This window comes from Microbacterium allomyrinae (genome assembly GCF_020682705.1).
GTDB lineage: Bacteria > Actinomycetota > Actinomycetes > Actinomycetales > Microbacteriaceae > Microbacterium > Microbacterium allomyrinae.
Genome location: NZ_JAGTTN010000001.1, coordinates 1,140,176 through 1,197,846 on the forward strand (window position 1 = coordinate 1,140,176; position 57,671 = coordinate 1,197,846).

A 57,671-nucleotide genomic window follows, 5' to 3' on the forward strand; every position below is an offset into this window, starting at 1 on the left:
CAACGACGGCGCCAACCTCGCCGCTGCCAACGGCGACGTCGATTGGGCGCCGCAGTTCATCCCGAACATCGACGAGGCCTACGTGGCGAAGGACCCGGAGCACCGGTTCTTCTGGTTCCCGACGACCGGGTCGATGATCAGCTGGCAGTTCAACACCACCAAGGCACCCTTCGACGACGTGAACGTCCGCAAGGCGCTATCAATGGCAGTCGATCGCGAGCAGGTCACCGAGATCGGGATGCAGGGATACACGCACCCCGCCGACTGCACGGGCCTGTCCGGCTCGTATGATTCCTGGCGCGACGAGGCGGTCGTCGACTCGTGCACGTGGACCGAGCGCGACCTGGAAGAGGCCGGCAGGCTGCTGGACGAAGCCGGGATCACCCTCGGCGCCGACGGCAAGCGCGTCCTGCCCGACGGCGCCCCGTTCGAGTTCGAGTACTCGGTGGGATCGACCTCGAGCGACTGGGTGTCGGTGGGCAACGTCATCTCGCAGAATCTCGCCGAGCTGGGCGTGACGGTGACGGTCGCCGCGAAGGACTGGGGCGATGTCGTCGCGGGATACGAGAACGGCACGTTCGACTCCGGCATCGTGTGGAGCGCGAACGCCCCCACGCCGTACCAGTTCTACCGCGGTGTGATGTCGACCGAGACGGTCAAGCCCGCGGGTGAGCAGACGTTCGACAACTATCACCGCTTCGGAAATGCCGACGCCGACGCGCTGCTCGCGCAGTTCGCCGCGACCTCGGACGATGCCCAGCAGCAGTCGATCATGAACGATCTGCAGGCACTGTTCTCCGACGTGGCCCCGGTTGTGCCGCTGTTCCCCGGACCGGAGTTCGGCGCCGCCAGCACTCTGCGCTTCACGGGCTGGCCGACTGAGGACAACCCGTACGCCACCTTGGGCGGGGTGCGTGCGCGCACCGCCGTCCTCATCCTCACCACCCTCGAACCAGTCGTCGCCGACTGACACATCGCGTCGTCCTGCTGCGCCGCCGGTGCGGCGCAGCAGGACTGCCGAGGAGACACAACATGGGCTACATGCTGCAACGCTTCGGGTTCTATCTCGTCGCGTTCTGGGTGTCGATCACTCTCAACTTCTTCCTTCCCCGCTTCATGCCGGGCGACCCGGTGTCGCGCATGGTCGCCCGACTGCAGGGCCAGATCCGCCCCGACCAGATCGAGGCGCTGAGAGAGTCCTTCGGACTCAGCGACGCCCCGCTGTGGGAGCAGTACCTGCGCTATCTCGGTCAGATCTTCACCGGCAACCTGGGCTTCTCGATCTCGAGATTCCCGACTCCCGTCGTCGACGTCATCTCCAGCGTCATCGGCTGGACCTTCTTGCTGGGTTTCGTATCGCTCATCATCGCCGTCGTCATCGGCAACGTCCTCGGCATCCTCGCCGCGTGGCGCCGCGGAGGAGTCCTCGATTCATTCGTCCCGCCCCTGCTGATCTTCATCGGCTCATTCCCGTACTTCTGGCTCGCGATGGGACTGCTGTACCTCTTCGGCGTCACCCTCGGATGGTTCCCCCTGCGCCACGCCTATGCGGTGGGAACCGCCCCGGAGTTCTCCCTCGCGTTCGTCGGCGACGTCGCGTATCACCTGATCCTTCCCGCCACGTCGATCGTGCTCGTCTCGGTCGGAGGCTGGATGCTCGGCATGCGCAACACGATGATCGCCACCAACGCCGAGGACTACATCGTGATGGCCGAAGCCAAGGGGCTCCGCGCGAACCGCGTCATGATGCAGTACGCGGCCCGCAACGCCCTGCTCCCGTCGGTCACCGCATTCGGCATGTCGCTCGGCTTCGTCGTCGGTGGCGCGCTGCTCACAGAGGTCGTCTTCGCCTACCCAGGCATCGGCTACACCCTGCTCGCGGCGGTGCAGAACCTCGACTATCCACTGATGCAGGGACTCTTCCTCACGATCACCACGGCCGTGCTGATCGCCAACTTCCTCGTCGACATCGTGTACGTGCGCCTCGATCCGCGCGTGCGCGTGAGCTGAACGGAGGGTGTGATGTCACTCGCACAAGATCCCCGCGTCATGGCCGAGCTCGAGCTCGGCACCCCGCCCGGTCCCGATGGGAAGGTGACCGCGGCACCTCCACCGCGCCGCCGACAACGCGGAGGCGGACTCCTGCGAGGCCTGCTCAGCAATGCCAAGGCGACGTCGGGCCTCGTCATCCTCGTCCTCTTCGTGCTGATGGCGGTCTTCGCTCCGATCCTCGCCCCCGGTGACCCCACGCTCATCCAGGGCATCGGCTCGCAGCCGCCCTCGGCCGACCACTGGCTGGGAACGACCGCCAAGGGACAGGACGTGCTCGCGCTGAACGTGTGGGGTTCGCGCTCATCTCTGTTCGTCGGCTTCACGGTCGGCATCCTCGCGACGTTCGTCGGGCTCCTCGTCGGCCTCGCATCGGCGTACCTCGGACGCACCATCGACAACGTGCTCTCGCTCGTCACCAACGTGTTCCTCCTCCTTCCCGGACTGCCGCTGCTGGTGATCCTCGCGGCATTCCTACCGCAGGGCCTCGGCACCGTCGTCCTCGTGCTCGTCATCACCGGTTGGGCCGGGGCCGCGCGCGTGCTGCGGTCGCAGGCCATGTCGATCCGTGGCAAGGACTTCGTCGCCGCCTCGCAGGTCACCGGAGAGGGCGGCTTGCGCATCATGTTCCGCGAGATGCTGCCCAACATGGCGTCGATCGTGATGAGCACCTTCCTCGCCTGCGTGATCTTCGGCATCGGCGCCCAGGCCGGCCTGGAGTTCCTGGGCCTCGGCGATATCAGCACCGTCAGCTGGGGCACCAACCTGTACTGGGCCAGCAACGACGGCGCGCTGCTGACCGGAGCCTGGTGGGTGTTCGTCCCTCCGGGCGTGTGCATCGCCCTCGTCGCCTTCGCCCTCGCGCTCGTCAACTACGGCGTCGACGAGACGACCAACCCTCGCCTGCGACGCCCGCGCCGTCGCACCACGCCCGACGCGCCCACTCGTGTCGCCGCCCGTACGCGGAAGGAGGCAGTGCAATGACCGCTGCGCTGCTCGAGATCCAGGACCTCTCCGTCGAGTACGTCACCGAAGCCCGCACCGTGCGCGCCGTCGATCGAGTCTCGTTCTCGATCGACGAGCGCGAGGTGTTCGGCCTCGCGGGAGAGTCCGGCTGCGGCAAGTCGACCATCGCCAACGCGATCCTGCGCCTGCTCCGAGACCCTGCCATCATCTCCGGCGGGTCAGTCCGCTTCGCCGGCACCGACGTCCTGGCGCTGAACGCCGAGCAACTCCGCGAGTTCCGCTGGCGCAAGGTGGCCATGGTCTTCCAGAGCGCCATGAACTCGCTCAACCCTGTGATGACCGTCGGCGACCAGATCATCGACATCTTCACCACTCACGACGGCGTATCGAAGAAGACTGCGCTCGCCCGCGCAGGTGACCTGCTCGATCTCGTGGGCATCCCGCGAGACCGACTGCGCTCGTACCCGCATCAGCTGTCGGGCGGGATGCGACAGCGTGTCGTCATCGCGATGGCGACAGCACTGCGGCCACCGCTGCTCATCATGGATGAGCCCACCACGGCCCTCGACGTCGTGGTCCAGCAGGAGATCATGGCGCAGATCAAAGACCTGCAGCGTGAGCTCGGATTCGCAATCCTGTTCATCACCCACGACATGTCGCTCATGGTCGAACTCTCCGACCGGATGGCGGTGATGTACGCGGGGCGCTTCGTCGAGACCGCACGATCCAACGAGATCTTCGACACACCGCAGCACCCTTACACCCGCGCCCTGATGAACGCCTTCCCGCCGATGTCGGGCCCACGCACGCGACTGCAGGGCCTCGGCGAAGGCGTGAGGTTCCGTGACATTCCCGATCTCGAACCGATCACACCCACGCACTGGGTGGCGCCCAGCGACAACTACTCCCTGGAGGCCATCTCATGACCGCACAGCAGACCCCTGTTCTCTCGACCCGCGGACTGGAGAAGACGTTCACGATCGGCGGGGCGTTCTCCCGCAAGCGGGTCCGGGCGCTCGGCGGCGTCGATCTCGACATCGCCCACGGCGAGGTCGTCGCACTGGTCGGCGAGTCCGGCAGCGGGAAGTCCACTCTCGCCCGCTGCCTCGCTCGCCTCGAGCAGCCATCGGCGGGCACCTTCCTCTTCGAGGGCGAAGACATCATCGCCACATCGAAGCGACGCGCGACGCGGGAGTACCGCTCGGCGGTGCAGATGATCTTCCAGGATCCGTTCGGGTCGCTGAATCCAGTTCACCGTATCGGGCATTTCCTCGAGCGCCCACTGCGCATTCACGGTGCCGCGTCCGGCCGCGCCGAGATGGAGCGCGCGAAGCAGCGGCTGATGGAGAAGGTCGGGCTTCCCGACGAGATGCTGGACCGCTACCCGCACGAACTCTCCGGCGGCCAGCGGCAGCGCATAGCGATCGCCCGTGCGCTCGCGGTCAACCCGCGGCTGATCCTGGCGGACGAGCCCACGTCCATGCTTGATGTCTCGGTGCGGATCGGGGTACTCAACCTGATGCGCACGCTCTGCGAGGAGCAGGGCATCTCGATGCTCTACATCACGCACGACCTCGCCTCTGCGCGCTACCTCGCCGACCGCATCGTCGTGATGTTCGCCGGCGAGTTCGTCGAGGGCGGCGACGCGATGGAGTTGCTGGCCGACCCGGCGCACCCCTACACCCGACTGCTCATCTCGGCCGTGCCCGACCCCAAACGCACCGATCCTTTCGACCCCGTCGAACGTGCGCAACTTCGTCGCGAGGTGCTGCACCCCAGCGGCTGCCCATGGTCGGGCAAGACGACCGAGCCCTGCTCAGCCGAGAACGCTGTGTTCCACCGGCTGAGCGAGAAGCCCGAGCACTGGGTGCGCTGCGGACTGTACGCACCCCCGTCCGACGCCCCCGGCACCGCCTTGGAACTGCCCGACTCCCTCGAAGAAAGCCCTGCCGCATGACCGCGACGTCCACATCCACGATTTTCCCGGCAGAGCTGATCGCGCGCGCCGCCGTCGATCCGCACCGTCCCGCCTACCACTTCACCGCTCCGGCGGGATGGCTCAACGACCCCAACGGCCTCACCCAGCGCGACGGTGTGTACCACCTCTTCTACCAGCTGAACCCATATGCCCCGGTTCACCACCGCATCCACTGGGGCCACGCTGTCAGCACCGATCTCGTGCATTGGCGCGATCTGCCGATCGCGCTGACCCCGAGCGACGGGCCCGACGTGGACGGATGCTGGTCCGGCGTCCTCGTGTACGACGGCGACACCCCTACGATCGTCTACTCTGGCCGCCACGGCGACCGAGAGCTGCCGTGCGTGGCGACCGGCACCCCCGATCTCGTCGAGTGGACGAAGGCTGCCGAAGGTCCGGTGATCGCGGCTCCGCCCACGGGTATCGACGTCACCGCATTCCGCGACCACTGCGTGTGGCGCGAGGGCGAGACATGGCGGCAACTGATCGGCTCCGGCATCCGCGGTCAGGGAGGCACGGCGTTCCTGTATGAGTCTCCCGATCTGCGCGAGTGGACGTACGTCGGGCCGCTGCTGGTCGGCGACAGCACGCTGGGCGATGCGAGCGCCCCAGACTGGACCGGCACCATGTGGGAGTGCGTGGACCTGTTCCGAATCGGCGAGGAGGACGCCGAGCCCCGCGACATCCTCGTCTTCTCGGCCTGGGACGAGGGTGTCACCCACCACTCGCTCTATTGGTCCGGTCATTACGAGGGCGACCGGTTCACGCCTGCCGCCCTGCACCGGCTCGACCTGGGCGGACGTTACTTCTACGCACCGCAGTCGATGCGCGACGAGTCGGGCAGGCGCCTCATGTTCGGCTGGCTGCAAGAGGGACGACCGGACAGCGCCGCCGTCGCGGCGGGATGGTCCGGCGTCATGTCGCTGCCGCGCGTACTGACGCTGGCGGCGGACGGATCCATCCGCCAGGCACCTGCTCCGGAAGTCGACGAGCTGCGCGACGAACAGCTGGCCTCGCTCTCGACGGTGCTGAGCGCCGAACCGGCGGAGGTCGCCCGCGGGGACGAGCTCGATCTCGAGCTGCGACTGACGATCCCCGACGAGGGCGCCGTCACGATCGCCCTGCGGGCCACTGGCGACGACACCGAGCGCACGATCTTGCGACTGCAGCGCCATGGCGACCGCGCCGAGCTGAGTCTTGACCGCACGCGATCGAGCCTGAACCCTGAGGTCGACGCGAGCCCACGATCGGGCGCGGTGCCCGTGGACGCCGACGGCGGGGTGGACGTGCGGATTCTCGTGGACCATTCGGCCCTCGAGGTGTTTGCCGGCGGGATCCCGCTGACAGCGCGTGTGTATCCGACTCGCGCGGACGCCCTCGGCATCCGCCTGTCCGGCGACGACGTTGTGGTGCAAGGGCACGTCTGGTCGATGCGCACCGTCGCACGTGAGGCGGGGGTGCCAACCGCATGAGCACCGACACGGGGCTGAGCATGCGGCCCGAGTATCACTTCAGCGTGCCCGACAACTGGAAGAACGACCCCCAGCGACCGATCTTCGTCGACGGCGAGTACCACTACTACTACCTGTACAACGCGGACTACCTCGCCGGGGGCATCGGCACCTCGTGGCGCCGGGCCACGACCCTCGACCACGTGAGCTTCGTCGATCACGGCGTCGCCATCGAGAAGTTCACCAACGCCAATGGCGACTGCTGGTCGGGATCGCTCGTCATCGACGCCGAGAACACGGCCGGGTTCGGCCGAGGAGCGGTCATCGCCCTGGTCACCCAGGCCGCGGTCGACCAGGTGCCCGAGGGACGCCAGGCGCAGTACCTCTGGTACTCCACCGACGGTGGCCGTTCCTTCCAGCCCGGCGGGGACGACCCGGTGCTAGCCGATCCGGACATCCCGGACTTCCGCGATCCGAAGGTGATCTGGGACGGCAGCCGCGAGAGGTGGTTCATGGCCCTCGCCGAGGGCCGTCGGCTCGGCTTCTACGCGTCGCCCGACCTCGCCACCTGGACGCGCGTCGGCGAGTTCGCCCGTGACGATCTCGGCCTGCTGGAGTGCCCGGACATCTTCGAGATGACCGCCGACGACGGATCCTCACAGTGGGTCCTCGGGGTCAGCGCCAACGCGAAGCATCGCGGAATGCCGGCAACCTACGCCTACTGGACGGGCGCCTTCGACGGCAGCGGGTTTGTTCCCGATGCGCTCGAACCGCGCTGGCTCGACTGGGGCTTCGACTTCTACGGCGCCGTCACCTACCCGCACCACGAGACGTCCGGCGAGGAAGACGCATCGCTTCGTCACGCCATCGGCTGGGCGAACTTCTGGGACTACCCGCACAACACCCCTACCCTTGTGACCGACCGCTACAACGGCGACGACATGATCGTGCGGGACCTCCGGCTGGTGCGCGAGCGCGACGGCTATGCCCTCGCCTCCACCCCCACCGCTGCCTTGACGCAGTACACGACGCGCTTGCACCGCCTCGGCGATCTGGAGGTCGATGGTGACCTCGATCTCGACATCCACGCGCCCGCGTACGACCTGAGCTGCGAGATCGAGTGGGATGCCGACGCCGACTGCCGCAACAGCGACATCGGCTTCGAAGTGTGCCGCGCCGGCGGCGGATCCCGCTTCGTCGCAGCCGGGCTGGACATGTCCGGTCCCTGCGCCTACCTCGACCGGACGCTGACGGTCAATCCGACCCGAGGCCGCACGCAGGCGCCGCTCGACACGTCGGCCGGCCGCGTGGCGATCCGCCTGCTGGTCGATCGGACGAGCGTCGAGCTGTTCGTGGGCAACGGTCGGAGCGCGCAGTCGCACCGCGTCTTCCCACTCGCCGGGGATGCCGGCATCCGACTGTTCGCGCGTGGCGCGACCGCGGTCTTCCGCGAGGTGACGATCCGCGAACTCTCCGTACCGACCGCTGACTGACTGGCCCTCGCCACCGACCTGATCGTCGGGGTCTCCCACGGGCGGCGGTCGGCCGCGTCCGGGCGGCCGTGCGAGACCCGCTACCAGCCGCGGGACGCGTGTCCCCCGAATGGCCGACGTGCGCGATCACGAGAGCCGTGTCACTATGGATCTGCAATGCAAATCGATTTGTACCCTTTCGCTACAAGGAGCAGACAGATATGAGAACTCCCCAGACTCGAGCGAGACGCGCACTCATCGGCGCGGTCAGCGCGGGCGCACTCGTCACCGCGGCGCTAATCGGCCTCCCTGCCTCGGCAGGTGCGGCGCCGGCGGTCTCGACCGCACTCCCCGACCTGCAGGATGGGCCCGAACCCACCGTGCACACTCAGGAGGCCTTCGCCCCCGAGGACGACTTCACCGCGAAGTGGACACGCGCCGACGCCCGCCAGCTGAAGCGTCTCTCCGACCCCACGGCAGGCTCGAAGCAGAACTCGATGCCCACGTCGCTCACGATGCCCGACGTTCCGCAGGACTTCCCGGACATGAGCAACGAGGAGGTCTGGGTCTGGGACTCCTGGCCGCTGACCGATGAGGACGCCAACCAGTACAGCGTCAACGGCCAGGAGATCATCTTCTCCCTCGTCGCCGACCGCAACCTCGTCTTCGACGAGCGGCACGTGTTCGCGAAGATCGGCTACTTCTACCGCCCGGCCGGCATCCCCGCCGACGAGCGTCCGGCGAACGGCGGTTGGACCTACGGCGGCCTCGTCTTCGATGAGGGCGTGACCGGCGAGATCTTCCCCGACCAGTCGTACAGCCACCAGACCCAGTGGTCAGGTTCGGCACGCATCTCGAAGGGGGGCGAGATCAAGCTGTTCTTCACGGACGTCGCGTTCTATCGCAACGAGGACGGCAGCAACCGCAAGCCCTACGACCCGCGCATCGCGCTCAGCGTGGGCAAGGTGCACGCGAACAAGAACGGCGTCCGCTTCACCGGCTTCGACAAGGTGACCGACCTCCTCCAGGCCGACGGCACCTACTACCAGACCGGCGCCCAGAACGAGTTCTTCAACTTCCGCGACCCGTTCACCTTCGAGGACCCGGCGCACCCGGGTGAGACCTACATGGTCTTCGAGGGCAACTCGGCCATGCCGCGCGAGTCGGCGACGTGCGACGCCGAGGACCTCGGCTACAACGAGGGCGACCCGTTCGCAGAGACGGTCGAGCAGGTCAACGCCTCCGGCGCCACGTACCAGATCGGCAATGTCGGCCTCGCGAGGGCGACCAACAAGGCGCTCACGAAGTGGGAGTTCCTGCCCCCGATCCTCTCGGCGAACTGCGTCACCGACCAGACCGAGCGTCCGCAGATCTACCAGAAGGACGGGAAGTACTACCTCTTCACCATCAGCCACCGCGGCACGTTCGCGTCGGGAATCGATGGGCCCGAGGGCGTGTACGGCTTCGTGGGCGACGGCATTCGCAGCGATTACCAGCCGATGAACTCCGGCTCGGGCCTCGCGCTCGGCAACCCGACGAACCTCAACTTCGCCGGTGGCCAGCCGTTCGCTCCGGACTACAACCAGCCGATCGGGCACTTCCAGGCGTACTCGCACTACGTCATGCCGGGCGGCCTCGTGCAGTCGTTCATCGACACCGTCGGCACCGAGGGCGACTTCCGCCGCGGCGGCACGCTCGCGCCGACCGTGAAGATCGACATCGACGGCGCCTCGTCTGCGGTGGACTACGCCTACGGCGACGGCGGGCTCGGCGGCTACGCCGACATCCCGGCGAACATCGACGTGAACAGCGGCGGAAAGATCAAGTAGTCCGTTCGCCGTGCGCCAGGCTGCTCGCCCGCCTGGCGCACGGCGATCCTCGCGCGACCACCCGCATCCGTTCCCGCATCCGATCCCGAAGGATGACATGACCTCCGACTCGCATTCCTCCTCGCCGATCTCCCGCAGGCGACGGCGCCTCGTCGTCATCGCCGTGGGAGCGATCGCCGTGCTGGCGGTGCTGGCCGGCGCGCTCACCCTCGGCACGCACAACGACGACACTGTTGCTCAGCCCGAGCCCTCTCCGACGTCATCCCCCTCCGCATCGTTCGAGCGGCCCGCCGAGTGGGACCCCCACCGCCCGGCCATCCACTTCACGCCCGAGCAGAACTGGATGAACGACCCCCAGAAGCCGTTCCTCCTCGACGGCGTCTGGCACTACTACTACCTGTACAACGCCGATCATCCGGACGGCAACGGCACCGCCTGGTACCACGCGACATCCACCGATCTGATCCACTGGGAGGACCAGGGCGTCGCGATCGAGAAGTACACGAACGGGCTCGGAGACATCTGGACCGGCACCGCCGTCGTCGACCACGACGGCACGGCGGGGTTCGGCGACGGAGCGGTCGTCGCCCTCGTGACGCAGCAGGCCGACGGCGTTCAGCGTCAGTCGCTGTTCGTGTCGACCGACGGCGGATACGAGTTCACGCCGTACGAGGGAAACCCCGTCATGGACAACCCCGGCGTCGCCGACTGGCGTGACCCCCGGGTGTTCTGGGACGACGATGCCGGCCACTGGGTCATGGCGCTCGCCGAGCACGATCGCATCGGCTTCTACACGTCGCCGAACCTGCGCGACTGGACCTACACGTCGGACTTCACGACCACCGGCCTCGGGGTGCTCGAGTGCCCGGACCTCTTTCCGATGTCCGTCGACGGCGACCCGGACGACATCCGGTGGGTGCTCGTCGCAGGCGCGAACGGCACAGAGGAGGGCATGACCACCGGCACCGCATACTGGACCGGCGAGTGGGACGGCGAGCGCTTCGTCGCCGACGGCACGGGCCACCAGTGGCTCGACCACGGCTCCGACTACTACGCCGCCGTCACCTGGGACGACCCGCGACTGCCAGAGAACGAGCGCCTCGCCTCGCGCTACGGGATCGGCTGGATGAACAACTGGGCCTACGCCGGCCGCTTCCCCACGCAGGAGTGGCAGGGAGGATCCGACTCGATCATCCGCAGCATCCGACTCGCCTCCGACGGCGGCCGGGTCACGCTGCGATCGACCCCCGCGCCCGAACTGCAGGCGCTCGAGGGCGATGCGCTGGCCGTCGATGACGCGCTCCTCGATGCCGGAGGCGCCGTCGACGTCACGATGCCCACAGCCGACGCCTACCGGCTGCGACTCGACGTCGCCGCCGCTGATCCCGCCACCGGCGAGGTCAGAGTGAGGATCGAGATGGGCGACGGGCGATTCGCGACTGTGGGATACGACTTCGACAGCGGGCGTGCGTTCGTCACCCGGGATGCCGACGCCGTGGCCGACGAGATGCCGGACGCGTACCGGGAGGTGCGAACAGCCGCGGTCCCCGCGCGCGACGGCCGGGTGCGTCTGGACGTCGTCGTGGACGTCGCATCCATCGAGGTCTTCGTCGGCGACGGGGAGGCGGCGCTCACCATGGCCGTCTTCGGGGCATCGGGCGAGCGCGGAGCGCGCATCGAAGCCGTGCGGGGACCGATCGCGGTCACTGACGCGAGCGTGACCCCGTTGCGCGTCGCGCCGGTGGAGCGGGTGCCGTCCGAGCGGCAGAGCGGCTAGCGGTCGCGGAACGGTGGGGCGACCGACTCGCGCTCGACGAGCCACCCGCGCAGCAGGTGCAGCCCCTCCACCGCGGGCGGCGGCGTGCCGTCGATGCGCTCGAGCAGTCGCTCCATCGCCCAGCGCCCCATCTCGGCGTGCGGCAGGGCGACTGTCGTGAGGCCGGGATCCAGCGCGTCCGCGACCGGGTGCAGATCGTCGATTCCCACGATCGAGAGCCCTGTCGGAACGGGGATGCCCCGCCGCGCGGCCGCCTGCATCACACCCATCGCCATCTGATCGTTGAAGCAGATGATCGCCGTCGGCCGGTCGTCGCGATCGAGGAGCTCGCCCCCGGCCTGACGCCCCCCGACTGCGTTCGAGGTGCAGAACGCGACACGTTCGTCACGGAGCGGGATCCCCGCATCGCCGAGCGCCGAGCGGATGCCGATGAGGCGCCCACGCGCCGCTCGCGATTCGTCGACGGTGCCGACGTAGGCGATGTCGCGGTGGCCGTCTCGGGTGAGGCGCTCGCACGCGAGCGTGGCGATCTGCGCTTCGTCGGGTACGACGGCGTCGACGTTCCATCCGGGCTCGGGTGCGGCATCGACGAGAACGACCGGAAGGTCGTCGGGGATCTCGGGTCGATCCACGCGCTGGTGGTACATCCGCGCGATGAGCAGGCCATCGACCCGCTGCGCGAGGAAGCGCGCGACGAGGTCGCGTTCGGCATCCGCGTCGCCGCCGCTCTCGCCGACCATCAGCAGCACGTCGCGGTCGAGGCCGGCACGACGAGCGCCCTCGATGATGCGACCCGCGAACGGTGTCGCGGCGAGGTCGTCGCCGATCAGGCCGATGACGCCCGTGCGGCGTCGGCGCAGTCCGCTCGCCACCCGGTCGGGGACGTAGCCGAGCTCGCGAGCGATCGCCAGGATGCGCTCGCGGGTCTCCGCGTTGACCGCGCGGGCTCCGCTGAGCGCATGCGAGACCGTGGTCGGCGAGACGCCGGCCGCGACGGCGACGTCGCTCACACGCGCGCGGGAGCGACGTCCAGTCGTCTCGGAAGCCACGGATCTCACCCTACGCGTGACGGCTCCCGGCACGTCTCATTCCGGCGCCTCGCTCTCGACTAGACGGAGGGCCGCCGCACGGGCGGGACGCCGGTGGGCGCTGATGACCTCCTGATCCTCGAAGGCGACACCCGCGGCCTCCAGCGCCTCGAGGCAGCCGGCGAGACGGCCGACCCGAGCGGGAGACCGCGAAGCGGCGTTGATGAACGCGATGCCTAGCTGCCTGGCAATCGCCTGGCTTCCACGAAGGAGCCGCCAGCTCCATCGTTTCGCGCGTCAGCATTCCGCCACCTACCGCGAACCCGTACGCGCCATCCGATGGCCCGCTCAGCCGCGCGAACTGGTACTGGTGGCTACCATCTGGCCGACATGGCCCATACACCTCGAAACGCTCATCGACGAGAAGAGAGCCTCGGCTGGTGAGACCGCCTCAGCTTGTGCGCTCTTCAGCCCGACCCAACTTGCGTGCCAGATCCGTGAAGCGGGCGAGTTCGGATGTCGACAGCCGGCCGGACCAGCGTGCTTCGAGATCGGCCCAGGTCTGTCGCACGGGCTGCTCGAGCGCGCGGCCGGCTGCCGTGAGGGTGACGAGCATGACGCGGCCATCCGAGGACGAACGCGCGCGCTGGACGAGCCCGGCACGCTCGAGACGCTGCACCGACTTCGCGATCGTCGAGTGGTCGAGTCTCAGCGAATCGACGAGTTCCTTCTGAGAGCGGCCATCAGAGGCCCAGAGCTGCGCCAGGATGAGCTCCTGACCGGGGAAAAGTCCGAGCGCGGAGAGGCGTCCGGACGCCACTGTGCGCTGCTCGTGGGCGAGGCGCATGATGGCGGCGCTCACAGGGGCGACATCGATGAACGGATGCTCGTTGTTCGGCGCGGTCATGGTGCCTCATCAGGATCTCGGGAAAGGGCTGGCGGCCCCCGCATCACCACCCTAAGCGCGTCCGGCCCACCGCGAGGAGGTGAGCCGGACGCAGCGAGGCGGGACTAAGCGGCGAGCCGGCCGTAGTCGGTATAGCCGTGCGCGCCGCCCCCGTAGAACGTGGTCGGATCGGCGTCACTCAGGGGCGCACCGGCTCGCAGACGCTCGACGATGTCGGGGTTGGCGAGTGCCCAGCGGCCGAGTGGCACGGCATCCGCGAGCCCGGCAATGACGTCCTGATCGAGCGTCTCGAGAGTACGGCCCGCTCGGAGCACCAGCAGCGATCCCGGCCATGCCCTCCGTAGATCCGCGAGCAGCTCCTCGTCGAACAGCTGGAACGTATGCAGATAGGCCAGCCCGAGCGGTGCGAGCGCGCGGACGAGGTGGGCATACTGTTGGCGCACGTCGTCGCCCTCGTCGACTCCGCCGATGGCCAAGCCGGGCGAAATCCGGATGCCGACCCGCTCGGGACCGATCTCGTCGGCGACCGCTGTCGCGACCTCGACGACGAACCGCGAGCGCGCCTCCACCGAGCCCCCGTAGGGATCGGTGCGCCGGTTGGCGTTGGAAGAGAGGAACTGGTGCAGCAGGTAGCCGTTGGCTGCGTGCAGTTCCACGGCATCGGCACCAGCCTCGACGGCGCTGCGGGCGGCATGGCGGAAGTCGGCGATCGTCTTCGCGATGTCGTCTGTCGTCATCTCACGTGGCACGGGGACAGGCTGAGCGCCAGTCGCGGTGAACATGTCGACTCCGGGTGCGATGGCGGACGGCGCGATCGGCCGGCGGTGGTGCGATGTGTTGTCGGGATGCGACATCCGCCCGACGTGCATGAGCTGGATGACGAGGTGGCCGCCTCGGGCGTGCACGGCGTCGACGACGGTGCGCCAGCCGGCGACGTGTTCGGGTCGGTAGATCCCCGGTGTCATCAGGTACCCCTGGCCGTCGTCGGAGGGCTGAGTGCCCTCGGTGATGAGCAGACCGAGGCCGGCGCGCTGAGCGTAGTACTCGGCCGCGAGCGGACCAGGTGTGCCGTCTGCCAGCGCTCGGCTGCGCGTCATCGGAGCAAGAGCGACCCGGTACGGCATCTGCATACCTCCGATCCGCACCGGCTCCCACAGTGTGCGAGGAGAGACGCGCAGCAGGATCTTGCCCCTGAGGTGTCCCGCCTCACTCATCCGGTGCGCCTCCGCGATCCGGTCGATTGGCAGCACAGCCGCGGCCTCGGTCGTGAAGCGGCCCTCCGCCGCGAGCGCGAGCACCGGGGCGATCGTCGCGGCGGTGAGCGCGAAGGGGTCGCCGCCCGCGACCTGGACGCCCTTCGCGGCAGCCGCGAAGTCGACGATGGTCACGATGCGGTCTGCAGGCAGGAGCAAGAGAACCTGGTCGACGAACCCGCGACCTCCGGCATCGAATGCCGCGTCGATACCCTGGGGCGCCACTGCGGCCAGATCGGTGATGAGATGCTCGCCGTAGCGGACCGGGGTGGCTCCGAGTGATTGGACGTACGAGTGGTTCGCCTCCGACGCCGCGCCGAGGACGATGACGTCCGCCGCGACGAGCAGCTGCACCACGGCGCTCCCCACCGACCCGGCCGCGGCATTGACCAGCACCCTCTCACCCGCCCGCACATCGATGAGCGCGAGCGCGCGCTGAGCGGTCTCGGCCGCCGTCGGAATGGTCGCGGCCTGCTCGAACGAGAGGGTATCGGGGATGGCGGTGAGGCGGTCGGCCGACGTGACGACGAGCTCGCCGTACGCCCCGGAGGTCGTGAATCCCACGACCCGGTCTCCCACCGCGAACGCGGTGACCCCCGCTCCGAGCGACTCCACCACTCCGGCGATCTCATTGCCGAGCACCGCCGGGAAGGCTGTGGGCAGCATCGCCTGCAGTGCGCCGCTGCGAATCTTCCAATCGAGCGGATTCACGGCAGCGACCGCGACCCGTACCAGCAGCTCGCCTGGCCCTGCCGAGGGATCGGGAAGCTCGACCGGCTCGAACGCCTGCGGTCCCCCATAGCCCCGTATGATCTGTGCGCGCATCGGTTCCTCCTGTGATTTATGTTGCCGACCACTTAATAATGCATTCGATTAGGTGGTCGACCACATATGTTCGCGACGGGCGAACGGATTTCGTTGGACCGAGTTGAGGCAGAACATGACGTGGCTATCCGGCTTCGAGGTGAAGTCGCGTCTTGCATACGGGGCAGTCCACCGGCTGAGCGGGCTCCTCGGGGCACGGATCGATGATCTGCCCTCACGACAGCGCGAGGCGATGCGGGTGGCCATCGGGCTGGACGACGGTTCACCCCGGAACACGTGCTCGTCGTCGCCAAGAAGCATGTCTCGGTCTTGCGTGCAGGGCGCTGCCCCCAGCGCCTGCACCACCCGCCACCCGCACGACTCAGGTGGGATAGCGCGCCCTTGGCGCACAAATCGGTGCCACCAAACCGGGCACGCACCAAAGCGAAAACCCCGGCTTGACCGGGGTTTTTCTCGCGGAGACGGAGGGATTTGAACCCTCGGTCCCCTTGCGAGGACTCCACCTTAGCAGGGTGGTGCACTAGGCCGAACTATGCGACGTCTCCAGGCATCCATCGCCCGAGGACGAGCGGATGCACCCGACAATCATAACCCGGCCCGGATGGCGCAACGAACACCTTCGCACAGACAGGACCGACCTCCGAGCCGATTATTCTTGGATGCAGTCCAGCTATCCAGCCTCCCGTGCTCGAAGGATCCACATGCGCCGAACTCTGCTCAAGTCCAAGCTCCACCGGGCCACCGTGACGGGGAGCGATCTGAACTACGTCGGCTCCATCACGATCGATGCGGATCTGCTCGATCTGGCCGACATCCTCGAGCACGAGCAGGTGCACGTCGTCGACGTGAACAACGGCGCCCGCTTCGAGACGTACACGATCGCCGGAGAACGCGGTTCGGGCGTGATGCAGATCAACGGAGCCGCCGCCCGTCTCGTGCACACGGGGGATGTGGTGATCGTGATGTCGTACGCGCAGTACGACCACGAGGAGCTGGCCGGACATCAGCCGATCGTCGTCGACCTCGGCAGCTCTCCTGATGAGCCGGCCAACCGCGTCACCCGCGTGCTCACCTCAGCTGGGGACTGACCGCCGAGCGGACAGACCTCGCGCCTTACCCCTCCGGGACGGTGCAGGTGGTCTGCGCGGCCGTCTGCCCGGCGATCGTCGAAGGCAGTTCGACGCGCTCCTCGGCGACCGGCGTCTCGGCTGCCGTGGTCTCACCGGCGGCGGGGGTCTCACCCGTGGCCTCGTCCGTCGCGGTCGTGTCGGGCTGGACGGCCTCGCCGGTCACCTCGACGCCGAAGCCCTGACTCGCGTCGCCCGTGAGGGTGAGGGGCTGGTTGGCGGCGAGCGCGGCGAACAGCGCGGCCGCGGCATCCTTCACCGGAATCACGCGACTAGCGCCGTCGCCGCCGGCGTACTCGGTGGGGTACTGCACGAACACGATGTCCTCGTACGGCACGTCTTTGACGGCCATCGCGATCTGCACCATGAGCGTCGGGCTCGTGAGCCCCGAGCTCAGCACGAGCTGGCCCTGCGACACCTGAGAGATCAGCGTGCCGGCCAGGTTCAGAAGTGTGCCGGGGTTGGCGAGCACCGATTCGGACTGGAGCTTTCGCACCATCGACGACATGAACTGCTGCTGGTTCGAGATGCGGCCGAGGTCAGACCCGTCGCCGATGCCGTGTCGGATGCGCAGGAACTGCAGCGCCTCGACCCCTACGAGCGTGTGGTTGCCGGCGGTGAGATTGAGCCCGGTGTGCACGTCGCTGATGTCGCCCGCGACGCACACGTCGACGCCGCCGATCGCATCCGACATGTTGATGACGCCCGTCCAGCGGATGGCCGCGGCGAAGTGGATCTCTTCGCCGGTGAGCTGCTCCACCGTGAGCACGGTGCACGCGAGCCCGCCGTACATGTACGACGCGTTGATCATCTGCGACGACATCGCGGAGTAGTCGCCGCTGCCGTCTTCCTTCGGGCACGACGGGATCGGCACGAGCATGTCGCGCGGGAACGAGATGACGGTCACGCGGCGCGGCTCGTCCGAGATGTGCACCAGCATCGTGACGTCGTTGCGCTCGCCCGGCGAGTCGTCGTTGGCGCAGCGCGGGAACAGCGCGACATCCTGCCCCTCGCACGAGTCGCTGCCGACGAGGAGGATGTTCACGCCGCCCTCGATCGCACCGAGCGACGGTGGCAGCGCCTTCTCTTCGTCCAGGACGACGGCGTTGGCGCCGATGGCCTGCGCGGCATCCCACACGCTGTACGCGGCGACGCCGGTCGCGCTCACACCCACGATGCCGAGCACGACGCCCAGCATGGCGAGCATCGTGACGAGCGGATGCCGCGTCCGCAGCTCTCCGTGACGCGCGAGCGGTGCGCGCCCCCCGCGGGAGGGGCTGTTCGACGCCGCCATCAGTCGGTGGCCCTCAGGTTGCCGGCCGAGCAGGTCTGATCCGCCGCGGACTGACCGGGGATGTCGTCGAGGGCGACAGCGGTCTCGCTCGGCGCGGGAGTCTCGGTCGCTCCGGGCGTCGGAGCAGTCTCGACGGGCGCTTCGGTGGGCTGCGGGTCGACGGTGATCACTCCCCCGGTGTTGTTCTGGTCGTTCGTCAGATCGATGGGCTCGTTGGCGGCGAGTGCGGCCCACAGCTTGTCTGCGAGCTCGTAGTTCGGGACGACCCGGTTGATGTCGGCGGGGTCGGTGCTCACCGGGTACTGCACGAAGTTGATGTCTTCGAACGGAACGTCCTTGACCGCCATCGCGATCTGCACGAGCGTCATCGGGTTGGTCAGGGACTCGCTCGGCGTGATGTTGTCGACCGCGGTCGTGGCGAGCTTGTAGAGGGTCGCCGGGTCGGCGAGCACCTCGTCGCTCACGAGCTTGCGCGCGAGGCTCGACATGTACTGCTGCTGGTTCGAGATGCGCGCCAGGTCGCTGCCGTTCTCGAGGCCGTAGCGGGTGCGGAGGAACTGGAGCGCCTCGACGCCCGCGATGGTCCTCGCACCTGCCGGCCAGTCGATGCCGGTGTTGCTGTCGCGGATGCCGCCGTTGCCGATGCAGACGTCGACGCCGCCGATCGCGTCGGTGATGTTGATGACGTTGCCGAAGCTCACCTTCGCGGCGAACGGGATGTTCTGGCCGCTCAGCACCGAGACGGTCTTCGCCACGCACGACAGTCCGCCGAACGACCACGCCTCGTTGATCTGCGCCTTGGAGGTCGCGGAGGTGGTCGAGCCGTCCTCGTTCGTGCACGACGGAATGGGGATCATGAGATCGCGCGGGAACGACACCACCGTCACCCGGCGCGGGTTGTTCGAGATGTGCACGAGCATGTTGACGTCGTTGAGCTGGCCCTCGGCATCCGGTCCGGTGCAGCGCGCCCCGAAGATGTAGGCGTACTCGGGCTCGCACTCGTCTGTTCCGACGAGCAGCAGATCGACGCCGCCCTCGATCGCGCCGATGTCGGGCGGGACGGCGCTCTGGCCTTCGAGAGCGACCGCCTCGTCGGTGAAGCTCGCGGTCAGGTCGTACGCGGCGTAGGCGGCGACGCCGGCGCCCGACACCAGCACGACGGCGAGCATCACTCCGAGGACCTTGAGGATCAGACCGAACGGATGCGGCGACGAGAGCTCACCGTGACGTGCCACCGTGCGGCGGCCACGTCGGGCGGGCTTGTGCGTCTCGCTCACTCGGTTCCTCTCGGGGATGGGTTCTCACGGTCCACCCCCCGGCATACCTTCGCTTGCGGAGGGTGTGGGATTCGAACCCACGGGACATTGCTGCCCACTGGTTTTCAAGACCAGGTCCATCGGCCGCTCGGACAACCCTCCCGACACATGCCACGCGAAACGAGGCATCCGTCGAACAGTCGTCGAGTCTAGCCGACAGCCCTGCCGCCTATTCTTCCCACCCCGCCTGGACAGGCCCTGAACGCGCCCTCCGACGGGAGCCCGCGACCAGAGGCGTCAGAGCCGGCGGAGCACCGCCGCCACGCCGCCGGCCTGCACCGAGGTGGTGGTCTCGCCCGCGGCGTCGCGCACTTCCTGCGGTCCCTGCTCCATCGCGACCGCGCGGCCGCCGTTGTCGAGAGCCCAGCGGAACATGCCGAGGTCGTTGCGACCGTCGCCGATCACGAGCACGTGCGCAGGGTCGGCGCCGAGCTCACTGCGCACCAGCTCGAGGCCGGTGCTCTTGTCGACGCCCTGCGGGGCGATGTCGAGCCAGGCCGTCCAGCCCACGGCGTACGACACCTGGCTCAGTCCGATGCGCGCCACGAGGTCGACGAAATCCCGCTCCTGCTGCTCGGGTGCGACCACGACGATGCGGCACACCGGCTGCGCGCCCAGTTCGTCGAACGGCACTCGCCGGGCGTTGATGAGGTTCCAGTCGTCGAGGTACCCGGTGTACAGGCGCAGACCGTCCGGAAGCTCCACGAGGTAGCGGGCGTCGGGCAGATGCTCGCGCAGCTGCGTCAGCACCTCGCGCGGGTCGAACGTCTCGACGTGCCAGCGCTCGTAGTCCAGCTCACCGGCGTCGATGCGCTTGAGCACGACGGCGCCGTTCGAGCAGACCACGTACTCGGGTGCGATGCCGAGGGCGCGGAGGATGCCGTGGGTGCCCTCCCAGCTGCGGCCGGTCGCGATCATGACCTCGTGCCCCGCGCGGTGCGCGTGCTCGACGGCGTCGACGACCCCAGGGCTGAGCGACTCGTCTTCGAGCAGCACGGTGCCGTCGATGTCGAGCACGATCAGGATGCGTTCGATGACCGAGGGCGCCTGCTCGGTGTCGCGCGCGACCTGCTCGACGAGCCTGGCGGCGTTCTTCTGTTTTACGACCTTGATGGACCCGGTCGCAGGCAGGTGCGCTTCGGTCACGCGATCGGCTCCAGCACCTCGAGGCCCCCGAGGAACGGCCTGAGCACCTCGGGCACGGTGACCGATCCGTCCTCTCGCTGATGCGTCTCGAGGATGGCGACGATCCAGCGCGTGGTCGCGAGCGTGCCGTTGAGCGTGGCGACGACCTCGGTCTTGCCGCCGCGGTCGGCGGGGAGGCGATGGCGGATGTCGAGCCGCCGCGCCTGGTAGGTGGTGCAGTTCGAGGTCGAGGTGAGCTCGCGATACGCATTCTGCGTCGGCACCCACGCCTCGATGTCGTACTTGCGCGCGGCGCTCGATCCGAGGTCGCCCGCGGCGACATCGATCACCCGATAGCTGAGGCCCAGATCCTGCAGCATCGACTCCTGCAGCGCGACCAGGCGCAGGTGCTCGGCCTCGGCGTCGTCGGGCGTCGTGCAGACGAACATCTCGAGCTTGTTGAACTGGTGCACCCGGATGATGCCGCGGGTGTCCTTGCCGTACGAGCCGGCCTCACGGCGGTAGCACGTCGACCATCCGGCGTAGCGCTTGGCACCCTTGCCGAAGTCGAGGATCTCGTCCATGTGGTAGCCGGCGAGGGGTACCTCGCTCGTGCCGACGAGGTACAGGTCGTCGTCTTCGAGGTGGTAGACCTCGGCGGCGTGCTGACCCAGGAAGCCGGTGCCGCGCATGACCTCGGGCCGCACGAGCGTCGGCGGGATCAACGGCGTGAATCCGGCCTGCAGCGCACGGTCGAGCGCGAGGTTCATGAGCGCGATCTCGAGGCGCGCGCCGATACCCGTGAGGAAGTAGAAGCGACTGCCCGACACCTTCGTGCCGCGCTCCATGTCGATCGCGCCGAGCATCTCGCCGAGTTCGAGGTGATCGCGTGGCTCGAACGCGAAGGCGGGACGCTCACCGTGGGTGCGAAGGGTCACGAAGTCGTCTTCGCCGCCGGCCGGCACCCCGTCGATCACGACGTTCTCGATCCGCGCGAAGGCGGCATCCGATGCCTCTTCGGCCGCGGCGACCGCATGCTGGGCCTGCTTGACCTGCTCGCTGAGCTGCTTCGCCGCGGCGACGAGCGCGGCCTTCTCGTCTTTGGGGGCCTGCGCGACCAGCTTGCCGTGGGCGTTCTGCGCCGCGCGGAGCTCTTCGAACGCGGTGATCGCCGCTCGACGTCGACGATCGGCGTCGAGGGCTGCGTCGACGGCATCGGGCGATTCTCCGCGCGCCTCCTGCGAGCGCTTGACCAGCTCGGGATTGTCGCGAAGCAGCACGGGATCGATCATCCGAACAGTCTAGGCTCGGGGCGGTCAGGCGCGAGGCGGGTCATCCCGGCGTCTGTCAACGCCGGGCGACGCGATGCTGAACGACGGGCGAGCGGCAGTCCCGCGCCGCACCGCGCCGGCCGGCGGAGGGGTGGTCCGCGACATACGAGGTCCTGGCCATACCCTGTACCCATGGCGAGCGCCCCCGACGATGAGCAGGATCCCGGCCCGGCGCGCGACGATGCGCCGGATGCGGCGTCGGCGGCGGCTCCCGACGACGTCATCCGCGAGCCGGGCGATGTCGCCCCCGACACCACGGAAGGCGAGGGCGGCGAAGCCCGCCGCACCGACTTCGCGGGGGCCACTCGGCCGATCGAGGGCGGCGAGCGCCCCGGTCGCCAGGCCGCCCTCGTCTACAACCCGACCAAGGTCGACGCAGCTTCCCTCCGCGCGACGGTCACGCGCCTGTCGGCCGCGGCGGGCTGGACCGAACCGCTGTTCTATGAGACGACCGTCGACGACCTGGGCGACGAGATCACCCGCGAGGCGCTAGCGGCCGACGCGGATGCCGTGCTCGTCGCGGGTGGTGACGGCACCGTGCGCGCGGTGTCGGAGGCGATGTGCGGGTCGGGCGTCCCTCTCGCGATCGTTCCCAGCGGAACCGGCAACCTGCTCGCCCGCAACCTGCGTCTTCCGCTCGCCGAGCCCGAGGCGATGGTGCGCGCGGTCTTCGACGGCGACACTCTGCCGATGGACGTCGGCTGGTCCAAGCTCGGCCGCGCCGACGGCACGAGCGAGGAGCACGCGTTCGTCGTGATGGGCGGGATCGGGCTGGATGCCGCGATGATCGCGAACACCAACCCGCAGCTGAAGAAGACGGTCGGCTGGGTGGCGTACGTCGACGGCGCCGCGCGTGCGCTCCCGGGTGCGAAGCCGTTCCGCGTGATGTACGAGCTGCCCGGGCACCGGCTGCACTCGGCGCGTGTGCAGAGCGTGCTGTTCGCGAACTGCGGGTCGCTCCCGGCCGGCCTCGATCTGATCCCCGAGGCTTCGGTCGCCGACGGCGCTCTCGACATCGTGATCTTCCAGCCCAAGGGCCCGCTCGGTTGGCTCCTGGTGTGGCGGCGGGTCGCGTGGGACAACAGCTTCCTGCGGCGCTTCCGCGCGGGCCGCCGCGTGCTCGCCCTGCGCACGAAAGACAACGCGGTGCGCTACTCGCGGGGCGCGGGCATCGAGCTCGCTGCGACCGAGGCGCATCCCGTGCAGCTCGACGGGGATGAGTTCGGCGAGGCCGTGACGGTGAACATCCGTGTCGATCCGGGCGCGCTCCTCGTGGTCCTGCCGAAGGGCCACGACACCAAGGGTCTCTGAGCCGCGGACGGGTCTCTGGGCCGCGGACATGCGAGTGCGGCAGTTTCCTGCGAGTGCGCCGTCGTGCGACGCCGCACTCGCAGGAAACTGCCGCACTCGCGACGCCGGTGGCGCTCGCGGGAGCGGCAGGATGGGTGCATGTCCGGACCGTCCATCGTGTGGCTGCGCGATGACCTGCGCCTGGCCGACAACCCCGCGCTGCGCGCGGCGATCGATCGCGGTGAGCGGGTGATCTGCCTCTACGTGCTGGACGAGGAATCGGCCGGCATCCGTCCCCTCGGCGGCGCCGCACGCTGGTGGCTGCACCACTCGCTCGAATCGCTCGCGTCCGGCCTGCGCGAACGCGGCGCGAGCCTGGTGCTGCGCCGCGGCCCGGCCGAGCGCGTGGTGCGCGAGACGGCGCGGGATGCCGCGGCGAGCGCGGTCTTCTGGAACCGGCGCTACGGAGGTCCGGAGCGCACGGTGGATACGGCGCTCAAGACCGCACTGCGGGCCAACGGGGTCGAGGTGGCGTCGTTCGCCGCATCGGTGCTGTTCGAACCGTGGACGGTGAAGACCGGCACCGGTGCGCACTTCTCGGTCTACACCCCGTTCTGGAACGCGTGCCTGCGACTGCCGCCGCCGCGGCATCCGCTCTCCGAACCGCACGAGATCGCGGGCGAGCCGCGACCGCCGGCATCCGAGGCACTCCAGGATTGGGGCCTGCTCCCCCACCGCCCCGACTGGGCCGCAGGACTGCGAGAGAGATGGGAACCAGGAGAGCCCGCCGCGCGTCGACGGCTGCGGGAGTTCCTCGCCTCCGACATCGAGGAGTACGACCGCGCCCGCGACGAGCCTGCCGCGGGCGCCACGTCGCTGCTGTCGCCGCGCCTACGCTGGGGAGAGCTGAGCCCCCACACGGTCTGGCACGAGACCATCGCCGCCGGCCGCGGCGGACGGTTCCTGGCGGAACTCGGCTGGCGGGAGTTCGCGTGGCACACGCTCTTCCACTTCCCCGACCTCGCGTCGAAGAACCTCCGGCCGCAGTTCGATGCGTTCCCGTGGCCACCGCTGCGGCCAGACCTCCTGCGCGCCTGGCACGAGGGACGCACGGGTGTCGCGCTGGTGGATGCCGGCATGCGCGAGCTCTGGTCGAGCGGGTTCATGCACAATCGCGTGCGGATGGTCGCGGCGTCGTTCCTGGTGAAGAACCTGCTGATCGACTGGCGGCACGGCGAAGAGTGGTTCTGGGACACCCTCGTCGACGCGGACGCTGCCAGCAATCCGTTCAACTGGCAATGGGTGGCGGGATCCGGTGCCGACGCTGCGCCGTACTTCCGCGTGTTCAATCCCGATCTGCAGGCGAAGAAGTTCGACGCCGGCGGCCGCTACGTCGCCAAGTGGGCGCCGGAGCACCTGTCGCACGAGCCTCTCGAACCGATCGTCAACCTTGCGGAGACCCGCCGCGCCGCCCTCGACGCGTACGCACACGTCACCCGCTCAGCCCGGAACGCGAAAGACGCTCCGGGCTGAGCCGGCACGAGACGCAGCCCGCTCGTTTCGCTCGATGACGTGACCGGCCATCGTCTCGGAATGAAGCCGTCCCCCGCGCGGTTGGCGCCCACCATGACCACTATCGGAATCATCGGTGCAGGACACATCGGCAGCGCGCTCGCCCGCGCCTTCTCGGGACTCGGCTACGACGTCGTGATCTCGAACTCGCGCGGTCCCGAGAGCCTCGCGAGCCTTGTGGACGAGCTCGGATCCTCGGTGACGGCCGCGACGGCGAGCGACGCGGCGACCGCCGCAGACATCGCGGTCGTGACGGTGCCCCTCAAGGCCCTGAAGGACGTGCCCGTCGAGCCTCTCGCCGGCAAGATCGTCCTCGACACGAACAACTACTACTTCGAGCGCGACGGCCGCATCGATGTCCTCGATCGGGGTGAGGCGACGACATCCGGGCTCCTGCAGGAGCACCTGCCGACCTCGAAGGTCGTGAAGGCGTTCAACCACCTCTACGCGTCCGACATCAACGCCGGCGGCCTGCCCGCGGGCGACCCGCAGCGCCGCGCACTCGGAACGGCGGGCGACAGCGCCGAGGGCGTGGAATTCGTGACCGGCGTCTACGACGCCCTCGGCTTCGACACCGTGAGCGCGGGTCCGCTCAGCGAGTCGTGGCGTCTGGAGCGCGATCGCCCCGCGTATGTCGTCGCACAGACCGCGGACGAGCTGCGCGAGAACCTCGCGAAGGCGAACCGCCTCCCCTGAGCCGGCGCTCGTGTCTCACAACCGCAGGTCGCCCGCCGGGTTCGCTGCGATTGTGAGACACGACGCGGAATAGGAAGGATGCCGCCGCGGGTTGTCGGTGAGGATGAACACCGCTCTGACGACCCCGGCCCTTTCCGTCCTCGACCTCGTGCCGGTGCGCGCGGGGCAGACGAGCGCACAGGCTGTGGCGGCATCGCTCGGCCTGGCAGCACTGGCGGACGGTCTCGGCTACCGCCGCTACTGGTTCGCCGAACACCACAACATGCCTGCCGTCGCCTCGACGACTCCTCCGGTGCTGGCGGCGGCCGCAGCGGCCCGCACCTCGCGCATCCGCCTCGGATCCGGCGGCGTCATGCTGCCGAACCACTCACCGCTCGTGGTGGCCGAGCAGTTCGCGGCGCTGGAAGCCCTTGCACCGGGGCGCATCGACCTCGGCATCGGCCGCGCGCCGGGATCCGACCCGGTCATCACGCAGCTGCTGCGCCAGAGCGGCACCACGAGCGACGTCGAGCGGTTCCCCGACCACGTTCGCGACATCATGTCGCTCGTGTCGGCCGACGGGGCGTCGCTGCGCTTCACGTCGGGCGGCACCTACGAGGTGCACGCCACGCCCGCCGCGACCACGGTGCCCGAGGTGTGGCTGCTCGGATCGAGCGACTACTCCGCGCAGCTCGCCGCATCGCTCGGCCTGCCGTACGTGTTCGCCAATCACTTCTCGGGCGAGGGGCTGGAGCGCGCGCTCGATCTCTACCGCACCTCGTTCGTGGCGTCCGAGACGCTCGCCGCCCCCCGCACCTTCCTCACCGCGAACGTGCTGGCCGCCCCCACCCAGGACGAGGCCGAGGCCCGTGCCCTCCCCAATCTGCGCATGACGGCGCGGCTGCGCACGAACCGGCCCCTCGTCGCGCTCGAGACCGTGGAGCAGTCGATCGCGGGAGCCGCCGATTTCGACGGCCTCGGCGCATCGTTCATGGACTCCGCCCGCGCCAAGTGGTTCGTCGGAACCGCCGGGGTGGTCGCCTCCGAGGTGCGCGCCTTCGCCACCCGGTACGGGGTCGACGAGGTCATGATCTCGCCGATCGCGGGATCGTACGAGGAAGAGCCGATGGATGCCGCGCCCGGCCGTGCCCAGACGCTCGAGCTGCTGGCCGCCGCGCTGGCCGCCTGACGGCGTTCGCTAGTCCTGCTCGACCGGTTCGCCCGAGATCAGTGCGCGCAGCCAGTCGCGCGCCTCGACGAACACGTCGTCGGAGTAGCGCTCGGGGTAGCGCACCACGGCGCGGTCCGCGCGCGGGTACGAGCCCAGGTAGATGACCTTCGGGCTGAAACGGCGCAGGCCCAGGAGGGCGTCGGCCATCCGCTCGTCCTCGATGTGGCCGTCGGCGTCGACGACGAACCGGTACCGGCCCAGCTCGTCGCCGATGGGGCGCGAGGCGAGCAGCGACAGATTGATGCCGCGCGTGGCGAACTGCTCGAGCATCTCGAGCAGAGCACCGGGGTGGTCGTCGGGCAGTTCGACGATGAGCGACGTCTTGTCGGCCCCGGTGGGTCCCGGCGGGACGACCGTCCGGCTCACCAGCACGAACCGCGTCACCGCATTGGGGTTGTCGCCGATGTTCTCGGCCAGCAACTCGAGATCGTAGTGCTCGAGGATCCCGGGGGGCGCGATCGCGGCATCCGCATCGCTCACTCCCTCGACGATCTCCACCGCCGAGGCCACGTTGCTCGCCGCGGGCAGGTGCGCGTGCTCGGGGAGGGTCGCCGTCAGCCACTGCAGGCACTGGCCGTACGCGACGGGGTGCGCCGCGATCAGCGACACGTCCTCGAGGCGGGTGCCGCGCGGCGCGACGAGCACGAAGTTCACGGGAACGAGGTACTCGCCCACGATCCTGAGACCCGGCATGGTGGCGAGGGCGTCCTGCGCGGTGGACACCCCGCCGTCGACGGAGTTCTCGATCGCGATCATCGCGGCATCCGAGCGCCCCTCGACGACATCTGTCAGCGCCTCGCCGACATTGCGCACCGACCGCCAGATCTGATCGCGAGCTTCGGGAACCTGCGTCAGCGCCGCCTCGGTGAACGTCCCCGACGGCCCCAGATAGCTGTAGGTGCGGCGGGTGGTGGCGGGGGCCTCGACGGCGGCGGGCTCGGAAGTCACGGGCTCCAGCTTATTGCGCGTTCGCAACTCCGGACGGTTGCGGGAATTCCCGCGCCGGATCCCCGGGATTCCGGTTGCACAGGGGTGTGCCGCCGGCATTCGTCCGGAGTTGCGAACAGGTTCGGACGCAGGTCGGCCGCCGGTTCGGAAGGCACCAGGCCATGGCTCGGACGTCACGAACCGTGCACCGTGTCTCCGGGACAGGCAGACTAGGCGCATGAGCCGCGCAGGACAGCCCGCCGAAGCATCCGACCTCATCGACATCGATGAACTCATCTCCGCCTACTACGACATCGCCCCTGATCCGGCCGTGCCGGAGCAGCGCGTCGCGTTCGGCACGAGCGGTCATCGCGGCTCGTCGCTGTCGGCGAGCTTCAACGAGGTGCACATCCTCGCCACCACGCAGGCGATCGTCGACTACCGCCGCGCCCAGGGCATCGAGGGACCCCTGTTCCTCGGGCGCGACACGCACGGCCTGTCGCTGCCCGCCGAGCGCAGCGCGATCGAAGTGCTCGTCGCGAACGGCGTCGAGGTGCGTGTCGACTCGCGCGACTCCTGGGTGCCGACGCCGGCGCTCAGCCACGCGATCCTGGCCTACAACAAGGGACGGGATGCCGCGGACCCGGGCCGCGCGGACGGCATCGTCGTGACGCCCAGCCACAACCCCCCGCGCGACGGCGGCTTCAAGTACAACCCGCCGAACGGGGGACCTGCCGACACCGACGCCACCGGCTGGATCGCCGACCGCGCGAATCAGCTCATCGCGGCGGGGCTCGACGGGGTCAGCCGCACGCCGTTCAAGGACCTCGACGCCGACACGCTCGGCGAGCACGACTTCCGCGACGCCTACGTCCGCGACCTCGCGAACATCATCGACGTCGATGCCATCCGCCGCGCCGGAGTGCGCATCGGCGCCGATCCGCTGGGCGGCGCATCCGTCGAGTACTGGGCCCTGATCGCCGAGGTGCACGGGCTCGACCTCACGGTGGTGAACCCCGACGTCGATCCGACCTGGAGGTTCATGACGCTCGACTGGGACGAGAAGATCCGCATGGATCCCTCGTCGCCGTCCGCGATGGCCTCGCTCGTCGCCCGTCGCCACGAGTACGACATCCTCACTGGAAACGATGCGGATGCCGACCGCCACGGCATCGTCACACCCGACGCCGGCCTGATGAACCCCAACCACTACCTCGCAGTGGCCATCGACTACCTCTTCTCGCACCGCCCGGGCTGGCCCGCGGACGCCGCGGTCGGCAAGACGCTGGTGTCGTCGATGATCATCGACCGCGTCGCCGAATCGCTCGGCCGGACGCTGCTGGAGGTTCCGGTCGGATTCAAGTGGTTCGTGCCGGGCCTGCTCGACGGCTCGGTCGCCTTCGGCGGCGAGGAGTCGGCCGGGGCATCGTTCCTGCGCACCGACGGCTCGGTGTGGACCACCGACAAGGACGGCATCCTGCTGTGCCTGCTCGCCGCCGAGATCCTCGCCGTCACCGGCAAGACGCCCTCGCAGCGCTACGCCGAACTCGAGGCCGAGTTCGGGGCATCCGCGTACCAGCGTGTGGACGCGCCGGCATCGCCCGCCCAGAAGGCCGCGCTCGGAAAGCTGGCGCCCGAGGCCGTGACCGCGACGGAGCTGGCGGGCGAGCCGATCACCGCGAAGCTCTCGCACGCTCCCGGCAACGATGCCGCGATCGGCGGGCTCAAGGTGCAGACCGAACACGCCTGGTTCGCCGCGCGCCCCTCGGGCACCGAGGACGTCTACAAGCTCTACGCCGAGTCGCTCCGCGGACCCGAGCACCTCGCGCAGGTGCAGGCCGAGGCCCGCGAGGTGGTGTCGCAGGCGCTCGCCGGAGCCTGATTCAGCTCGGCAGTGGGGCGTGCTTGCTCCGATGGCGGAGGGCAAGCGTTTTCCTGATATCTGGGCGAGAATGGCGGCATGCCTGATTTCACGCTGCGCCTCGACGAGGACGATGCGACCGTCACCGCGGCGGGCATCGACATCGCCCGCTACGCGTTCGCCCCGGAGGGTGCGGCATCCGAGGGGCCGAAGCCCTACCTGCACCCGCTACGCGCACTCGACGGCGCACCGCTGACCGCCTTCCGCCCGTGGGATCACCGCTGGCACAAGGGCCTGCAGATGACGTGGACGCATGTGTCGGGTCAGAACTTCTGGGGTGGCCCGACCTACCGGCGCGACATCGGCTACACGCCGCTCGACAACGTCGGGCGCATGCGCCATAACCGATTCACCCGCGTGACCGAGGCCGGCGCAGAGGTCTCGCTCATCGAGGACCTCACGTGGATCACCCGAGCCGGAGACGAGTGGCTCGCCGAGCGTCGCGCGCACCGGTTCCACTCCCTCGACCTCGTGCGCGGAGTGTGGGCACTCGACTTCTCGACGACCCTGCGCAACACCTCGGACCACGACCTCGAACTCGGCAGCCCGACGACGCAGGGCCGCCCCAATGCCGGGTACACCGGCTTCGTGATCCGGATGCCGCGGGCCTGGACGGGCGGCCGCGTCCAGTCCGCGACCGGTCACGGCGTCGAGAGCCTCATGGGCGCCGAATCGGCGTGGGTGGCCTTCTCGGGCGAGCACGACGAGTTCGACGGCGGCGGCACGGTGCTGGTTTTCGCGGGGACGGTGCGCGTATCGCGCGGTACCGCGACCCAGGACCGGCCGATCAAGTGGTTCGTGCGGAGCGAGCCGTTCCCGATCCTGGCGCCGTCGCCGTCGTTCGACGAGCCCATCGTGCTCGCCCCCGGTGACGAGGTCTCGCTGTCTCACCGCCACGTGTTCGGCGACCGCATCTGGAGCCCCGACGAGACCCGCGCCATCGCGGCCGACCTCGCACTCTGACGCCCTCAGGAGGCGGAAAGCGCATACCATGGTGAAATCCGCCGCGCCGCTGCGTCGGAAGCGCAGTGGGGACGCGCCGGCGCGATGGCGCGACCGGAGCGGCGTGGCGCGAGACGAAGGCGAGAGCGACATGAAGCGAGTCGGCATCCGCGACGTCGCCGAGCGCGCGCGCGTGTCGATCAGCACCGTCTCGAACGCTCTCAACCGCCCGCACCTGGTGAGCCATCAGCTCGTCGAACGAGTGCGCTCGGCCGCCGACCAGCTCGGCTACGTCCCCCTTCAAGCCGCTCAGCAGCTGCGTGCCGGACGCAGCGGCCTGCTCGGCATGACCGTCATCAACATCGCCAATCCGTTCTTCGCCGACATGGTCGCCGGAGCCGAGGACGCCGCGTCCGCGGCGGGACTCCGCGTGCTCGTGGGCAACTCCAGCGACGATGTGGCGAAAGAGCGCGACCATATCGAGCTCTTCGAGCGCGTGCACGTCGAGGGCGCGCTGGTCAGCCCGTTCGGCCCGCTCGAGCCATGGCTGCAGCGTCTGCGCGGCCGCGGCATTCCCGTCGTCCTGGTCGATTCGGTCGACGACTCCGGCGAGCTCCCCTCGGTCTCGTTCGACGACGTCGCCGGCGGGCGCCTCGCCACCGAGCACCTGCTGGCCACCGGACGCCGCCGTCTTGCATTCGTCGGGGCACGCGCAGAGGTGCGCCAGGTTCGCGAGCGCCTGCACGGCGCACGTCTGGCGGTCGCCGCCCACGCCGGCGCGGCGATCGAGCCCATCTGGACCGAGCGCACCACCTCCGACCTCGGGCGCGCGTTCGGCGAGCAGCTCGCCGCACGCGATGCGGCCGACCGGCCCGACGGCGTCGTCGCGTCGAACGATCACCTCGCGATCGGACTGGTGCACGGGCTGATCTCGCGCGGCGTGCGCGTGCCCGAGGACGTCGCCGTCGTGGGATACGACGACATCGAGTTCGCGGCGATCGCGGCCGTGCCGCTGACGTCGATCCGCCAGCCCGCGCGCGAGATGGGCCGTACATCCGCCGAGCTTCTGCTGGCCCGCATCTCGGGCATCGCCGGGAGCGAACTCGGCAGCATCGTCTACCAGCCCGAGCTCGTCGTGCGCGCCTCGACCGCAGGTCACGGTCGAGGCTGACTTCCGCGATCGCCGCGGTGGAACGACCCGGTCGCGACGCCTCGACGGCGCGAGGCGAACGCGCGCCTCTACGATGGTTTTCGAGGGACGAAACCCCAGCCCGTGAGCGGTCGCTCCTCGGGCATGGCAGGTGCGACGATCGAGTCGCCCGCGAGATATGAGGCGTGAATGAGTCCCCTTCCGGCCGCGCAGGCGGCATCCGTCGGTAGCATGTCCTCATGACGCAGAAAGCGTTTACCGGAACGATCCGGATCGCTCAGAGCCCCCGCCCCGCTCGCTCGGTGCTCCGCCTCCTCGCGCGCCGCCCGGGCCGCATGACGATCGCGATCCTCGCATTCGCCCTGAAGGAGATCCCGCTGTGGTTCCTCCCCGTGGTGACCGCCGAGATCATCGACCTGGTCGCCACCGGCGGAGAGGTCTCGACCGTGCTCGTCTGGTTCGCGATCGCCGCGGTGCTGCTGCTGCAGAACTACCCGAACCACATCGTGTACACCCGCAACTTCATGACCGTGGTGCGCGATACCGGAGCAGACCTGCGCAACGCCCTCGCGGCGAGGCTGCAGAGCCTGTCGATCGGCTACCACACGCGCGTCAGCTCCTCGATCCTGCAGACCAAGGTCGTGCGCGACGTCGAGAACGTCGAGGTCATGCTGCAGCAGGTCACGCACCCGCTGCTGTCGTCGATCATGGTGCTCGTCGGCGCCATCGCGATGACGGCGATCACGGTGCCCCAGTTCCTGCCGGTCTACGCCCTCACCGTGCCCATCGCGCTGGGGCTCCGCTGGGCGCTCGGGCGCCGCTCTCGCGCACGCAACGAGGTCTTCCGGCGTGAGGTCGAAGGCTTCGCCGCACGCGTGGGCGAGATGACATCGCTCATCCCGGTCACGCGGGCGCACGGCCTCGAGCAGACCGCGGTGTCGCGAGTCTCGGTCGGCGCCGACGGCGTGCGCCGTGCGGGCCTGCACCTCGACATGCTCAACGGCCACGTCTCGTCGATCTCGTGGGTCACGATGCAGCTGCTCGGACTCGGATGCCTCGTGCTCGCGGCAGTCTTCTCGCTCACCGGCATCCTTCCGATCACCCCCGGCGAGGTCGTGCTGCTGTCGACCTACTTCGCGCTGCTCACCTCGGGTCTGACTCAGCTGCTGATGCTGATCCCCGTCGGCGCGCGCGGCATGGAGTCGATGCGGTCCATCGCCGAGGTTCTGCAGGAGCCGGACCTCGAGCAGAACGAAGGCAAGCGCCACATCGCCGACGTGGGCGGGCACCTCGAGCTCGACCAGGTCTCGCACCTCTACGACGGTGCGGAGCGGGACGCCGTCCACGACGTCTCGCTCGACATCCGTCCCGGCGAGACCGTCGCCTTCGTCGGTTCGTCGGGCTCGGGCAAGTCCACGATGCTCAACCTCGTGCTGGGGTTCGTCCGCCCCACATCGGGTCGGATCCTGCTCGATGGACAGGACATGCAGGATCTCGATCTGCGAACCGTCCGCCGCTCGGTGTCGGTCGTGCCTCAGGAGTCGGTGCTGTTCGAGGGGACGATCCGCGAGAACATCGCGTACGGCCTCGACGATCCGTCCGATGAACGCCTGCGCGGCGCGCTCGTGGATGCGAATGCCGCCGAGTTCGTCGATGTCCTGCCGGACGGATGGGACACCGTCGTGGGCGAGCGCGGCGCGCGCCTCTCGGGCGGCCAGCGCCAGCGCCTGGCGATCGCGCGTGCGCTGGTGCGAGACCCGCGAATCCTGCTGCTCGACGAGGCGACCTCGGCCCTGGACCCCGAGTCGGAGGAGCTCGTCAAGGACGCGCTCAACCGCCTGATGAAGGGCCGCACGACGCTGGTCGTCGCGCACCGGCTGTCGACGATCCGCCAGGCGGATCGCATCGTGGTGCTCGAGCACGGCGAGGTCGTCGAGATCGGCGGCCATGACGCGCTCGTCGCCGCGTCCGGCCGCTACGCGCACCTGCACGCGACGCAGGCGGGCCTGCCCCGCTGATCCGTAGGGGCTCCCGACACGGCTGCGACGACATCGTTCGATTCGAGCATCGGGATAGCGCTTTCCGTCTCGACGTCCTAGGGTGGAACGGATCCATCCGAAGGAGCCCGCCATGACCGACACACTTCGCTGCGCGATCGTGGGTACCGGCGCGATCGCGCACGCGCATGCACGGGGCATCGCCGCACACCCGCGCGCCGAGCTCGTCGCGGTCACCGATCTCTCACGCGTTTCGGCCGATGAATTCTCCTCTCAGTACGGCCGCCCGGCGGTCTACGACGACCTCGAGGCCCTCCTCGCCGCCGAGAAGCCCGACGTCGTGCACGTCTGCACACCTCCGGTGGCGCATCCGACCCAAGCCCTGGCGGCCTTCGCGGCCGGCGCGCACGTGATCGTCGAGAAGCCCCCGGCGCCGTCGCTGGACGAACTGGATGAGATGAGGGATGCCGCCACCGCCGCGGGCAAGCAGCTCGCGGTCGTCTTCCAGCAGCGCACCGGAACGGCGGCCGCGCACGTCAAGCGCCTTCTCGACTCGGGCGCGCTCGGCCGTCCGCTCGTTGCACAGTGCCAGACGCTGTGGTTCCGCGATGCCGCGTATTTCGCCGTGCCGTGGCGCGGCAAGTGGGAGACCGAGGGCGGCGGAACGACCTTGGGCCACGGCATCCATCAGCTCGATCTGCTGGCTTACCTGCTCGGCGACTGGACGCGCGTCGAGGGGCGGCTGTGGCGGCTCGACCGCGACACCGACACCGAAGACGTCTCGACCGCGACCGCCGTGTTCGAGGGCGGCGTGGTCGCACAGATCGTGTCGAGCACCCTCTCGCCACGCGAGACGAGCTCGATCCGCATCGACACCGAGAAGGCGACGGTGACCGTGGATCATCTATACGGTCACGGGCACGAGAACTGGAGCATCACGAAGGCTCCGCACATCGATGACACCGAAGCGGCCACCTGGTCGCTCGGCGGCGAAGAGGAGCGCAGCGATCACGCACCCCTGCTGCGCGACGTCTTCGACGCCCTGCTCGACGGCACTGCGCTGCCTCCGACCGCGGACTCCCCTGCGCGCGCATTCGAGCTCGTCGCCGCGATCTACGCGTCGGCCGCCGCCGATGGCGCCGTTGTGACCCCCGCCGAACTCGCGAACCACCCGACCCATCGCCGCGGTTTCGCGAGCCCCGTGATCGACCTCCGCCCGGCGCGATGACCGCTTTCGAGCCCGGACGCGACCGGGATCGACGGTCCGCAGCGCCGGGACACGATCCGAGCCGGCCCGCGCCGCGCGAGATCTACCGCGACCCCGTCTACGACGGGGCGACAGATCCGACGGTCGTCCGCGATGCGGTCGGCGACTGGTGGATGTTCTACACCCAGCGCCGCGCGACCCATCCCGCGCCGGGAGACGGAGTCGCCTGGGTGCACGGCAGCCGCATCGGCGTCGCACGCAGCCTCGACGGGCTGCAGTGGACGTACGCGGGAACGCTCGAGCCCGCGGCATCCGGCCTGGCCCTGCGCGACGGTGCTCCGCCGCTCGCGGTGGACGAGACGCACTGGGCGCCCGACGTGATTCACGACGGCACGCGATGGCGCATGTTCCTCACCGAGATCGACGGCATCCCGGCGCGGTGGGAGGGCCACGAGCGGCGCATCGTCGAATACGCGTCGGACGACCTGCGCGACTGGACCCGGCGCGGGCCGATCCCCCTCGCGAGCGACCGCGTGATCGACGCCGCGGTCGCACGATGCCCCGACGGGCGCTGGCGCCTCTGGTACAAGGACGAGGCGGCAGGCTCCACCACGGCCGTGGCGGTGTCCGACGACCTCGAGTCGTGGAGCCTCGACGGCGTCGCCCTCGACGGACGCCCGCACGAGGGCCCCTGCGTCTTCACCCTCGCCGGCGCGTGGTTCCTCCTCACCGACGAGTGGCGCGGCATGGCCGTGCACCGATCGGCCGATGCGGTGACGTGGGAGCGGCAGGGCGATGCGGATGCCGTCATCCTGGGCGAGGGCGGGCCACCCGTCGACGGCGTGCAGGTCGCAAGACACGGGGCGGTCATCGTCACGGGCGATGACGAGGCCTCGTTGTACTACTTCACGCACCCCTGGTGGGACGGCAGCGAACTCGCAGACGTCGAGGATCCGAGCCAGCGCCGCAGCGCTGTTCACGTCGCGCGTCTGCGCGTCGTCGACGGGATCCTCGTCGCCGAGCGCTGAGCGCTGAGCGCTGAGCGCTGAGCTGGGCGACGGACGGACAGGACGAAGACTGGGACCGGGCACAGTCTCTTCGGACCCCGGCATCCCGCCCCGTTACTGAATCGTTCAAATTTCTGGACGGGATGCCTTGCGAAACGTTTTTCCGTCGGGTACCGTAACGGGCAAGCGCTTTCCAGCATCGCACCCCAGCACCGCGAGGCACGCGCCCACACCGCACCAACAGACGACGAACGTCCCATGCGGAAACAACCGAACGCAGACGTTCAGGAGAGGACAACGATGTTCAGCACGAAGCGGGTTCTGGCCGGAGCCGCGATCGCGGCCGGCGCCGCCCTGGTTCTGGCCGGCTGTGCAGGCGGCGGCGACGCCCCCGATGCCGACCCCACCTTCGACCCCGACGAAGAGGTCACACTCGACCTCGCGTTCTGGGGCAACGACGTGCGCGCCGAGCTCTACAACGAGGCGATCGCGGCGTTCAACGAGGAGTACCCGAACATCACGGTGAACTCCTCGTTCCTCACCTTCCCCGAGTTCTGGGAGAAGCGTCAGACCGAAGCCGCGGGCGGCAACCTGCCCGACGTGATGCAGTTCGACTACTCGTACCTGCGTCAGTACTCCGAGAACAACCTGCTGCTCGACCTCGGCCCCTACCTCGGCAACATCATCGAGACCGATCCGCTGCCGCAGAACATCCTCGACATCGGCGTCGTCGGCGGGGTGACCACCGGCATTCCGACCTCCACCAACGCATGGGGCCTCTTCACGAACCCCGTCCTGCTCGAGTCCGCCGGCGTCGACGAGTTCGAGGGCGGCAGCTGGGAGGACTACACCGACTGGATGGGTGAGATCACCGACGGCTCGGGCGGCGAGTTCTGGGGCGGCAGCGACTACACCGGCCGCATCCAGAACTTCGAACTGCAGCTGCGAGCGGAAGGCTCGGACCTGTTCAGCGAAGACGGCGAGCCGGGCTTCGACGAAGAGCGCCTCACCGAGTTCTGGGAGTCGGGCGCGGCCATCCGCGACGGCATCGGCGTTCCGCAGCAGCGCGTCGAGGAGGTCTTCCCGCTCGGTCCGTTCGACACGGCGAACACCGCCAGCGAACTGACCTGGGACAACTTCGGCTCGGGCTACCTCGGCAACCTCGGCGAGGGGTACACCGAGCTCGGTCTCGTCGCTCCCCCTGTCACCGAGGAAGGCGCGAAGGACCTGTACCTGAAGCCCTCGATGCTGCACTCGATCTCGGCCAACACCGAGCACCCCGAGGCTGCGGCGACGCTCGTCAACTTCCTGGTGAACTCGCCCGAGTCCGGTGAGATCTTCGGCACCAACCGCGGCCTGCCCGCCTCCGAGACCGCTCTCGCCGCTGCCGAGCTCGACCCGCTCAGCCAGCAGGTCAAGGACTACGAGGCGTCGATCGCCGACCGTCTGGGCGACGCCCCGCCGGTGCCGATCGTCGGCTACGGCACCCTCGAGGAGAAGTTCCGCCAGCTCGGCACCGAGCTGAACTTCGGCACCGTCACGGTCGAGGATGCCGTCTCGCAGTTCTTCGCCGAGATGGACGTCGTCCTGGCCCAGTAGTCCCTCCGGGGCCGGGCGCATCGCGCCTGGCCCCGGACCACCACCCGCACCGCCCGGCCACCCGCACCCGCAAGGCCACCCGCACCGTAAGGGGAGAGTCGACGTGAGCACCACAGCGACCAGAGTGATCGTGACCGGCGAGAAGTCCTCGCGCCGATCCCTCTTCCGAAAGAGCCGTCCCGAGCTGCTGGGCAGGCCCGGCCAGAAGGCACGCCTGCGCCGGGAGTCGCTCGCGGGCTACGGCTTCCTGATCCCGTGGCTGGTCGGCTTCTTCGGCCTGACGCTGGTGCCGATGGTGTACTCGCTGTACCTGTCGTTCACGAGCTACAACATCTTCTCGCCGCCCAAGTGGATCGGGCTCGACAACTACATCCGGATGTTCACGTCCGATCCTGCGTTCATGCAGTCCGCGCAGATCACCCTGATCTACGTCCTCGTGGGCACCCCGATCACCCTCGCCGCCGCCCTGGGCGTGGCGATGCTCCTGAACTTCCGCGACCGCGGCGCCGGCTTCTTCCGCTCGGCCTTCTACGCACCGTCGCTCATCGGCGGCTCGGTCAGCGTCGCGATCGTGTGGCGGGCGATGTTCTCGGCCGACGGCCCCGTCGACAACTCGCTCAGCTTCTTCGGCATCGACCTCGGCGGCTGGATCGGCAATCCCGCCCTCGTCCTGCCCGCGATGATCCTGCTCGCGGTATGGCAGTTCGGCGCGTCCATGGTGATCTTCCTCGCGGGCCTGAAGCAGATCCCGAAGGAGCTGTACGAGGCGGCCGAGATGGACGGCGCCGGCGCGTGGCACCGGTTCCGCGCCGTGACGATCCCGATGCTGTCGCCGGTCATCTTCTTCAACCTGCTGCTCGGCCTCATCGGCGCGTTCCAGGTGTTCGCCTCGGCGTACATCATCTCCAACGGCACCGGCGGTCCCGCCGGGATGACGAACTTCATCACGCTGTACCTCTACAAGCGCGGCTTCTCCGACGGCCAGATGGGCTACGCCGCCGCGATCGCCTGGGTGCTGCTGGTGGTCGTCGCCGTCATCGCCTTCATCCTGTTCCGCACCCAACGGTCCTGGGTCCACTACTCCGGAGACAACCGATGAGCACGACAAGTTTCGGCGAACCCGCCATCGCCACGCTCGAGAACCAGCTCGACGCGACGCCCCGCCAGCCCCGCCGCAAGGTCAGCCGCAAGACGTGGCAGAGCGCGATCTGGTTCGTGGTGCTGATCGTCCTCACCGCGATCGTGCTCTACCCGCTGGTGTGGCTGTTCTTCTCCACGTTCAAGCCCAACAGCGAGTTCGGCACGAACATGGGGCTGATTCCGAACAGCCCCACCATCGACAACTACCTGAAGGTGATGGAGGGCATCGCCGGGGTGCCGATGTGGAGGTTCTTCGCGAACTCCCTCATCATCGCCGTCGGCAGTGTCCTGGGCACGGTGTTCTCGTCGGCACTGGCGGCGTACGCGTTCGCCCGCATCCAGTTCAAGGGCCTGAGCGTACTGTTCGCGGCGATGATCGGCACGCTGCTGCTGCCGTTCCACGTCGTGATCATCCCCCAGTACATCCTGTTCAACAACCTCGACATGATCGACACCTTCTGGCCGATCCTGCTGCCGAAGTTCCTCGCCACCGAGGCGTTCTTCGTGTTCCTGCTGGTGCAGTTCATCCGCCAGATGCCGCGCGACATGGACGAGGCGGCCCGCATCGACGGCGCCGGGCACATGCGCATCTTCTGGTCGATCATCCTGCCGCTGATCAAGCCCGCGCTCATCACGTGCTCGATCTTCGCCTTCATCTGGGCGTGGAACGACTTCCTCGGGCCCCTGCTGTACCTCACCAGCCCCGAGAACTATCCGCTCCCGATCGCGCTGCGCCTCTACAACGACCAGACATCGACCAGCGACTTCGGCGCCACGGTCACCGCATCGTTCGTCGCGCTGATCCCCGTACTCCTGTTCTTCCTCGTGTTCCAGCGCTTCCTCGTGGACGGCGTCGCCACGCAGGGATTGAAGGGCTGACGACATGAACCGCCGAGAGCTGCGAGAAGCACGCCGCGCCGACGCATCGGGCAGCGGCCCGACCCTCGACGAGCGCGCACCGTCGCGCTTCCCGGGCGCGACCGGCGCCTTCGCCCTCTTCGGCGAGGTGCTGCTGACCGGGCTGCTGGTCGCGGCCGGCGGCATCGCGGTCGTGACGCTGCCTGCGGCGTTGGCCGCCGGCATCCGTCATCTGCGCCGTTATCTCGACGCGGATGCCTCGCACGCACGACTGTTCTGGCAGGACTACCGTCGCGCCCTGCCCGGTGGCCTCGTCGTCGGGGCGGTGTCGGTGGTGCTCGCCCTGCTGCTCGCGCTCGACATCGACCTGGCGAACTCCGGAGCGCTGCCGGGCGGTGCGGCGATCGCGGTCGTCGGCTGGGCCGGTCTCGTCGTCGGCGCCGTCGCGCTGCTGGCCGCAGCCGGTGCGTGGACGCCGGAGAGCGGATGGCGCGGCGCCGTGCGCGGCATCTCCGCGACATTGGCGGCCGACCCGGTGGGCACCGCGTATCTCGCTGCCACGGCCGTCTTCGTCGGCGTCGCGACATGGATGCTCGTGCCGCTGATCCTTCCCGCACTCGGATGCGCCGCCCTCGCGGTCGTCGCCATCCCCGCCCGGCGCCGCACGCGCTGATCCGCCGACCCCCGCAACGCAGAGGAGCTGCTCGACGTGCTGTACGGCGCCGACTACAACCCGGACCAGTGGCCCGAAGACGTGTGGGACGAGGACGTCCGCCTCATGCGCGAGGCCGGCGTCAACATCGTGAGCCTCGGCATCTTCGCGTGGTCGCGCATCCAGCCCGCCGAGGACGAGTGGGACTTCGCGTGGCTCGACACCGTCATCGAGAAGCTGCACGCCGGCGGCATCGCCGTCAATCTCGCGACCGCGACCGCGTCGCCCCCGCCGTGGGTGAGCGCGCAGTACCCCGAGACGCTGCCGGCCGATGAGTCGGGCGCGTCGTACTGGCCGGGAAGCCGCCAGCACTTCGCGCCGGCTTCGCCGACCTACCGCCGTCTCGCCGGCGAGCTGGTCCGCCGCCTCGCCGAGCGTTATGCGCATCACCCGGCCGTGGTGATGTGGCACGTCGGCAACGAGTTCGGCTGCCACCTGTGGATGGACTTCTCGGATGCCGCGCGCGACGCGTACCGCGGCTGGCTCCAGAACCGCTACGCCACGGTCGAGGCGCTCAACGATGCCTGGGGCACGAGTTTCTGGTCGCAGCGCTACGGGACGTTCGACGAGGTGTTCCCCCCGCGGCTCGCCCCCTACAGCCACAACCCGTCGTCGATGCTGGACTGGCGCCGGTTCACGAGCGACATGCTGCTGGAGTGCTACCTCCTGGAGCGCGAGATCCTGCTCGCGGCGGGTGCGACGCAGCCGATCACCACGAACTTCATGGGCCCCTTCAAGCCCGCTGACTATCGCACGTGGGCGCCGTTCATGGACGTCATCGCGGACGACTGTTATCCCGATCCGGCAAGCCCCACCCGGGTGCGCGACGCGGCGTTCCAGCGCGATCTCGTGCGCTCGCTCAAGCCCGGCGTGCCGTGGCTGCTGTGGGAACAGGCGACGGATGCCGTCAACTGGCGTCCGTCGAATCTCGGCAAGCGTCCCGGTGCCCTGATGGCCGAGACGGCACAGTCGATCGCGCGCGGCGCCGACGGCATCATGTTCTTCCAGTGGCGGCAGTCCCGCGCCGGCAGCGAGAAGTTCCACTCCGCGATGCTTCCGCACGCCGGCACGCAGACTCGCACCTGGGATGCCGTCACCGACCTCGGCGCGCGGCTCGCGGCCCTTCCGAAGCTTCCCACCCCCGGACGCGACGCGCGCACCGCGCTCGTCTTCGACTGGGAGAACTGGTGGGCGGTCGAGGAGCGCGACCACCCCACCGACGTCGACTATCTCGCGCTGTCGCAGGAGTGGTACGGGGCGCTGCATGCCCGCGGCATCCCGGTCGACATCATCGCCCCCGAAGCGGTCGACGACGGGTACGACCTCGTCGTCGCGCCCGCGCTCTATCTGCTGCGCGAGGAGGGCGCCGCCGCCCTGCTCCGCTTCGTCGAGGGAGGCGGGACCCTGCTCACGGGCCCGTTCAGCGACATCGTCGACAGCAGCGACCAGTTCCGCTCGGGCGGGTTCCTCACGCAGCTCGCCCCCGCGCTCGGTGTGCGCTTCGAGGACTTCGGCGCTCTCGGCGGACCCTCGACGGGCGGCAGCGGCGTCGGTGCCGGTGTTCTCGCCGCGCAGCAGTCGGGCACGGGCGGCACCGTGTCGTTCCGTCTCGGCGACCAGATCCTGCCGGGCCGCCTCGTCGCCGAACGCGTGCACGCGGCGGGGGCGAGCGTGGTCGCCGTCTTCGAAGACGGCCTCGCCGCAGGCTCCCCCGCGCTCACCCGCCACCGCCACGGCGCGGGCGAGGCCTGGTATGTCGCGACGCAGCCCGAGGCGGCAGGGCTCGATGCCGTCGTCGAAGCCGTGGTGGCGGCATCCGGCGTCCGTCCCGTCGTGGCAGGCCTACCGGCCGGCGTCGAGGCCGCACGCCGCGGTGACCTGGTCACGCTGATCAACCACGGCGACGAGCGCGTCGAGGTCGCGATCGACGGGACGGATGCCGAGACCGGCGGCGCCGTCGACCTCGTGGCACTCGATGCCCAGGGTGTCGCCTTCGTCTACGCGCCCGTCGCACGCGACGCACGGCCCACCCCTCGCGCCGCTCCTCACTCCGTCTCACTTCGCGCCGAACCGACGGCACCACCGACCGCCGCCTTCGGCATCCCCACTTCCGCCCGCTGATCCTCCGTTCCGACCGACACTCCAGGAGACCCTGAAATGCCCCGACCTCGCATCCTCATCGCCGCGGCCGCACTGACCGCGGGCGCCGCGCTCGTCCTGGCCGGCTGCTCCGGCAGTTCCGGCACGTCCGACGCGTACGACCCCGACGAGAAGGTCTCGCTCGACTTCGCCTTCTGGGGCAACGACGACCGCGCGACCCGCTACAACGACCTGATCGCGGCGTTCAACGAGGAGTACCCCAACATCACGGTCAACACGTCGTTCACGGACTTCCCCAGCTTCTGGGAGAAGCGCCAGACCGAGGCCGCCGGCGGGGGTCTTCCCGACGTCTTCCAGTTCTCCGACAGCTACCTGCGGCAGTACGGCGAGTCGGGCAACCTGCTGGATCTCGCCGAGGTGGCGGACCACATCGACACGACCACGTTCGAGGAATCGCTGCTGGGCACCGGCGCACTGGACGGCGTGCAGTACTCGCTGCCGACCGGGTACAGCCTGTGGGCGAACTTCGTCAACGACGACCTGCTTGCCCAGATCGGCGTCGACGCTCCCGAGCCGGGAACCTCGTTCGCGGACTTCGACGACTGGATGGCCGAGGTCACCGACGCCTCCGGCGGTGCGGTCTACGGCGGCACCGATTACACCCAGCGCATCCAGGTGTTCGAACTCGCGCTGCGCGCGAACGGCGGAAACCTCTACACCGAGGACGGCGAACTCGGCTTCACCGAGGACGAGCTGCGCGCGTTCTGGGAGTCCGGCGCCGGCATCCGCGACGGCGTCACCGTGCCGCAGCAGAAGCTCGAAGAGCTCTCGCCGAAGTCCGGCTTCGGCGCGAGCGCGACGGCCAGCGAGATGAGCTGGAGCAACTTCCTGGGCGGCTACCTCGCCGATTCGGGCGCCTCGTCGATCTCGCTCGTGGCGCCGCCCACCGCCGAGGAGGGATCGAAGGACCTCTACCGTCAGGCCGGGCTCCAGGTCGCGATCGCGGCGAACACCGAGCACCCCGAGGCGGCGGCGATCTTCCTCGACTTCGTGGTCAACAGCCCCGAAGCCGGTGAGATCTTCGGCACGACCCTCGGCTTCCCCGCCTCGTCGTCGAAGCTCGACGGCACGAACCTCGAGGGCGCCGACAAGCAGGTCGCCGACTACATCGAGTCCGCCGCCGACCGCATCGGCGACGCCCCGCCGGTTCCGGTCGTGGGCTACGGCTCGCTCGAGCAGACCTTCTGGGACCTCGGCAAGTCGATCGGACTCGGCGCGCTTTCGGTCGACGACGCCGTGACGCAGTTCTTCGCCGAGGCCGACGCCATCCTCGGCTGAGCCCGACCCCGAGCCCGAGCCCGACGCATGACAGCAGCGGATGCCGCGACGAGACCCCTCGCCGCGGCATCCGACGCCCTTCTCCCGAGGAGCCCGCATGACCGACGCCGTCGCCCGCCTCGATCCGCACGACGAGATCGCCGAGATCGATCGCCGCATCTTCGGCGGCTTCGTGGAGCACCTCGGCCGTCACATCTACGACGGCATCTTCGAGCCGGGCCATCCCTCGGCCGATGAGGAGGGTTTCCGCACCGATGTCGTCGACCTCGTCACAGAGCTCGGCGTCTCGACGATCCGCTACCCGGGCGGCAACTTCGTGTCGGGCTACCGGTGGGAGGACGGCATCGGCCCCGTGTCGGAGCGTCCGCGCCGACTGGACCTCGCCTGGCACTCCACCGAGACGAACCAGGTCGGGCTGCACGAGTTCCAGGCGTGGCTCGACCGCGTGGGCAGCGACCTCATGCTCGCGGTCAACCTCGGCACCCGCGGCACGCAGGAGGCACTCGACCTGCTCGAGTACGCGAACGCGTCCGCGGCGACGATGTGGACGGAGCGTCGTGCCGGGAACGGGCGCGAGACCCCGTTCGGCGTGAAGATGTGGTGCCTCGGCAACGAGATGGATGGCCCGTGGCAACTCGGCCATCGCAGCGCCGATGACTACGGCGCGCTCGCCTCGCGCACCGCCAAGGCGATGCGCATGCTCGATCCCGGCATCGAACTCGTGGTGTGCGGATCGTCCGGCCGCAGCATGCCGACGTTCGGCTCGTGGGAGCGTCAGGTGCTCGAGCACACCTTCGACGACGTCGACTTCATCTCGTGCCACTCGTACTACCAGGAGCACGGCGGCGATGCGCAGGAGTTCCTGGCCTCAGGCGTCGACATGGCGAAGTTCATCGAGTCGGTCGTGGCGATCGCCGACGCGGTGGCTGCCACGCGCAAGAGCGACAAGCGCATCATGATCTCGTTCGACGAGTGGAACGTCTGGTACCTCCACCGCGAGGACGGCACCCTCTCGGGCGAGGAGATCCACGACGCGGGCTGGCCGGTCGCGCCCCGCCTGCTGGAGGACCGCTACCACGCCCTCGATGCCGTCGTCTTCGGCGACCTGCTCATCACGCTCCTGCAGCATGCCGACCGCGTGCGCTCGGCATCGCTCGCGCAGCTCGTGAACGTCATCGCCCCGATCATGACCGAGCCCGGCGGTCCGGCCTGGCGGCAGACCACGTTCTTCCCCTTCTCGCTCACCTCACGCCTGGCGCGGGGCCGCGCGGTGCGGGTGCCGGTCGAGGCGGGCACGTTCGCGAGCGAGAAGCTCGGCGAGGTCACCGTGGTGAACGCCGTGGCGACGATCGACGACGACGGAGTGTCGCTCTTCGTCGTGAACCGTTCGACGACGGATGCGGCGGAGCTCCGCGTCGATCTCTCGCCGCTCGTCGCCTCTCTCGGCCACGACCTCTCCATCGTCGAGTCGCACCTGCTGCACGAGGACGACATGTACGCGGCCAACTCCCTCGAAGACCCCGAACGGGTCGGCGTGCGTCGAGCCGCGGCATCCGTCATCTCGTCCGTCCTCACCATCTCCCTGCCCGCGGTGTCGTGGTCCGCGATCCGACTCGGCTCGAGCGCGTCAGGGACCGAGAAGTCGTGAGGCCCGTCGGATGCAATGGGAAAGCGCTTGCGCGGCATCCGATCGCGTGGCACACTATTGGAAAGCGTTTACCCACTTGCCGAGCGGGTGACCCCAGACTCCCCGGCCGGACCCTGACGTCCACCGGAATCCGAAGGAAAGAAGGAACATCGTGACCGACACGACGCTCGCTCCGGCTCAGGCCGATGCCCGCCCGCAGGTGCGCGAGATCGGCATCATCATGAACGGCGTCTCGGGCCGCATGGGCTACCGCCAGCACCTGGTGCGTTCGATCCTCGCGATCCGCGATCAAGGCGGCATCGAGCTCGCCGACGGCACCAAGGTCACGGTCAAGCCGCTGCTCGTCGGCCGCAGCGCCGCGAAGCTCGCCGATCTCGCCGCGCTGCACGGCATCGAGGACTACACGACAGACCTCGACGCGGCCCTGGCCGACCCGCGCTGGGAGATCTATGCCGATTTCCTCGTGACGAAGGCGCGCGCCTCGGCCCTGCGCAAGGCCATCGCTGCCGGCAAGACCATCTACACCGAGAAGCCCACCGCCGAGACGGTCGAGGAGGCACTCGAGCTCGCGCGCCTCGCGAAGGATGCCGGCGTCAAGACCGGCGTCGTGCACGACAAGCTCTACCTGCCCGGCCTGCAGAAGCTCAAGCGCCTCATCGACTCCGGCTTCTTCGGCCGCATCCTGTCGGTGCGCGGCGAGTTCGGCTACTGGGTCTTCGAGGGCGACTGGCAGCCCGCACAGCGCCCGTCGTGGAACTACCGCACCGAGGACGGCGGCGGGATCATCGTCGACATGTTCCCGCACTGGAACTACGTGATGGAGAATCTGTTCGGCGAGGTCAAGTCCGTCTACGCCCAGGCCGCGGTGCACATCGCCGACCGCTGGGACGAGAACGGCGAGCACTACACCGCCACCGCCGAGGACGCCGCGTACGGCATCTTCGAGCTCGAGGGCGACGTCATCGCGCAGATCAACTCGTCCTGGACGGTGCGCGTGAACCGCGACGAGCTCGTCGAGTTCCACGTCGACGGCACCCACGGCTCCGCGGTCGTGGGCCTCTTCGGCGCGAAGATCCAGCACCGTAACGCCACACCCAAGCCGGTGTGGAATCCCGACCTCGCCGACGGCCACGACTACGACGCCGACTGGGCCGAAGTCCCCACGAACGACGTGTTCCAGAACGGCTTCCGCCAGCAGTGGGAGGAGTTCCTCATCTCCTACGTCGTTGACACCGAGTACGAGTTCGACCTGCTGTCGGGCGCGCGCGGCGTGCTGCTGGCCGAGGCCGGCCTGCAGTCCAGCCGCGAGGGCCGCAAGGTCGAACTGCCGACGCTGTCGCTGGACTGATTCACGATGACCAACCTCACCCTTCTCGCGGGCTCCGGGGCGCTCTCGGTCGCCCCGCTGAACGAGTCCCCGGGGTACACCAGACCCGAGGGCGCGCTCCGCAGCCGCGTGGCCTACGCCGCGGCGCACGTCGTGCCGAAGACCTGGGCCGACAATACGCCGGGCCAGCCGGCCGAGGTCGACTGGGACGCCACGCTCGGCTTCCGTCGGGCGGTGTACTCCTGGGGTCTCGGCGTCGCCGACGCCATGGACACCGCACAGCGCAACATGGGCCTCGACGCCGCGGCGACACGCGAGCTCATCGCACGCTCGGCCGGCGTCGCCCGCGAAGAAGGTGGCTCGGTCGTGGTCGGGGTCAACACCGACCACGTCGAGGACGAGCACATCACGATCGCGCAGGTGATCGACGCCTACACGCAGCAGCTGCACTTCACCGAGGAGCAGGGCGCCGGCCCCGTGCTCATGGCGTCGCGGCACCTCGCGCGCACCGCGGGATCCGCCGGCGACTACCGCCGGGTGTACCGCGAGGTGCTGCAGGCCGCGACGACGCCGGTCGTGCTGCACTGGCTCGGCACGGCGTTCGACCCCTCTCTGGAAGGCTATTTCGGCTCGACGGACTGGCGCGAGGCATCCGCCGTGCTGCTCGAGATCATCGCCGAGAACACCGACAAGATCGCGGGCGTGAAGATGAGCCTGCTGGATGCCGCGTCCGAGGTGTCGGTGCGCGAGCGCCTTCCCGACGGCGTGCGCATGTTCACAGGCGACGATTTCAATTACGTCGGCCTCATCGGCGGGCAGGACGTGCCCGACGCGACCCAGCCCGACCGCGATCCCGCCTCGTCGCGTCAGCACTCCGACGCCCTCCTCGGCGCGTTCGCAGCGATCACGCCGGTCGCGTCGGCCGCGATCCAGGCGCTCGACGCCGGTGATCCGGCGCGCTACCTGGAGATCCTCGGTCCGACCGAGCAGCTCAGCCGGCAGGTGTTCGCCGCGCCGACCTTCTATTACAAGACCGGTGTCGCGTTCCTGTCATGGCTTAACGGTCATCAGGACGCATTCCAGATGGTCGGCGGCCTGCACTCCGCGCGCAGCCTTCCGCATCTCTCGCGCATCGTCGAGCTCGCGAACTCCTCGCTCTCGCTCGAGCAGCCCGAGCTCGCCGCGATTCGCTGGCACGGGATGCTGCGCCACAACGGCCTCGACGTGCCAGGGGTGATCGCGTGACCGCGGCGGCGGCATCCGTGCCCTCCGTGTCCCGATTTCTCGCCGTGGTGTCCCGAAATCGTTCGATCGACCCCCTCTTCTGCGAGCGAAATCGGGACATGGAAGACGGAGGAGCCCGATGAACGCGAGCCCGATGAATACCCCCGACCCGCGCCTGTCGATCAACCAGGCGACCGTCAAGTACGCGGACCTCGCGACCGCCCTGCGCGTCACCGTCGACGCTGGCGTGCAGGCGATCGGCCTGTGGCGCGAGCCGGTGCAGGAGGTCGGGCTCGCCACGGCGGCATCGATGCTGGCCGACTCGGGGCTGCGCTTCACGACGCACTGCCGCTCGGGATTCTTCACGATGCCCGAGGGCGCCGCCCGCCGCGCCTCGATCGACGACAACCGCATCGCGATCGAAGAGGCCGCGACACTCGCCGCCGCCGGGGCAGAGGGCTCGACCGCGATCCTCGTGCTCGTCGCCGGCGGCCTGCCCGAGGGATCCCGAGATCTGGCGGGGGCGCGCGAGCGCGTGCGCGACGCGATAGGCGAGCTGGCTCCGGATGCCGCCGCCGCCGGTGTCACGCTCGCCATCGAGCCTCTTCACCCGATGTACGCCTCCGACCGGTGCGTCGTCTCGACGCTCGGGCAGGCACTCGATATCGCGGCGGACTTCGACCCGGCAGTCGTGGGGGCGACGGTCGACACGTTCCACATCTGGTGGGACCCGGATGTGCTCGGCCAGATCGCGCGTGCCGGCCGGGAGGGCCGCATCGCCACCTATCAGGTGTGCGATTGGAGGACCCCGCTGCCCGCGGACGTGCTGCTCGCGCGCCACTACCCCGGCGACGGCGTGATCGATTTCGCCTCCCTGACCGCCGCCGTCGAGGCGACAGGGTACGACCGCGACATCGAGGTCGAGATCTTCAACGAGCAGATCTGGGCGACGGATCCGCTGCTGGCCGTGCAGCGCACGGCCGCGGGGTTCGCAGCATCCGTCTCCCCGCACCTGCGCGCGCGGGTCGCGGGCTGACCGCCCCGTCCCGTCCCTGCACCGTCTCTGCCGTCGGCGCTGCCCGGGCTGCGCCCGGGCGCGACCCAGGCGCTGCGCCCGCGGACCCGGAGTGGTACCTGCGGGGACCCGGCGCGGCCCTGGCGCGGACCGGAAGCGGTACCGGCGCGGCCCCGACGCTGACCGGAAGCGGTACCGGCGCGGACCGGAAGCGGCCCTGGCGCGGCGTCTACGCAGGCCGGCCGCTGCGCCGGCGCGGGGATACACCGTATTCGCGCCGAGACACCACCGTCCCCGTGGTGGTTCGGCGCGATTGTGGTGTATCCACGAGCAGGACCGAGGAAAACGCTTGCTGATTGAGGACGATGCGCGGGCCCGGGACGTAGACTCGGCGCTGTGAGCCAGCAGTCTGCGCCGACCCGAGGCGCCGCAACACTCCACGACGTGGCACGCGAGGCCGGCGTGTCTCTCGCTACCGCGTCGCGCGTCTTGAACGGTTCGACTCGCAAGGTCGCCGAGAGCTACCGAGAACGCGTCGAGGCGGCCGCCGAGAAGCTCGGCTACACCGCCAATCTCTCCGCTCAGGCGACCGCCCGCGGCACTGCCGCGATCGTCGCCCTGCTGGTCGCCGACATCGCCGACCCCTACTTCGCACAGCTCGCGTCCGGCGTCGCCCGCGGCGCCGATGAGGCGGGCCTGGTGGTCACGATCGCCATCACCGAACGCGACCCGCAGCGCGAGGTGCGGCTCGTCCGGGCTCTGCGCGGCCAGCGACCGCGCGGCCTGATCCTGGCGGCCTCCCGCACCGAAGGCGCCGACGCCGTGGGCCTGCAGAACGAGCTCGACGCCTTCACGGCGATGGGCGGACGCGTGGTGATGCTCGGGCCGAGCCCCGCCGACACGCGCTCCGTCGCGATCGACAACCGCTCGGGCGCGGCGGCGCTGGGCGCCGAGCTCGGCGGCCTCGGCTATCGCGATGCGGTGGTGGTCGCGGCATCCGAGGGGATCCGCACCTCCGACGACCGCCTCGCGGGATTCACGGAAGGCTTCACTGCTGCCGGCGGGACCGTTCGCGAGGTGCGCCGCGCGGGCTTCACCCGTGACGCCGGGTACGCCGCGGCGCAGGATCTTCTCGCGGGCGATCTTCCGGCGGGCACGCTGATCTTCGGCATCAGCGACGTCGTCGCGATCGGCATCATGTCGGCGATCCGGGATGCCGGCCGGCACGTCGGCGCGGACGTCGCGGTGGCCGGATTCGACGACATCTCGACCGGTCGCGACGTGCGCCCCGGCCTCACCACGGTGCGCGTCCCCCTCGAAGACCTCGGCTACCGCGCACTGCACGCGATGCTCGAACCGGAGTGGGATGCGACGCAGCCCTCCCTCCCCCTCGAGGTCATCGTGCGCGGCAGCACTCCGCCGCGCACCTGAGGCGCTGCGGGGCTCCGCCTCGGTTGGCTTACCGCCGCGCCGTGAACGGTGAGGCTGCCCGTTCGGCTATCCTGCGGATCGGCATCCCCGCCCGCTCGGGCGTTCCCAAACTCGTCATCCCTGCCGCTCGGCCTCCCACCCGCTGGTCTTCCCGGCCCGCTCGGTCTTCCCCACCGCTCGGCATTCCCCGCTCTCTGACCTTCCCCGCCGCCCGGCCGCCTGCCCGCCTGGCCTTCCCCGCCGCCCGGCCTCCTGCCCGCCTGGCCTTCCCCGCCGCCCGGCCGCCTGCCCGCCTGGCCTTCCCCGCCGCTCGGCCGCCTGCCCGCCTGGCCTTCCCCGCCGCTCGCCCGCCTGCCCGCCTGGCCTTCCCCGCCGCTCGGCCGCCTGCCCGCCTGGCCTTCCCCGCCGCTCGGTCTCCTGCCCGCCTGGCCTTCCCCGCCGCCCGGCCTCGCCCGCCCGCTGGCCGCCCCGCCCGCCCGGCTTCGCCCACGCACGCCGAGCCTGTGCGCGAGGCAACGGTCCGACGGCGCCGATCTCCGCCCGGCGGCGGCCGGGGAAACGTTTCCTCCGCGGTTAGGCTGAGCGCACACCCGACCGAAGGAGTGACGGATGCCTCGACCACCGAAGGGCGTGACGATCGCCGACGTCGCCGCCCGGGCCGGCGTCTCGCTCTCGACGGTCTCGCGCGCGCTCAACGGCAACCCGACGGTCGACCCCGTGCTCGCGGAGCGCGTGAAGGATGCCGCGGCCGCACTCGACTACACCGCCAGTCCGGTCGCCCGCAGCCTGGTGCTCGGCCGCACCCAGACCGTCGCGGTCGTCGTTCCCGACCTCGCGAACCCCACGTTCCAGGCGATCCTGCGCGGCCTCAGCCGCGCCGCGGCAGCCGACGACTATCACGTGCTCGTCGCAGACTCCGCCGAATCGATCGACGAGGAGCGCATCCTCGCCATCACCACGCGCCGCCGCACCGACGGCGTGATCCTGTGCGCGCCGCGCCTCGACCAGGCCGAGCTCGACCGCCTGGTCGGGGGGCTCCGCCCCGTCGTGCTCATCAACCGGTCCTCGGGCGAGGTCCCCACCGTCCGCGCGGACTATCGCGCGGCACTCGCGGCAGAGCTCGAGCACCTGCGCGCGCTCGGGCACCGCCGAATCGTGTTCCTCGCGGGCACCGCGCAGAGCGTCGCGAACGCCGCGCGCCTCGACGCGATCGGGGCCTTCCGCGCCGCTCACGCCGACACCGAGATCACCGAGATCCCCTGCGGCGTCGACTTCGACGCCGGTGCGTCAGCAGCGCCGGCGGTGCTCGCTTCGGGGGCGACCGCCTCGCTCGCGTTCAATGACCTGGTCGCGATGGGGCTTCTCAGCGCCGTGCAGGCGAGCGGATGCCGCGTGCCCGACGACCTCTCGATCGTCGGCTTCGACGACATCCCCTTCGCCAGCTATACGACCCCGCCGCTGACCACGGCGGCGGTGCCGGCGGGCGAGCTCGGCGCCCAGGCCTGGTCGCGCATGCGCGACCTTCTCGAGGGTGCCGAGGCGCGGCATCCGCTCCTGCTCCTGCCCCGGCTCACGGTGCGCGGCTCGACCGGACGCGCCCGCAGCTGACTCCGGCCCCGCATCTGGGCGAGCGCTTTCCCACCCTCCATGCTACCCTGAGAAAACGTTTCCTGAAGGAGTGAGATGAGCCACCGCCGGTACGCCCTCATCGGAGCGGGTCACCGCGCCCAGATGTACGTCGACGCGATCACCGGCCCGTACGCCGACGACGCGCGGCTCATCGCGATCTGCGAGCCGAACCCCGTGCGTGCGCAGTACTACGTCGACCGCATCGTCGCCGCCGGGCAGAGCGCTCCCGTGATCTACGCGCCGGACGATCTCGAGCGGATGATCCGCGAGCAGCGCATCGACCGCGTCGTGATCTGCGCGCGCGACGACCTGCACGCGCCCTTGATCGTCCGAGCGCTGGACGCGGGTGCCGACGTCGTGGTCGAGAAGCCGCTGACGATCGACGCCCCGAGCGCGGCGGCGATCGAGGACGCGATAGACCGCACCGGCGGCGAGGTCGTCATCACGTTCAACTACCGCTACTCCCCCCGCAACAGCGCTCTGCGCCAGGTCATCCAGGACGGCACCATCGGCGCGGTCACCTCGATCGACTTCTCCTGGGTGCTCGACACCACGCACGGCGCCGACTATTTCCGCCGCTGGCACCGCGAGAAGGTGCACTCCGGCGGCCTGCTGGTTCACAAGGCCAGCCACCACTTCGACCTGGTCAACTGGTGGATCCGCTCGACTCCGCGCCGCGTCTACGCGTCGGGCGCGCTGCGCTTCTACGGCGCCGCAAATGCCGCAGCCCGCGGCATCCGGGGCCGTCCTGCTCGCGGCACGCACGACGGCGGGGACCCGTTCGAGCTGGACCTGCGCGACGACGAGCGCCTGAAGGCCCTCTACCTCGATGCCGAACAGCACGACGGATACCTCCGCGACCGCGATGTGTTCGGCGAGGGCATCACGATCGAGGACAACCTCGCCCTCGTCGTCGACTACGCCTCGGGCGCGACGCTCAGCTATTCACTCAACGCGCACTCCCCGTGGGAGGGTTACCGCGTCGCCGTCAACGGCACCCTCGGTCGGGCAGAGCTCGAGGTGGTCGAGCGCGGCGCGGTCCTTGCCGACGAGGGGCTGCATCCGGTTCTCGATCCCAGCGCGGTCGACGCCGGCGCGTCGGGAGCACTGCGACCCGAAGGCGAGCGCCTCATCGTGCAGAAGCACTGGGAGGCCGCGTACGAGGTGCCGATCGAGAGCACCGGCGACGGGCACGGCGGCGGCGACGCACTGCTTCTCGCCGACGTGTTCGAAGGCTCCGGCGACGATCCGCTCTCCCGCCCCGCGGACTGGCGCGACGGCGTCCGCTCCATCTCCGTCGGCATCGCCGGCAACCGGTCGCTCGAAACCGGGCTTCCGGTGCGCATCGCCGACCTCGGCATCCGCTTCCTCGAAGCCGACAGCGCGGCCGACGCGGCGGCCGCTCGCCGATCATGAGCCGCATCGCCGTCACCGGCGGTGCAGGGCGCCTCGGCCGCACCCTCGTCGCGGGCCTCGCCCAGGCCGGGCACGAGCTGATCTCGCTCGACCGCGCCGTGTCCGATGCCCCCGAGCTGGCCGGCATCGCGCAGATCCCGGTCGACCTCACCGACGCGGATGCCGCGGCCGGCGCGATCTCGGATGCCCGCGCCGACGCGCTCATCCACCTCGCCGCGATCGCCGTGCCGTTCAGCGCACCCGAGGACGTCATCCTGCACACCAACGCCGCGCTCGCGCTGAACGTGCTGTCGGCCGGAGCCGGGGCCGGCGTGCCGAAGATCGTGACGGCCTCGAGCCCCACGGTCCTCGGCTACGGCGCGCCTCGGGGATGGCTGCCCGACCGCTTTCCGCTCGACGAGGAGACCGTGCCGCGGCCCTGGAACGCGTACGCGCTCTCCAAGCACCTCGCCGAGCAGACGATCGCGATGCTCGCACGCCAGACCGGCGACGCCACACGGTTCGCGGCGTTCCGCCCCTGCTACGTCATCGCCCCCGAGGAATGGGACGGCGCTCCGACGCAGCAGGGTCACACCGTGCGCGAGCGGCTCGCCGACCCGGCGCTGTCGGCGCCAGCCCTCTTCAACTACGTCGACGCACGCGATGTCGCGACCTTCGTCGACACGCTCCTCGAAGCCCTCCCCGACATCCCCAACGCCGAGGTCTTCTTCGTCGCAGCCGATGACGCGCTGGCGCGCCGCCCGCTCGCCGAGCTGCTGCCGCAGTTCGTGCCGGGCACCGATGCCCTCGCCGCCGGGCTCACCGGCACCGCACCGGCGTTCTCGAACGCCAAGGCGAGGCGCGTGCTCGGCTGGCGCCCCGCCCACTCCTGGCGCGGCGAGTTCGGCGAGGGCGGCGAAGCCGGCGGGCGCGGCGAGACCGGCGAACGCGACGGACGCGGCGAGACCGGCGAGCACCACGAGCATGGCGACCTCTCCCGCTCATCCGGCGGGCGAAGCGGGACGACACGCACGGACCCCGACCTCACGACCCCGCGAAAGGACGTGCTGGCGTGAACTTCGACGGCATCCTCTTCTTCCCCGTCACGCCGTTCGACGCGGACGGACGCATAGATGACGACGTGCTGCGCCGCCACATCCACGACACGCTCGCTCATTCCCCGGGCGGTGTCTTCCCGGCGTGCGGCACGGGCGAGTTCCATGCGCTCTCGGAGGGCGAAGCCGCGCATGTCGTGCGGATCGCGACCGAGACGGTCGCCGGCCGCGTGCCCGTTGTCGCCGGCACCGGCGGGCCGCTCGGCCACGCCACCGCGCTCGCGCGGGCCGCGTCCGACGCGGGTGCAGACGCGCTGCTCGTTCTGCCGCCATACCTCGTGGGGGGCCCGCAGGCCGGGCTCGTGGCCTACGTCGAGGCGGTGGCCGCGGCATCCGATCTTCCCGTCGTGATCTATCACCGCGGCAACGCCCAGTACTCGGTCGAGTCGGTGCGTCGTCTCGCGCAGAATCCCAAGGTCGTGGGCTTCAAGGACGGCGTCGGCGACATCGGCGTCGCGCAGCAGATCGTGCGCGCCGTGGCCGCGGAAGGGCGCGAGGACTTCGCGTTCTTCAACGGCCTGCTCACCGCCGAGCTCACGCAGGGCGCTTACCGGGGCATCGGCATTCCGCTCTATTCCTCCGCGGCGTTCGCGATGATCCCCGAGGTCGCGAACGCGTACTACCGCGCCTATGTCGCGGGCGACGAGGTGCGCCGGGGCGCCCTCCTCGACGGCTTCTATTCGCCGCTCGTGACGCTGCGCGACGAAACCCCGGGCTTCGGCGTCTCGCTCATCAAGGCGGGCCTGCGTCTCGGCGGTCTGCCGGTCGGCTCGGTGCGTGCCCCGCTGGTCGATCCGACGCCGGCGCAGCAGGCGCGCCTCGCCCAGATCCTCGAGGCGGGGCGAGCGCTGCTGTGATGACCGTCCCGTCGCCGGCCGGCGCGCCGTTCGGAGCATCCGGGCGCGCAGCGAGCGGTGCGGTGACGACCGTCCCCAGGCCCGCCGGCGCGACGCCCGGAGCCGTCACACACGACGGCACGACCGTCCCCACGCCCGCCGGCGCGACGCCCGGAGCCGTCACACACGACGGCACGACCGTCCCCACGCCCGCCGGCGCGACGCCCGGAGCCGTCACACACGAGGGCACGACCGTCCCCACGCCCGCCGGCGCGACGCCCGGAGCCGTCGCGCACGAGGGCACGACCTCCACGATTGCCGCGTTCGACGCGCGGCCGCTCCGCGTGCCCCTCACCCGCGCCTGGGGTGCCGAGGTGACGTCGGTCGGCGTGATCGCGACGCACGTGGTGCGCTCCGACGGCGCCGAGGGGTGGGGCTTCTCGTGGACGCCCCAGATCGGCGCCGAGGCGGTGCATGCCCTCCTCTCCCACGACATCGCGGCGTTCGCGACGGGCCGCACGGCCGACCCGGCATCGCTGTGGGGCGATGCCTGGCGGCACCTGCACGAGGCGGGCGGGGGCGGACTCACCACGATCGCGCTGGCCGGCCTGGATCTCGCGCTGTGAGATGCCGCGTCCCGCGCCGACGGCACGTCGCTGTCGGGCGTGCTCGGCGCACAGCGCGAGGAGGTGAAGGCATACGGCTCGGGCGTGAATCTGCACTACACGCAGGACGAGCTCGTCGCACAGGTACGGCGCTGGGTCGACGCGGGCTTCGACGCCGTGAAGGTGAAGGTGGGAAAGCCCGATGTCGCCGAGGACCTCGACCGCATGCGGGCGGTGCGCGAGGTGCTCGGCCCCGATCGCGCGCTCATGATCGACGCCAACCAGCGGTGGGACCTGGACCACGCGACCCGCTCGCTCGACGTGCTGGCCGAGATCGGACCGGCGTGGATCGAGGAGCCCCTCCGCGCCGACGACCTGTACGGGCACGGCGAGCTCGCCAAGCGCCTCGCCGCGTCGAGCGCGATCCCGATCGCGGTCGGCGAGAACCTGCACACCACCTTCCGCTTCGACGACTTCCTCCGCACCGGCGCCGCGCAGATCGTGCAGCCCAACATCGTGCGGGTGGGCGGAATCACGCCCTTCCTCGGCATCGCGGCCGTCGCCGCCCACCACGGCGCCGCCCTGCACCCGCACCTGCTGCCCGAGCTGTCGGGCCAGCTCGCCCGGTGCCTCCCCTCCGTTCCAGGCATCGCAGCACCCCTGGTCGAGGAGGTCGAGGACGCCGGTTTCGGTGCCCTCGGCGCCCTCCGAGACCCCTCCCCCGTGCGCATCACCGCGGGAACCCTGACCGAGCTCGACCACGTCGGCCTCGGCATCCGCTTCTCTTGATCGCATCCACCCCGTCGAAAGTGCACAGAATGTCCCAGAGAACCGCCTTCCAGCAGCACTTCGCGCACTCTCGGCCGACGTCGACGTCGACGGCCGAGCTCGATGCCCTCGCGGCGGCGGCGGCCACGGCTGCCCCGGTATGGCGGGCGGCGGATGCTGCGACCCGCGCCTCATGGCTGCGTGCGGCCGCCGATGCCCTCGACGCCCACATCGACGAGCTGGTCGCGATCGCCGATGAAGAGACGCGACTGGGCGAGACGCGGCTGCGCGGCGAGGTCGGACGCACCAGCGGACAGCTGCGCCTGTTCGCGGCCGTCGTCGAAGAGGGGTCGTACCTCGAACTCACGATCGACGACGCCGATCCTTCCGCGACCCCGCCGCGCCCCGAACTGCGTCGCACGCTCACCGGCGTCGGCCCGGTCGCGGTGTTCGCGGCGTCGAACTTCCCCTTCGCGTTCTCGGTCGCCGGCGGCGACACCGCATCGGCTCTCGCCGCCGGAAACCCCGTCATCGTCAAGGCACATTCGGGCCATCCACGACTCTCGGAGCGCACCGCGGCGATCGTCGCCTCGGCTCTCGTCGAGGCGGGCGCTCCCGAGGGATCGCTCGGGCTCGTGGTGGGTCGCGAGGCCGGCAACGCGCTCGTGCAGCACCCGACGATCCAGGCCGCCGGCTTCACGGGCTCGCTCGGCGGGGGGCGCGCGTTGTTCGATCTCGCGAACGGTCGCCCCGACCCCATCCCCTTCTACGGCGAGCTGGGCTCGGTCAATCCCGTCGTGATCACCGCGGCCGCCGTCGCCGCGCGCGGCGAGGCGCTCGCCCAGGGCCTGGTCGGATCATTCACGCTCGGCGTCGGGCAATTCTGCACCAAGCCCGGCGTCGTGTTCGTCCCCGCGGGCGCGGGGTTCGAGGACCTCGTCGCCGGCTTCGCCACGGGCAGCGCGGGCGGACCGCTGCTCACCGATCGCATCACCGAGGCGTTCCCCTCCGGCATCGCGCACCTCGAGGCCGACCCGTCGGTGACGGCGCTCGCGCGGGGCCTTCCCGCCGCGGACGGCGCCGCCCGGCCGGTGGTGCTGACGACGGATGCCGCTGCCGTCGCCGCCCGCCCCACGGCACTGCTCGAAGAGTGCTTCGGCCCGGTCACCCTGCTCGTGCGGTACTCGACGCCGGCAGAGCTGGTCGCCGCGCTCGAGGCGGTCCCGGGCTCGCTCACCGGGACACTGCACTCCGAGACGGGCGACGACGTCGATGCCGTGCTCG

46 protein-coding genes and 2 tRNA genes (2 of these 48 running past the window's edge) are annotated in these 57,671 nt (G+C 69.8%); 38 read left to right on the forward strand and 10 right to left on the reverse strand.

The annotated features are described in order from the left end of the window. The 9 genes from KEC57_RS05265 to KEC57_RS05305 all read left to right on the forward strand — a co-directional run. Positions 1 to 970, forward strand: the 3' portion of a protein-coding gene (locus KEC57_RS05265) for an ABC transporter substrate-binding protein (RefSeq protein WP_229383469.1). The gene continues 680 nt to the left of window position 1, outside the view; 970 of the gene's 1,650 nt are visible here — the last part of the coding sequence; its start codon lies beyond the left edge, outside the window; the stop codon is at positions 968 to 970. Between the two features lie 62 nt (positions 971 to 1,032). Further along, the gene (locus KEC57_RS05270) at positions 1,033 to 2,010 is read left to right on the forward strand and encodes an ABC transporter permease (RefSeq protein WP_229383470.1); all 978 of its coding nucleotides are present in this window, start codon (positions 1,033 to 1,035) and stop codon (positions 2,008 to 2,010) included. Positions 2,011 to 2,049: 39 nt separating this feature from the next. Further along, on the forward strand, positions 2,050 to 3,033 hold the full coding sequence (locus tag KEC57_RS05275; protein ID WP_372456953.1) for an ABC transporter permease: 984 nt from the start codon (positions 2,050 to 2,052) through the stop codon (positions 3,031 to 3,033). Then, entirely contained in the window at positions 3,030 to 3,941 is a 912-nt protein-coding gene (locus tag KEC57_RS05280; RefSeq protein WP_229383472.1) for an ABC transporter ATP-binding protein, read from the forward strand. Before KEC57_RS05275 ends, KEC57_RS05280 begins: the two co-directional genes overlap by 4 nt. After that, a complete protein-coding gene (locus KEC57_RS05285; protein WP_229383473.1) occupies positions 3,938 to 4,972 on the forward strand; it encodes an ATP-binding cassette domain-containing protein in 1,035 nt (344 codons plus the stop codon). The genes KEC57_RS05280 and KEC57_RS05285 overlap by 4 nt, the downstream gene beginning before the upstream one ends. After that, positions 4,969 to 6,465: a glycoside hydrolase family 32 protein gene (locus KEC57_RS05290; RefSeq protein ID WP_229383474.1), complete on the forward strand. Its 1,497-nt coding sequence runs from the start codon at positions 4,969 to 4,971 to the stop codon at positions 6,463 to 6,465. Before KEC57_RS05285 ends, KEC57_RS05290 begins: the two co-directional genes overlap by 4 nt. Continuing rightward, complete coding sequence (locus KEC57_RS05295) at positions 6,462 to 7,937, forward strand: glycoside hydrolase family 32 protein (RefSeq protein WP_229383475.1); 1,476 nt, start codon at positions 6,462 to 6,464, stop codon at positions 7,935 to 7,937. The genes KEC57_RS05290 and KEC57_RS05295 overlap by 4 nt, the downstream gene beginning before the upstream one ends. 200 nt (positions 7,938 to 8,137) lie before the next feature. Then, positions 8,138 to 9,745: a glycoside hydrolase family 68 protein gene (locus KEC57_RS05300; RefSeq protein WP_229383476.1), complete on the forward strand. Its 1,608-nt coding sequence runs from the start codon at positions 8,138 to 8,140 to the stop codon at positions 9,743 to 9,745. A gap of 97 nt (positions 9,746 to 9,842) precedes the next feature. Further along, positions 9,843 to 11,522 (forward strand): glycoside hydrolase family 32 protein, encoded by a 1,680-nt coding sequence (locus KEC57_RS05305; RefSeq protein WP_229383477.1) that lies wholly within the window; start codon positions 9,843 to 9,845, stop codon positions 11,520 to 11,522. Here KEC57_RS05305 and KEC57_RS05310 read toward each other — a convergent pair. The 4 genes from KEC57_RS05310 to KEC57_RS05330 form a co-directional block, all read right to left on the reverse strand. Beyond that, on the reverse strand, positions 11,519 to 12,571 hold the full coding sequence (locus KEC57_RS05310; RefSeq protein WP_229383478.1) for a LacI family DNA-binding transcriptional regulator: 1,053 nt from the start codon (positions 12,569 to 12,571) through the stop codon (positions 11,519 to 11,521). The genes KEC57_RS05305 and KEC57_RS05310 overlap by 4 nt on opposite strands. Before the next feature lie 430 nt (positions 12,572 to 13,001). Further along, positions 13,002 to 13,457, reverse strand: a complete 456-nt coding sequence (locus KEC57_RS05315; protein WP_229383479.1) for a MarR family winged helix-turn-helix transcriptional regulator — start codon at positions 13,455 to 13,457, stop codon at positions 13,002 to 13,004. A 104-nt stretch (positions 13,458 to 13,561) separates the two neighbouring features. Continuing rightward, a complete protein-coding gene (locus KEC57_RS19065; protein ID WP_308187570.1) occupies positions 13,562 to 15,535 on the reverse strand; it encodes an oxidoreductase in 1,974 nt (657 codons plus the stop codon). A gap of 456 nt (positions 15,536 to 15,991) precedes the next feature. After that, positions 15,992 to 16,080, reverse strand: a tRNA-Ser gene (locus KEC57_RS05330). 156 nt (positions 16,081 to 16,236) lie between these two features. Here KEC57_RS05330 and panD point away from each other — a divergent pair. Beyond that, the gene (gene panD, locus KEC57_RS05335; protein WP_229383480.1) at positions 16,237 to 16,623 is read left to right on the forward strand and encodes an aspartate 1-decarboxylase; all 387 of its coding nucleotides are present in this window, start codon (positions 16,237 to 16,239) and stop codon (positions 16,621 to 16,623) included. Positions 16,624 to 16,648: 25 nt separating this feature from the next. On the opposite strand, the gene KEC57_RS05340 is transcribed toward panD, so the two are convergent. The 5 genes from KEC57_RS05340 to serS all read right to left on the reverse strand — a co-directional run bounded on the left by KEC57_RS05340 (position 16,649) and on the right by serS (position 21,689). Further along, a complete protein-coding gene (locus tag KEC57_RS05340; RefSeq protein ID WP_229383481.1) occupies positions 16,649 to 17,869 on the reverse strand; it encodes an LCP family protein in 1,221 nt (406 codons plus the stop codon). An 86-nt stretch (positions 17,870 to 17,955) separates the two neighbouring features. After that, the gene (locus KEC57_RS05345; RefSeq protein ID WP_229383482.1) at positions 17,956 to 19,233 is read right to left on the reverse strand and encodes an LCP family protein; all 1,278 of its coding nucleotides are present in this window, start codon (positions 19,231 to 19,233) and stop codon (positions 17,956 to 17,958) included. 56 nt (positions 19,234 to 19,289) lie between these two features. Next, positions 19,290 to 19,374 (reverse strand) — tRNA-Ser (locus tag KEC57_RS05350). Positions 19,375 to 19,509: 135 nt separating this feature from the next. After that, a complete protein-coding gene (locus KEC57_RS05355; protein WP_229383483.1) occupies positions 19,510 to 20,418 on the reverse strand; it encodes an HAD family hydrolase in 909 nt (302 codons plus the stop codon). Beyond that, positions 20,415 to 21,689, reverse strand: a complete 1,275-nt coding sequence (gene serS, locus KEC57_RS05360; protein ID WP_229383484.1) for a serine--tRNA ligase — start codon at positions 21,687 to 21,689, stop codon at positions 20,415 to 20,417. Before serS ends, KEC57_RS05355 begins: the two co-directional genes overlap by 4 nt. 171 nt (positions 21,690 to 21,860) lie before the next feature. Between serS and KEC57_RS05365 the strand changes: the two genes are divergently transcribed. The 4 genes from KEC57_RS05365 to KEC57_RS05380 all read left to right on the forward strand — a co-directional run bounded on the left by KEC57_RS05365 (position 21,861) and on the right by KEC57_RS05380 (position 26,454). After that, on the forward strand, positions 21,861 to 23,039 hold the full coding sequence (locus tag KEC57_RS05365; RefSeq protein WP_229383485.1) for a diacylglycerol/lipid kinase family protein: 1,179 nt from the start codon (positions 21,861 to 21,863) through the stop codon (positions 23,037 to 23,039). 138 nt (positions 23,040 to 23,177) lie between these two features. Then, positions 23,178 to 24,551: a cryptochrome/photolyase family protein gene (locus KEC57_RS05370; protein ID WP_229383486.1), complete on the forward strand. Its 1,374-nt coding sequence runs from the start codon at positions 23,178 to 23,180 to the stop codon at positions 24,549 to 24,551. Positions 24,552 to 24,611: 60 nt separating this feature from the next. Further along, on the forward strand, positions 24,612 to 25,286 hold the full coding sequence (locus KEC57_RS05375; protein ID WP_372456943.1) for an NADPH-dependent F420 reductase: 675 nt from the start codon (positions 24,612 to 24,614) through the stop codon (positions 25,284 to 25,286). 103 nt (positions 25,287 to 25,389) lie between these two features. Beyond that, entirely contained in the window at positions 25,390 to 26,454 is a 1,065-nt protein-coding gene (locus tag KEC57_RS05380; protein WP_229383488.1) for an LLM class flavin-dependent oxidoreductase, read from the forward strand. A gap of 9 nt (positions 26,455 to 26,463) precedes the next feature. Here KEC57_RS05380 and pheA read toward each other — a convergent pair whose 3' ends face one another. Next, entirely contained in the window at positions 26,464 to 27,444 is a 981-nt protein-coding gene (gene pheA, locus KEC57_RS05385) for a prephenate dehydratase (protein WP_229383489.1), read from the reverse strand. A gap of 217 nt (positions 27,445 to 27,661) precedes the next feature. On the opposite strand from pheA, the gene pgm reads away from it, so the two are divergent. The 24 genes from pgm to KEC57_RS05500 all read left to right on the forward strand — a co-directional run. Next, positions 27,662 to 29,305 (forward strand): phosphoglucomutase (alpha-D-glucose-1,6-bisphosphate-dependent), encoded by a 1,644-nt coding sequence (gene pgm / locus KEC57_RS05390; RefSeq protein ID WP_229383490.1) that lies wholly within the window; start codon positions 27,662 to 27,664, stop codon positions 29,303 to 29,305. Between the two features lie 78 nt (positions 29,306 to 29,383). Further along, a complete protein-coding gene (locus tag KEC57_RS05395) occupies positions 29,384 to 30,307 on the forward strand; it encodes a DUF6807 domain-containing protein (protein WP_229383491.1) in 924 nt (307 codons plus the stop codon). A 130-nt stretch (positions 30,308 to 30,437) separates the two neighbouring features. Then, entirely contained in the window at positions 30,438 to 31,457 is a 1,020-nt protein-coding gene (locus KEC57_RS05400; RefSeq protein ID WP_229383492.1) for a LacI family DNA-binding transcriptional regulator, read from the forward strand. A gap of 218 nt (positions 31,458 to 31,675) precedes the next feature. Beyond that, positions 31,676 to 33,454 (forward strand): ABC transporter ATP-binding protein, encoded by a 1,779-nt coding sequence (locus KEC57_RS05405; protein WP_229383493.1) that lies wholly within the window; start codon positions 31,676 to 31,678, stop codon positions 33,452 to 33,454. Positions 33,455 to 33,566: 112 nt separating this feature from the next. Further along, the gene (locus KEC57_RS05410) at positions 33,567 to 34,661 is read left to right on the forward strand and encodes a Gfo/Idh/MocA family protein (RefSeq protein ID WP_229383494.1); all 1,095 of its coding nucleotides are present in this window, start codon (positions 33,567 to 33,569) and stop codon (positions 34,659 to 34,661) included. Then, positions 34,658 to 35,668 carry a glycoside hydrolase family protein gene (locus tag KEC57_RS05415; RefSeq protein WP_229383495.1) on the forward strand — a complete coding sequence of 337 codons (1,011 nt, stop codon included), beginning with the start codon at positions 34,658 to 34,660 and terminating at the stop codon, positions 35,666 to 35,668. Before KEC57_RS05410 ends, KEC57_RS05415 begins: the two co-directional genes overlap by 4 nt. A gap of 279 nt (positions 35,669 to 35,947) precedes the next feature. After that, on the forward strand, positions 35,948 to 37,246 hold the full coding sequence (locus tag KEC57_RS05420; RefSeq protein WP_229383496.1) for an ABC transporter substrate-binding protein: 1,299 nt from the start codon (positions 35,948 to 35,950) through the stop codon (positions 37,244 to 37,246). A gap of 103 nt (positions 37,247 to 37,349) precedes the next feature. Beyond that, positions 37,350 to 38,345, forward strand: a complete 996-nt coding sequence (locus tag KEC57_RS05425) for a carbohydrate ABC transporter permease (RefSeq protein WP_229383497.1) — start codon at positions 37,350 to 37,352, stop codon at positions 38,343 to 38,345. Continuing rightward, positions 38,342 to 39,265, forward strand: coding sequence for a carbohydrate ABC transporter permease (locus tag KEC57_RS05430; RefSeq protein ID WP_229383498.1), 924 nt, complete (start codon positions 38,342 to 38,344; stop codon positions 39,263 to 39,265). Before KEC57_RS05425 ends, KEC57_RS05430 begins: the two co-directional genes overlap by 4 nt. Before the next feature lie 4 nt (positions 39,266 to 39,269). After that, the gene (locus tag KEC57_RS05435) at positions 39,270 to 39,917 is read left to right on the forward strand and encodes a hypothetical protein (protein WP_229383499.1); all 648 of its coding nucleotides are present in this window, start codon (positions 39,270 to 39,272) and stop codon (positions 39,915 to 39,917) included. A 36-nt stretch (positions 39,918 to 39,953) separates the two neighbouring features. After that, entirely contained in the window at positions 39,954 to 42,077 is a 2,124-nt protein-coding gene (locus KEC57_RS05440) for a beta-galactosidase (RefSeq protein WP_229383500.1), read from the forward strand. 36 nt (positions 42,078 to 42,113) lie between these two features. Further along, positions 42,114 to 43,394, forward strand: coding sequence for an ABC transporter substrate-binding protein (locus tag KEC57_RS05445; RefSeq protein ID WP_229383501.1), 1,281 nt, complete (start codon positions 42,114 to 42,116; stop codon positions 43,392 to 43,394). 97 nt (positions 43,395 to 43,491) lie between these two features. Next, positions 43,492 to 45,042 (forward strand): arabinosylfuranosidase ArfA, encoded by a 1,551-nt coding sequence (gene arfA, locus KEC57_RS05450; RefSeq protein WP_229383502.1) that lies wholly within the window; start codon positions 43,492 to 43,494, stop codon positions 45,040 to 45,042. Between the two features lie 151 nt (positions 45,043 to 45,193). Continuing rightward, the gene (locus KEC57_RS05455; RefSeq protein WP_229383503.1) at positions 45,194 to 46,390 is read left to right on the forward strand and encodes a Gfo/Idh/MocA family protein; all 1,197 of its coding nucleotides are present in this window, start codon (positions 45,194 to 45,196) and stop codon (positions 46,388 to 46,390) included. A 6-nt stretch (positions 46,391 to 46,396) separates the two neighbouring features. Continuing rightward, positions 46,397 to 47,614, forward strand: a complete 1,218-nt coding sequence (locus tag KEC57_RS05460) for a dihydrodipicolinate synthase family protein (protein ID WP_229383504.1) — start codon at positions 46,397 to 46,399, stop codon at positions 47,612 to 47,614. A 133-nt stretch (positions 47,615 to 47,747) separates the two neighbouring features. Beyond that, positions 47,748 to 48,629, forward strand: a complete 882-nt coding sequence (locus KEC57_RS05465) for a sugar phosphate isomerase/epimerase family protein (RefSeq protein ID WP_229383701.1) — start codon at positions 47,748 to 47,750, stop codon at positions 48,627 to 48,629. 375 nt (positions 48,630 to 49,004) lie between these two features. Next, positions 49,005 to 50,039 carry a LacI family DNA-binding transcriptional regulator gene (locus tag KEC57_RS05470; RefSeq protein ID WP_229383505.1) on the forward strand — a complete coding sequence of 345 codons (1,035 nt, stop codon included), beginning with the start codon at positions 49,005 to 49,007 and terminating at the stop codon, positions 50,037 to 50,039. Between the two features lie 609 nt (positions 50,040 to 50,648). Then, complete coding sequence (locus tag KEC57_RS05475; RefSeq protein WP_229383506.1) at positions 50,649 to 51,647, forward strand: LacI family DNA-binding transcriptional regulator; 999 nt, start codon at positions 50,649 to 50,651, stop codon at positions 51,645 to 51,647. Between the two features lie 75 nt (positions 51,648 to 51,722). Further along, on the forward strand, positions 51,723 to 53,084 hold the full coding sequence (locus KEC57_RS05480) for a Gfo/Idh/MocA family protein (protein ID WP_229383507.1): 1,362 nt from the start codon (positions 51,723 to 51,725) through the stop codon (positions 53,082 to 53,084). After that, complete coding sequence (locus KEC57_RS05485; RefSeq protein WP_229383508.1) at positions 53,081 to 54,139, forward strand: NAD-dependent epimerase/dehydratase family protein; 1,059 nt, start codon at positions 53,081 to 53,083, stop codon at positions 54,137 to 54,139. The genes KEC57_RS05480 and KEC57_RS05485 overlap by 4 nt, the downstream gene beginning before the upstream one ends. Beyond that, positions 54,136 to 55,035 (forward strand): 5-dehydro-4-deoxyglucarate dehydratase, encoded by a 900-nt coding sequence (locus tag KEC57_RS05490; RefSeq protein ID WP_229383509.1) that lies wholly within the window; start codon positions 54,136 to 54,138, stop codon positions 55,033 to 55,035. The genes KEC57_RS05485 and KEC57_RS05490 overlap by 4 nt, the downstream gene beginning before the upstream one ends. Then, positions 55,035 to 55,640 carry a hypothetical protein gene (locus KEC57_RS19070; RefSeq protein WP_308187571.1) on the forward strand — a complete coding sequence of 202 codons (606 nt, stop codon included), beginning with the start codon at positions 55,035 to 55,037 and terminating at the stop codon, positions 55,638 to 55,640. The genes KEC57_RS05490 and KEC57_RS19070 overlap by 1 nt, the downstream gene beginning before the upstream one ends. Positions 55,641 to 55,679: 39 nt before the next feature. Beyond that, on the forward strand, positions 55,680 to 56,408 hold the full coding sequence (locus KEC57_RS05495; RefSeq protein ID WP_308187572.1) for an enolase C-terminal domain-like protein: 729 nt from the start codon (positions 55,680 to 55,682) through the stop codon (positions 56,406 to 56,408). A gap of 29 nt (positions 56,409 to 56,437) precedes the next feature. Further along, positions 56,438 to 57,671, forward strand: the 5' portion of a protein-coding gene (locus KEC57_RS05500; protein ID WP_229383510.1) for an aldehyde dehydrogenase (NADP(+)). 260 nt of this gene lie beyond the right edge of the window; the window shows 1,234 of its 1,494 coding nt (coding positions 1-1,234); the start codon lies at positions 56,438 to 56,440; its stop codon lies beyond the right edge, outside the window.

Bases quoted from the DNA above. Each gene is read 5' to 3' on its own strand.
- KEC57_RS19065 (WP_308187570.1), bottom strand. From the start codon at position 15,535: ATGCGCGCACAGATCATACGGGGCTATGGGGGACCGCAGGCGTTCGAG.
- arfA (WP_229383502.1), top strand. From the start codon at position 43,492: ATGACCGACGCCGTCGCCCGCCTCGATCCGCACGACGAGATCGCCGAG.
- KEC57_RS19070 (WP_308187571.1), top strand. From the start codon at position 55,035: ATGACCGTCCCGTCGCCGGCCGGCGCGCCGTTCGGAGCATCCGGGCGC.
- KEC57_RS05370 (WP_229383486.1), top strand. From the start codon at position 23,178: ATGTCCGGACCGTCCATCGTGTGGCTGCGCGATGACCTGCGCCTGGCC.
- KEC57_RS05280 (WP_229383472.1), top strand. From the start codon at position 3,030: ATGACCGCTGCGCTGCTCGAGATCCAGGACCTCTCCGTCGAGTACGTC.
- KEC57_RS05300 (WP_229383476.1), top strand. From the start codon at position 8,138: ATGAGAACTCCCCAGACTCGAGCGAGACGCGCACTCATCGGCGCGGTC.
- KEC57_RS05415 (WP_229383495.1), top strand. From the start codon at position 34,658: ATGACCGCTTTCGAGCCCGGACGCGACCGGGATCGACGGTCCGCAGCG.
- KEC57_RS05340 (WP_229383481.1), bottom strand. From the start codon at position 17,869: ATGCTCGCCATGCTGGGCGTCGTGCTCGGCATCGTGGGTGTGAGCGCG.
- KEC57_RS05435 (WP_229383499.1), top strand. From the start codon at position 39,270: ATGAACCGCCGAGAGCTGCGAGAAGCACGCCGCGCCGACGCATCGGGC.
- KEC57_RS05365 (WP_229383485.1), top strand. From the start codon at position 21,861: ATGGCGAGCGCCCCCGACGATGAGCAGGATCCCGGCCCGGCGCGCGAC.
- KEC57_RS05395 (WP_229383491.1), top strand. From the start codon at position 29,384: ATGCCTGATTTCACGCTGCGCCTCGACGAGGACGATGCGACCGTCACC.
- KEC57_RS05380 (WP_229383488.1), top strand. From the start codon at position 25,390: ATGAACACCGCTCTGACGACCCCGGCCCTTTCCGTCCTCGACCTCGTG.
- KEC57_RS05400 (WP_229383492.1), top strand. From the start codon at position 30,438: ATGAAGCGAGTCGGCATCCGCGACGTCGCCGAGCGCGCGCGCGTGTCG.
- pgm (WP_229383490.1), top strand. From the start codon at position 27,662: ATGAGCCGCGCAGGACAGCCCGCCGAAGCATCCGACCTCATCGACATC.
- KEC57_RS05295 (WP_229383475.1), top strand. From the start codon at position 6,462: ATGAGCACCGACACGGGGCTGAGCATGCGGCCCGAGTATCACTTCAGC.
- serS (WP_229383484.1), bottom strand. From the start codon at position 21,689: ATGATCGATCCCGTGCTGCTTCGCGACAATCCCGAGCTGGTCAAGCGC.
- KEC57_RS05445 (WP_229383501.1), top strand. From the start codon at position 42,114: ATGCCCCGACCTCGCATCCTCATCGCCGCGGCCGCACTGACCGCGGGC.
- KEC57_RS05290 (WP_229383474.1), top strand. From the start codon at position 4,969: ATGACCGCGACGTCCACATCCACGATTTTCCCGGCAGAGCTGATCGCG.
- KEC57_RS05375 (WP_372456943.1), top strand. From the start codon at position 24,612: ATGAAGCCGTCCCCCGCGCGGTTGGCGCCCACCATGACCACTATCGGA.
- KEC57_RS05420 (WP_229383496.1), top strand. From the start codon at position 35,948: ATGTTCAGCACGAAGCGGGTTCTGGCCGGAGCCGCGATCGCGGCCGGC.
- KEC57_RS05275 (WP_372456953.1), top strand. From the start codon at position 2,050: ATGGCCGAGCTCGAGCTCGGCACCCCGCCCGGTCCCGATGGGAAGGTG.
- KEC57_RS05305 (WP_229383477.1), top strand. From the start codon at position 9,843: ATGACCTCCGACTCGCATTCCTCCTCGCCGATCTCCCGCAGGCGACGG.
- KEC57_RS05410 (WP_229383494.1), top strand. From the start codon at position 33,567: ATGACCGACACACTTCGCTGCGCGATCGTGGGTACCGGCGCGATCGCG.
- KEC57_RS05285 (WP_229383473.1), top strand. From the start codon at position 3,938: ATGACCGCACAGCAGACCCCTGTTCTCTCGACCCGCGGACTGGAGAAG.
- KEC57_RS05465 (WP_229383701.1), top strand. From the start codon at position 47,748: ATGAATACCCCCGACCCGCGCCTGTCGATCAACCAGGCGACCGTCAAG.
- KEC57_RS05480 (WP_229383507.1), top strand. From the start codon at position 51,723: ATGAGCCACCGCCGGTACGCCCTCATCGGAGCGGGTCACCGCGCCCAG.
- panD (WP_229383480.1), top strand. From the start codon at position 16,237: ATGCGCCGAACTCTGCTCAAGTCCAAGCTCCACCGGGCCACCGTGACG.
- KEC57_RS05430 (WP_229383498.1), top strand. From the start codon at position 38,342: ATGAGCACGACAAGTTTCGGCGAACCCGCCATCGCCACGCTCGAGAAC.
- KEC57_RS05270 (WP_229383470.1), top strand. From the start codon at position 1,033: ATGGGCTACATGCTGCAACGCTTCGGGTTCTATCTCGTCGCGTTCTGG.
- KEC57_RS05315 (WP_229383479.1), bottom strand. From the start codon at position 13,457: ATGACCGCGCCGAACAACGAGCATCCGTTCATCGATGTCGCCCCTGTG.
- KEC57_RS05475 (WP_229383506.1), top strand. From the start codon at position 50,649: ATGCCTCGACCACCGAAGGGCGTGACGATCGCCGACGTCGCCGCCCGG.
- KEC57_RS05485 (WP_229383508.1), top strand. From the start codon at position 53,081: ATGAGCCGCATCGCCGTCACCGGCGGTGCAGGGCGCCTCGGCCGCACC.
- KEC57_RS05405 (WP_229383493.1), top strand. From the start codon at position 31,676: ATGACGCAGAAAGCGTTTACCGGAACGATCCGGATCGCTCAGAGCCCC.
- KEC57_RS05460 (WP_229383504.1), top strand. From the start codon at position 46,397: ATGACCAACCTCACCCTTCTCGCGGGCTCCGGGGCGCTCTCGGTCGCC.